General features: G+C 49.5%; 48 protein-coding genes and 1 pseudogene (1 of these 49 running past the window's edge). 36 read left to right on the top strand and 13 right to left on the bottom strand.

The window, feature by feature from the left end:
* The 6 genes from KAJ71_RS21000 to gsiD form a co-directional block, all read left to right on the top strand.
* Positions 1-27: the final stretch of a DUF924 family protein gene (locus KAJ71_RS21000; RefSeq protein WP_248947469.1), read on the top strand. It extends 510 nt beyond the left edge of the window; 27 of the gene's 537 nt are visible here — the last part of the coding sequence; the start codon falls outside the window, past its left edge; the stop codon is at positions 25-27.
* Between the two features lie 340 nt (positions 28-367).
* Positions 368-1327: an isoaspartyl peptidase/L-asparaginase family protein gene (locus KAJ71_RS20995; RefSeq protein WP_248947468.1), complete on the top strand. Its 960-nt coding sequence runs from the start codon at positions 368-370 to the stop codon at positions 1325-1327.
* 19 nt (positions 1328-1346) lie between these two features.
* Positions 1347-3224, top strand: a complete 1878-nt coding sequence (locus KAJ71_RS20990; protein ID WP_248947467.1) for a dipeptide ABC transporter ATP-binding protein — start codon at positions 1347-1349, stop codon at positions 3222-3224.
* A 25-nt stretch (positions 3225-3249) separates the two neighbouring features.
* Positions 3250-4785: a glutathione ABC transporter substrate-binding protein GsiB gene (gene gsiB / locus KAJ71_RS20985; RefSeq protein WP_248947466.1), complete on the top strand. Its 1536-nt coding sequence runs from the start codon at positions 3250-3252 to the stop codon at positions 4783-4785.
* Positions 4786-4844: 59 nt separating this feature from the next.
* Positions 4845-5765: a glutathione ABC transporter permease GsiC gene (gene gsiC, locus KAJ71_RS20980; RefSeq protein ID WP_248947465.1), complete on the top strand. Its 921-nt coding sequence runs from the start codon at positions 4845-4847 to the stop codon at positions 5763-5765.
* Between the two features lie 12 nt (positions 5766-5777).
* Positions 5778-6683 (top strand): glutathione ABC transporter permease GsiD, encoded by a 906-nt coding sequence (gsiD, locus tag KAJ71_RS20975; RefSeq protein WP_248947479.1) that lies wholly within the window; start codon positions 5778-5780, stop codon positions 6681-6683.
* Between the two features lie 33 nt (positions 6684-6716).
* On the opposite strand, the gene fghA is transcribed toward gsiD, so the two are convergent.
* The 3 genes from fghA to ptrR form a co-directional block, all read right to left on the bottom strand.
* Positions 6717-7559, bottom strand: a complete 843-nt coding sequence (gene fghA / locus KAJ71_RS20970) for an S-formylglutathione hydrolase (RefSeq protein ID WP_248947464.1) — start codon at positions 7557-7559, stop codon at positions 6717-6719.
* Positions 7560-7574: 15 nt separating this feature from the next.
* A complete protein-coding gene (locus KAJ71_RS20965) occupies positions 7575-8699 on the bottom strand; it encodes an S-(hydroxymethyl)glutathione dehydrogenase/class III alcohol dehydrogenase (protein WP_248947478.1) in 1125 nt (374 codons plus the stop codon).
* Positions 8700-8811: 112 nt separating this feature from the next.
* Complete coding sequence (gene ptrR, locus KAJ71_RS20960) at positions 8812-9714, bottom strand: putrescine utilization regulator PtrR (RefSeq protein ID WP_248947463.1); 903 nt, start codon at positions 9712-9714, stop codon at positions 8812-8814.
* A 105-nt stretch (positions 9715-9819) separates the two neighbouring features.
* Here ptrR and KAJ71_RS20955 point away from each other — a divergent pair, with 105 nt between their 5' ends.
* From KAJ71_RS20955 to mglC, 7 genes are all read left to right on the top strand, one after another.
* Positions 9820-10977 carry a YbfB/YjiJ family MFS transporter gene (locus KAJ71_RS20955; RefSeq protein ID WP_248947462.1) on the top strand — a complete coding sequence of 386 codons (1158 nt, stop codon included), beginning with the start codon at positions 9820-9822 and terminating at the stop codon, positions 10975-10977.
* A gap of 290 nt (positions 10978-11267) precedes the next feature.
* Complete coding sequence (folE, locus tag KAJ71_RS20950) at positions 11268-11933, top strand: GTP cyclohydrolase I FolE (protein WP_021180574.1); 666 nt, start codon at positions 11268-11270, stop codon at positions 11931-11933.
* Positions 11934-11967: 34 nt separating this feature from the next.
* On the top strand, positions 11968-13149 hold the full coding sequence (yeiB, locus tag KAJ71_RS20945; protein ID WP_248947461.1) for a DUF418 domain-containing protein YeiB: 1182 nt from the start codon (positions 11968-11970) through the stop codon (positions 13147-13149).
* 129 nt (positions 13150-13278) lie between these two features.
* A complete protein-coding gene (gene galS, locus KAJ71_RS20940) occupies positions 13279-14316 on the top strand; it encodes an HTH-type transcriptional regulator GalS (RefSeq protein WP_248947460.1) in 1038 nt (345 codons plus the stop codon).
* A 257-nt stretch (positions 14317-14573) separates the two neighbouring features.
* Positions 14574-15566 (top strand): galactose/glucose ABC transporter substrate-binding protein MglB, encoded by a 993-nt coding sequence (gene mglB, locus KAJ71_RS20935; protein WP_248947459.1) that lies wholly within the window; start codon positions 14574-14576, stop codon positions 15564-15566.
* A gap of 127 nt (positions 15567-15693) precedes the next feature.
* Complete coding sequence (gene mglA / locus KAJ71_RS20930; protein WP_248947458.1) at positions 15694-17202, top strand: galactose/methyl galactoside ABC transporter ATP-binding protein MglA; 1509 nt, start codon at positions 15694-15696, stop codon at positions 17200-17202.
* 11 nt (positions 17203-17213) lie between these two features.
* The gene (mglC, locus tag KAJ71_RS20925) at positions 17214-18224 is read left to right on the top strand and encodes a galactose/methyl galactoside ABC transporter permease MglC (RefSeq protein ID WP_248947457.1); all 1011 of its coding nucleotides are present in this window, start codon (positions 17214-17216) and stop codon (positions 18222-18224) included.
* 144 nt (positions 18225-18368) lie between these two features.
* Here the strand turns inward: mglC and sanA are convergent, their stop codons facing one another.
* The 8 genes from sanA to metG form a co-directional block, all read right to left on the bottom strand.
* Positions 18369-19121, bottom strand: a complete 753-nt coding sequence (gene sanA / locus KAJ71_RS20920) for an outer membrane permeability protein SanA (protein ID WP_074028798.1) — start codon at positions 19119-19121, stop codon at positions 18369-18371.
* 165 nt (positions 19122-19286) lie between these two features.
* Positions 19287-20984: an NAD-dependent malic enzyme gene (locus KAJ71_RS20915; protein ID WP_248947456.1), complete on the bottom strand. Its 1698-nt coding sequence runs from the start codon at positions 20982-20984 to the stop codon at positions 19287-19289.
* 156 nt (positions 20985-21140) lie between these two features.
* A complete protein-coding gene (gene cdd / locus KAJ71_RS20910) occupies positions 21141-22025 on the bottom strand; it encodes a cytidine deaminase (RefSeq protein ID WP_248947455.1) in 885 nt (294 codons plus the stop codon).
* 137 nt (positions 22026-22162) lie between these two features.
* The gene (locus KAJ71_RS20905; protein ID WP_248947454.1) at positions 22163-22858 is read right to left on the bottom strand and encodes a CidB/LrgB family autolysis modulator; all 696 of its coding nucleotides are present in this window, start codon (positions 22856-22858) and stop codon (positions 22163-22165) included.
* Positions 22855-23262 carry a CidA/LrgA family protein gene (locus tag KAJ71_RS20900; protein WP_248947453.1) on the bottom strand — a complete coding sequence of 136 codons (408 nt, stop codon included), beginning with the start codon at positions 23260-23262 and terminating at the stop codon, positions 22855-22857. Before KAJ71_RS20900 ends, KAJ71_RS20905 begins: the two co-directional genes overlap by 4 nt.
* A 143-nt stretch (positions 23263-23405) precedes the next feature.
* A complete protein-coding gene (locus tag KAJ71_RS20895) occupies positions 23406-24629 on the bottom strand; it encodes an MFS transporter (protein ID WP_248947452.1) in 1224 nt (407 codons plus the stop codon).
* 134 nt (positions 24630-24763) lie between these two features.
* Entirely contained in the window at positions 24764-25837 is a 1074-nt protein-coding gene (locus KAJ71_RS20890) for a sugar ABC transporter substrate-binding protein (RefSeq protein ID WP_248947451.1), read from the bottom strand.
* Between the two features lie 314 nt (positions 25838-26151).
* On the bottom strand, positions 26152-28182 hold the full coding sequence (metG, locus tag KAJ71_RS20885) for a methionine--tRNA ligase (RefSeq protein WP_248947450.1): 2031 nt from the start codon (positions 28180-28182) through the stop codon (positions 26152-26154).
* A 159-nt stretch (positions 28183-28341) separates the two neighbouring features.
* On the opposite strand from metG, the gene apbC reads away from it, so the two are divergent.
* A complete protein-coding gene (apbC, locus tag KAJ71_RS20880; protein ID WP_248947449.1) occupies positions 28342-29454 on the top strand; it encodes an iron-sulfur cluster carrier protein ApbC in 1113 nt (370 codons plus the stop codon).
* Between the two features lie 190 nt (positions 29455-29644).
* Here apbC and KAJ71_RS20875 read toward each other — a convergent pair whose 3' ends face one another.
* Complete coding sequence (locus KAJ71_RS20875; RefSeq protein ID WP_248947448.1) at positions 29645-30286, bottom strand: phosphatase PAP2 family protein; 642 nt, start codon at positions 30284-30286, stop codon at positions 29645-29647.
* Positions 30287-30529: 243 nt separating this feature from the next.
* Between KAJ71_RS20875 and udk the strand changes: the two genes are divergently transcribed.
* The 4 genes from udk (at position 30530) to dcuC (ending at position 35638) form a co-directional block, all read left to right on the top strand.
* Entirely contained in the window at positions 30530-31171 is a 642-nt protein-coding gene (udk, locus tag KAJ71_RS20870; protein WP_248947447.1) for a uridine kinase, read from the top strand.
* A 126-nt stretch (positions 31172-31297) separates the two neighbouring features.
* The gene (dcd, locus tag KAJ71_RS20865) at positions 31298-31879 is read left to right on the top strand and encodes a dCTP deaminase (protein WP_024484888.1); all 582 of its coding nucleotides are present in this window, start codon (positions 31298-31300) and stop codon (positions 31877-31879) included.
* Positions 31880-31913: 34 nt separating this feature from the next.
* Entirely contained in the window at positions 31914-33755 is a 1842-nt protein-coding gene (asmA, locus tag KAJ71_RS20860; protein WP_248947446.1) for an outer membrane assembly protein AsmA, read from the top strand.
* A gap of 524 nt (positions 33756-34279) precedes the next feature.
* Positions 34280-35638, top strand: coding sequence for an anaerobic C4-dicarboxylate transporter DcuC (dcuC, locus tag KAJ71_RS20855; protein ID WP_248947445.1), 1359 nt, complete (start codon positions 34280-34282; stop codon positions 35636-35638).
* Positions 35639-35724: 86 nt separating this feature from the next.
* Here dcuC and KAJ71_RS20850 read toward each other — a convergent pair whose 3' ends face one another.
* Positions 35725-37311 carry a TerC family protein gene (locus tag KAJ71_RS20850; RefSeq protein WP_248947444.1) on the bottom strand — a complete coding sequence of 529 codons (1587 nt, stop codon included), beginning with the start codon at positions 37309-37311 and terminating at the stop codon, positions 35725-35727.
* Between the two features lie 666 nt (positions 37312-37977).
* Here KAJ71_RS20850 and galU point away from each other — a divergent pair.
* The 18 genes and pseudogenes from galU to KAJ71_RS20760 form a co-directional block, all read left to right on the top strand.
* A complete protein-coding gene (gene galU / locus KAJ71_RS20845; protein WP_248947443.1) occupies positions 37978-38877 on the top strand; it encodes a UTP--glucose-1-phosphate uridylyltransferase GalU in 900 nt (299 codons plus the stop codon).
* A 45-nt stretch (positions 38878-38922) separates the two neighbouring features.
* Complete coding sequence (locus KAJ71_RS20840; protein ID WP_248947442.1) at positions 38923-39819, top strand: sugar phosphate nucleotidyltransferase; 897 nt, start codon at positions 38923-38925, stop codon at positions 39817-39819.
* 303 nt (positions 39820-40122) lie between these two features.
* Complete coding sequence (locus KAJ71_RS20835; protein WP_248947441.1) at positions 40123-41259, top strand: polysaccharide export protein; 1137 nt, start codon at positions 40123-40125, stop codon at positions 41257-41259.
* Between the two features lie 30 nt (positions 41260-41289).
* Positions 41290-41724, top strand: coding sequence for an arsenate reductase/protein-tyrosine-phosphatase family protein (locus KAJ71_RS20830; protein WP_248947440.1), 435 nt, complete (start codon positions 41290-41292; stop codon positions 41722-41724).
* A 16-nt stretch (positions 41725-41740) separates the two neighbouring features.
* Positions 41741-43915 carry a tyrosine-protein kinase Wzc gene (wzc, locus tag KAJ71_RS20825; protein ID WP_248947439.1) on the top strand — a complete coding sequence of 725 codons (2175 nt, stop codon included), beginning with the start codon at positions 41741-41743 and terminating at the stop codon, positions 43913-43915.
* Between the two features lie 142 nt (positions 43916-44057).
* Complete coding sequence (locus tag KAJ71_RS20820; RefSeq protein WP_248947438.1) at positions 44058-45011, top strand: glycosyltransferase family 2 protein; 954 nt, start codon at positions 44058-44060, stop codon at positions 45009-45011.
* Positions 45012-45080: 69 nt separating this feature from the next.
* On the top strand, positions 45081-45983 hold the full coding sequence (locus tag KAJ71_RS20815) for a glycosyltransferase family 2 protein (RefSeq protein WP_248947437.1): 903 nt from the start codon (positions 45081-45083) through the stop codon (positions 45981-45983).
* Between the two features lie 61 nt (positions 45984-46044).
* Positions 46045-47451 carry an undecaprenyl-phosphate glucose phosphotransferase gene (wcaJ, locus tag KAJ71_RS20810; RefSeq protein WP_375540747.1) on the top strand — a complete coding sequence of 469 codons (1407 nt, stop codon included), beginning with the start codon at positions 46045-46047 and terminating at the stop codon, positions 47449-47451.
* Between the two features lie 21 nt (positions 47452-47472).
* Complete coding sequence (gene rffG, locus KAJ71_RS20805; protein ID WP_248947477.1) at positions 47473-48540, top strand: dTDP-glucose 4,6-dehydratase; 1068 nt, start codon at positions 47473-47475, stop codon at positions 48538-48540.
* Positions 48541-48559: 19 nt separating this feature from the next.
* The gene (rfbA, locus tag KAJ71_RS20800; protein WP_248947435.1) at positions 48560-49429 is read left to right on the top strand and encodes a glucose-1-phosphate thymidylyltransferase RfbA; all 870 of its coding nucleotides are present in this window, start codon (positions 48560-48562) and stop codon (positions 49427-49429) included.
* A gap of 1 nt (position 49430) precedes the next feature.
* Positions 49431-49967 carry a dTDP-4-dehydrorhamnose 3,5-epimerase gene (gene rfbC, locus KAJ71_RS20795; RefSeq protein ID WP_248947434.1) on the top strand — a complete coding sequence of 179 codons (537 nt, stop codon included), beginning with the start codon at positions 49431-49433 and terminating at the stop codon, positions 49965-49967.
* Positions 49964-50818 (top strand): dTDP-4-dehydrorhamnose reductase, encoded by an 855-nt coding sequence (gene rfbD, locus KAJ71_RS20790; protein WP_248947433.1) that lies wholly within the window; start codon positions 49964-49966, stop codon positions 50816-50818. Before rfbC ends, rfbD begins: the two co-directional genes overlap by 4 nt.
* Positions 50819-51021: 203 nt before the next feature.
* Positions 51022-52362, top strand: a complete 1341-nt coding sequence (locus KAJ71_RS20785) for a flippase (RefSeq protein ID WP_248947432.1) — start codon at positions 51022-51024, stop codon at positions 52360-52362.
* Complete coding sequence (locus KAJ71_RS20780; RefSeq protein WP_248947431.1) at positions 52359-53429, top strand: nitroreductase family protein; 1071 nt, start codon at positions 52359-52361, stop codon at positions 53427-53429. Before KAJ71_RS20785 ends, KAJ71_RS20780 begins: the two co-directional genes overlap by 4 nt.
* Before the next feature lie 44 nt (positions 53430-53473).
* Entirely contained in the window at positions 53474-54619 is a 1146-nt protein-coding gene (locus KAJ71_RS20775; RefSeq protein WP_248947430.1) for a polysaccharide pyruvyl transferase family protein, read from the top strand.
* A gap of 121 nt (positions 54620-54740) precedes the next feature.
* Positions 54741-55607 carry a glycosyltransferase gene (locus KAJ71_RS20770; RefSeq protein ID WP_248947429.1) on the top strand — a complete coding sequence of 289 codons (867 nt, stop codon included), beginning with the start codon at positions 54741-54743 and terminating at the stop codon, positions 55605-55607.
* On the top strand, positions 55608-56579 hold the full coding sequence (locus KAJ71_RS20765) for a glycosyltransferase family 2 protein (RefSeq protein ID WP_248947428.1): 972 nt from the start codon (positions 55608-55610) through the stop codon (positions 56577-56579).
* An 843-nt stretch (positions 56580-57422) separates the two neighbouring features.
* Positions 57423-57671 (top strand): annotated as a pseudogene (locus KAJ71_RS20760) (transposase); the annotation flags it as partial.

The following is a 57671-nucleotide window of genomic DNA, read 5'->3' as shown; positions in this document are numbered from 1 at the left end:
CTGCAACAACCGGGTTCGGGTTTCTGAATATTTTTCATGTGCGTGTAAGCGGGGAATCGCGGAGAGGTGCATGGGATAACGCTTATTAAACATCAGCCGAACCGTAGTATTTCCCGCTGCTGACAATATGCCGGTTAAATCTGTCAGCGGTAAATTAAAAGCGGGATAACACCCTGTTTTTATAATGTTTAGTTCTTTCAATGCACAAAAGCGTCTAAGCAGACTAAGCTAAATGCTTGGTGATGAGTTTGTGCTTTACATCGATTGCCGGGCTAAATATAGTCGAAAAACACTAAATAATAATTCTCTCTCCATTTTCATGCGGTACCTGCTTGAATTGCCGCGGATAGACACAGGTGTCAGGTCAATGAGCAAACCAGTGATTGCCATTCATGGTGGCGCGGGCGCAATTACCCGTGCGGCATTGAGTGCAGAGAAGGAACAAGATTATATCCAGGCGCTTTCCAACATTGTGGCTGCCGGGCAGGCTATTTTAACCGCAGGCGGCAGCGCACTGGACGCGGTAACGGAGGCAGTCAGGCTGCTGGAAGAGTGCCCGTTGTTCAACGCAGGCAAGGGCGCGGTATTTACCCATCAAGGTACCCATGAGCTGGATGCCTGCGTGATGGATGGCCGTACCTGTGACGCCGGGGCGGTCGCCGGGGTCAGCCGGATACGCAACCCGGTACTGGCCGCGCGTACGGTGCTGGAAAACAGCACTCATGTGCTGTTTGGCGGGGAAGGGGCAGAAAGATTTGCCGCCAATCACGGTCTGGAAATGGTCGAACCCGATTTCTTCTTTACCCAGGAACGGTTTGACCAATTGCACCGTGCTCAGGCGGAGCAGGGCCGTGTATTACTCGATCACGATGGTGCGGCGGCGCTCAGCGGTGACCCACTGGATCCCGATCGCAAATTTGGCACCGTGGGTGCGGTAGCGCTGGATGCCCTGGGTAATCTGGCAGCGGCCACCTCAACCGGTGGCATGACCAATAAGGCGGCAGGGCGCATTGGCGATACGCCGATTATTGGCGCCGGTTGCTATGCCAACAACGCCACGGTGGCAGTCTCCAGCACCGGTACTGGCGAAATCTTTATGCGCACCGTCGCGGCCTACGACGTTTCTGCACTGATTGAATATGCCGGTCTAACCCTGCAACAGGCCTGCGATAAAGTGGTGATGGACAAGCTGTTGGCGCTGGGCGGCAGCGGCGGGCTGATTGCTATCGATCGTTTTGGCAACGTCGCACTACCGTTTAACAGTGAAGGGATGTATCGCGGTTTCGGCTATGTCGGTGATGCCCCTTCTGTGGGTATCTACCGCTGAACGCTTGCCTGGAGGGCGCATGACCGATACTGCTATCCAGCCACAGGCAGAGTGTGGGCTGATTTTACCGCCCGAGCGCGTCCTGGCGGTGAGCGATTTGTGTGTGCAATTTCGCCAAGAAGGTGACGTCGTTGAGGCGGTGCGCCATCTGGACTTCGACATTGACCGTGGCGAAACGCTGGCGATCGTTGGAGAGTCCGGCTCTGGCAAGTCGGTCACTTCACTGGCGTTGATGCGTCTGGTAGAGCAGGGCGGCGGTGAGTTAACCCGCGGCGCGATGCATTTTCGCCGGCGTAATGGCCAGGTGCTCGATCTGGCCAAGGCGAAACAGAGCACCTTGCGAACCTTGCGTGGTGCCGATATGGCGATGATTTTTCAAGAACCGATGACCTCGCTCAACCCGGTGTTTCCGGTGGGGGAGCAGATCGCCGAATCCTTGCGTCTGCATCAGGGGATGGATCACCACAGCGCCAAACGTGAAGCGCTGCGTATGCTCGATCTGGTGCGTATTCCCGAGGCCAAAAACGTCCTTGGCCGCTATCCGCATCAACTGTCTGGTGGGATGCGTCAGCGGGTGATGATCGCTATGGCGCTGTCGTGCAAACCGGCACTGTTGATTGCCGATGAACCCACCACTGCGCTGGACGTCACCATTCAGGCGCAAATCCTGCAACTGATCCGCGTGTTGCAGCAGGAAATGCAAATGGGGGTGATCTTCATTACCCACGATATGGGCGTGGTGGCGGAGATTGCCGATCGGGTACTGGTGATGCATCAAGGCGAGAAGGTGGAACAGGGGGAGGTGCGCCCGTTGTTCGCAGCTCCTCAGCAGCCTTATACTCGGGCTTTGTTGGCCGCCGTACCACAGTTGGGTGCGATGGCAACTCGTGACTTCCCTGCCAAATTTCCGTTGGCTGGTGTCGATGATAACGATCAGCCACAAGACACCATTCCTGCCGGGGCTACGCCGATCTTGCAGGTAGAAAATCTGGTCACGCGCTTCGATCTGCGCAGCGGCATTCTCAACCGCGTCACGCGTCGCGTACATGCGGTGGAAAATATCAGCTTCGATCTCTATCCCGGCGAAACGCTGGGGTTGGTGGGCGAATCCGGCTGTGGCAAATCCACCACCGGCCGTTCACTGTTAAAGCTGGTAGATAGCCAACGCGGCACCATTATCTTCAACGGCCAACAGATCAACCGCTTGAAAGGCTCTGCCCTACAGCATTTGCGCCGTGATATTCAATTTATCTTTCAAGACCCTTACGCTTCCCTGGATCCACGGCTCACCGTTGGTTTCTCCATCATGGAGCCGTTGCTGGTACACAACGTCGCTCGCGGGGCAGAGGCTGAAAAACGGGTGGCCTGGCTATTGGAGCGGGTAGGGCTGAAGCCGGAACATGCGCGGCGTTATCCGCATGAGTTTTCCGGTGGTCAACGCCAGCGTATCTGCATTGCCCGCGCGCTGGCACTCAACCCGAAAGTGGTGATTGCCGATGAGGCGGTCTCCGCGTTGGACGTATCGATTCAGGCGCAAATCGTCAATCTGCTGCTCGATTTACAGCGTGAACTTGGCATCGCGTTTCTGTTTATTTCCCACGATATGGCGGTAGTAGAGAGAGTCTGCCATCGCGTCGCGGTGATGTACCTGGGCCAGATTGTTGAGATTGGCCCACGCCGTGCGGTGTTTGAAAACCCGCAGCACGCCTATACCCGTAAGCTGATGGCTGCCGTGCCGGTGGCCGATCCAACCCATGCGCATAAACACCGGCCATTGCTGGTGGATGAAATACCCAGCCCGATCCGTGGGCTGGATGATGAACCCGTTACCGCACCTTTAGTGCAGGTAGGGCCAGGGCACTTTGTGGCCCGCCACCCTATTGCCGGTGCCTTTTAGCCTTGCCTCAGGAGAGTTAAGCAATATGACTAAGCACACATTCAAGCGTAATGTTTTGGCCGCCGTACTGCTGGCTGCCGCTGCTGGCCCGGCTTGGGCTGCCAAGGATGCGGTGATTGCCGTAGCGTCCAACTTCACCACGCTCGACCCGTACGATGCCAACGACACCTTGTCGCAGGCGGTCGCTAAATCCTTCTATCAGGGGTTGTTTGGCTTTGATAAGGATATGAAGCTGGTGAACGTATTGGCAGACAGTTACGACGTCAGCAAAGACGGCCTGACCTACACCATCAAGCTCCAGTCGGGGGTTAAATTCCACGATGGCAGCGCATTCGATGCCGAAGCGGTCAAGGTTAACCTGGATCGTGCCAGTAACCCGGATAATCGCCTGAAACGCTACAACCTGTTCAAGATGATCGATAAGACCGAGGTGGTCGATCCCACTACGGTCAAGATCGTGCTGAAAGCGCCATTCTCAGCGTTTATCAACAACCTGGCGCACCCGGCGGCGGCGATGATTTCCCCGGCTGCACTCAAGCAGTATGGCAAGGAGATCGGTTTCCATCCGGTGGGAACCGGCCCTTACCAGTTCGAAACCTGGAACCAGACCGACTATGTGAAAGTGAAGAAATTCGACGGCTACTGGAAGGCGGGCTTACCTAAGTTGGACAGCATCACCTGGCGGCCGGTAGTGGATAACAACACCCGTGCGGCGATGCTGCAAACCGGTGAGGCGACTTTTGCTTTCCCAATCCCTTATGAGCAAGCCAAGGTGCTGGAGAAAAACAGCAAGCTGGATCTGGTAGCCGCGCCGTCGATCCTGCAACGCTACATCAGCATGAATGTGACGCAGAAACCGTTCGATAATCCGAAGGTGCGCCAGGCACTGAACTATGCGATCAACAAGGACGCACTGATTAAGGTCGCGTTCTCCGGGTTTGCTGTTCCGGCGGAAGGCCCGCTGCCTCCGGCCATTGATTTTGCTACCCGCTACAACGCGTGGCCATACGATCCGGCCAAGGCGCGTGAGTTACTGAAAGAAGCGGGCTATCCGAACGGGTTTACTACCACGCTGTGGTCTTCCCATAACCACAGCACCGCGCAGAAAGTGTTGCAGTTTGCTCAGCAGCAGCTGGCGCAGGTTGGGGTCAAAGTGACCGTCACCGCGATGGATGCGGGCCAACGTGCGGCGCAGGTAGAGAGCGTAGGCGTGAAGGACACCAGCGTGCGTATGTTCTATACCGGCTGGTCGGCCTCAACCGGGGAGGCCGATTGGGCACTGACGCCGCTGTTCGCCACGCAATCCGCACCGCCTAAGCAGTTCAACACCGCGTTCTACAGCAATCCGCAGGTCGACAAGGATCTGGCTGATGCGCTGGCCACCACCGATCGTGCCCAGAAGCAGGCGCTGTACAAAGATGCACAAGATCGCATCTGGGCCGACGCACCATGGATTTTCCTGGTGACTGAGCGTCTGCTGTCTGCCAACAACAAACAGCTGAGCGGCTTCTACGTGATGCCGGACACCTCGTTTAACTTTGATAATGCGGATCTGAAATAACAGACCGCTTGCCGCCCTTTCCTTGGTCGGGAAGGGCGGCGTGAGGGGATTTATGCGTAATGCTTAATTATTTTCTAAAACGCCTGCTGGGCCTGATCCCGACGCTGCTGATCGTGGCCGTGCTGGTGTTCTTGTTTGTCCATATGCTGCCGGGCGATCCGGCGCGGTTGGCCGCGGGGCCGGAAGCAGATGAAGCCGTCGTCCAATTGGTGCGCCAGGATCTTGGGCTGGACAAGCCGTTGCCACAGCAGTTTGTGCATTTCTTTGTCAATATCTTGCAGGGCGATTTCGGCACGTCGATGGTGTCCAAACGCCCGGTCAGTGAAGAGATCGCCACGCGATTTATGCCGACCTTTTGGCTGACCATCGCCAGCATGGTGTGGGCGGTGATTTTTGGCATGGCGATCGGCGTGATTTCTGCCGTATGGCGCAACCGCTGGCCGGACCGGCTGGGGATGACGCTGGCCGTGTCTGGCATCTCTTTCCCGGCCTTTGCGTTGGGGATGCTGCTGATGCAGGTGTTCTCGGTCAATCTCGGCTGGCTGCCGACGGTGGGTGCGGATACCTGGCAGCATTATATCCTACCCTCAATCACACTTGGTGCAGCGGTAGCGGCGGTGATGGCACGCTTTACCCGCGCCTCGTTCGTTGAGGTGATGCAGGAGGATTACATGCGCACCGCCCGCGCCAAGGGCGTGCCGGAGTTACTGGTGATCGTCAAACACGGGCTACGCAACGCCATGATCCCGGTGATCACCATGATGGGCCTACAGTTCGGCTTTCTGCTCGGTGGCTCGATCGTGGTCGAGAAGGTGTTTAACTGGCCGGGACTGGGGCGCTTGCTGGTGGACTCGGTAGAAATGCGCGATTACCCGGTGATCCAGGCCGAAGTGCTGCTGTTCTCGCTGGAATTTATTCTGATTAATCTGCTGGTGGATATGCTGTATGCGGCCATCAACCCTTCGATTCGTTACCAATAGGCAGGCCGTATGATGAAGTATTGGCGGCGTAATGCCGCGCTCAAGGCAATGCCGGTGATTAACCCCAACGCGGTGCGTACGCCTTGGCATGAGTTCTGGCGGCGTTTTCGTCGCCAGCAGGTCGCGATGGTGGCCGGCGTGTTTGTGTTGCTGCTGGTGGTCGCTGCGCTGCTGGCCCCGCATCTGGTGCCTTATGATGCGGAAAACTTCTTTGATTACGATCGGCTTAATGAAGGACCTTCGCTGGTGCACTGGCTCGGGGTGGATTCACTGGGGCGGGATATTTTTAGCCGTATACTGATGGGGGCGCGGATTTCTTTGGCCGCCGGGGTATTTTCGGTGTTGGTTGGCAGTGTGATCGGTACGGTGCTCGGTTTGCTGGCGGGCTATTACGAAGGTTGGTGGGATCGCATCGTGATGCGCATCAGTGACGTGCTGTTTGCCTTCCCCGGCATCCTGCTGGCGATTGGCGTGGTAGCGATCATGGGCAGCGGCATGGCCAACGTGATTGTCGCCGTGGCTATCTTCAGCATTCCGGCGTTTGCGCGCCTGGTGCGTGGCAACACTTTGGTGCTGAAACATCAGACCTACATTGAATCAGCGCGTAGCATCGGCGCTTCGGACTGGACCATCATCCTGCGGCATATTTTGCCGGGCACAATCTCGTCGATCGTGGTTTATTTCACCATGCGTATCGGGACTTCAATCATTACCGCTGCCAGCCTGTCGTTCTTGGGATTGGGAGCGCAACCGCCGACCCCTGAATGGGGAGCGATGCTTAATGAAGCGCGGGCGGATATGGTGATTGCCCCACATGTGGCGATCTTCCCCAGTCTGGCAATCTTCTTCACCGTGCTGGCGTTTAATCTGTTAGGCGATGGGTTACGTGATGCGTTAGATCCGAAGCTGAAAGGGTAGCCCCTCTCCTCAAAAGGAGAGGGGGCAAATCAATCAGCGGAACAGATGCTCGGCATGAAAACGCAGATGATCGTCGATAAAGGTAGCGATGGTGAAGTAGCTGTGGTCGTAACCCGGCTGAATGCGCAGGGTTAACGGCCAGTCGCGCTGGCGTGCTAACTCCGCCAGCTTGGCCGGTTGCAGCTGATCTGCCAGAAACTGATCCCCATCTCCCTGATCGATCAACATCGGCAGCGGCTCCGCCCCGCTGGCCAGCAAATGACAACTGTCATATTGCAGCCACTGCGTTTCGTCATCCCCCAGATAGGCCGCAAAGGCTTTACGGCCCCAAGGCACCTGGCAAGGGTTGACGATCGGTGCAAAGGCCGACGCCGAACGAAAACGCTGTGGGTTACGCAACGCCATCATTAACGCACCGTGGCCGCCCATCGAATGGCCCGCAATGGATTGCTGATCGCTGACGCTGAAATGCTGCTTAATCAGCGCCGGCAGCTCATCGCTGATGTAGTCATACATGCGAAAGTGTTGATCCCAAGGAGCCTGAGTGGCGTTGAGGTAGAACCCCGCCCCCTGGCCCAGATCGTAACCTTCATCATTCGGCACTTCATCACCGCGCGGGCTGGTATCTGCCATCACCAGCACCAGCCCCAGTTCGGCGGCAACGCGTTGGGCACCGGCCTTCAACGTGAAGTTTTCATCATTGCAGGTCAGCCCGGAGAGCCAGTACAGCACCGACGGCGGGTTATCATCGCGTGGTGGCGGCAGATAGATACTGAACGTCATGTTGCAATTCAGGCTCTGCGCCGCGTGGCGGTAACGTTGTTGCCAACCACCGAACATGCGGTGCTCTTCGAGAAGTTCTAATGACATCGTCATCCTCTGCCTCCTGGCTTATTTATCGAAATGGATCACGGAACGGATTGATTTGCCTTCATGCATCAGATCGAACGCCTCGTTGATCTGTTCTAGCCCCATGGTATGAGTAATAAAGTCGTTCAGCGCAAACTCGCCGTCCAGATAACGCTGCACGATCCCCGGCAGTTGGCTGCGGCCTTTCACGCCACCAAAGGCGGAACCGCGCCAGACGCGGCCGGTCACCAGTTGGAACGGGCGGGTCGCGATTTCTTCGCCAGCACCGGCAACGCCGATAATGACCGACTCACCCCAGCCCTTATGGCAGCACTCCAGCGCTGAACGCATCACGTTGACGTTGCCGATACATTCAAAGGAGAAGTCGACGCCGCCGTCGGTCAGCTCAACGATCACGTCCTGGATGGGTTTATCGTAATCTTTTGGATTGATCAGGTCGGTCGCGCCCAGCTTGCGAGCCAGCTCGAACTTGCTGGTGTTGAGATCGATGCCGATAATGCGGCTGGCACCGGCCATCTGAGCGCCGATAATCGCCGACAACCCGATGCCGCCCAGGCCGAAAATAGCTACGGTATCGCCAGCCTTGACCTTGGCGGTGTTGATCACCGCACCCATGCCGGTGGTGACGCCACAGCCAAGCAGACAAACTTCTTCCAACGGCGCTTCTTTGCTAATTTTTGCCAGTGAGATTTCTGGTACTACGGTGCGTTCAGCAAAAGTAGAGGTGCCCATATAGTGGAAAATCGGCTTGCCGTCTTTAAAGAAGCGGGTGGTGCCGTCTGGCATCAGGCCCTTGCCCTGGGTAGAGCGGATGGCCTGACACAGGTTGGTTTTGCCGGATTTACAGAATTTGCACTCGCCGCATTCTGGGGTGTACAGCGGGATCACGTGGTCGCCGACGGCAACGCTGGTCACGCCTTCGCCGATCGCTTCGACTATGCCGCCGCCTTCGTGGCCCAGGATCGCCGGGAACACGCCTTCCGGATCTTTGCCTGACAGGGTATAGGCATCGGTATGGCAAACGCCGGTGGCGACGATGCGCACCAGCACTTCACCTTTCTGTGGCGGCATCAGATCGACTTCTTCAATCTTCAGCGGCTGGTTCGGTCCCCAAGCCACGGCAGCACGGGTTTTGATAAATTCCATCATGTTCTCCTAATCGTTACTTTTAGGGGGTCGAACATGTTCGACCCGAATTAATTCATTGATATCTGAATGGGCAGCACTTGCGGCTAGACGGGCGCAGCGTGCGGCGCCCCTACTCTGTCAGGAGGATGGACTCGGCATCTACCTCTGAACTTTCAGCCTGTTCTATAATCAGTTGTTTTAACGTGCGGACGTTTGGCCCAAACGCATCACGCCGCCATAACAGCCAGGTAGCCGTTTCGGCAATGTCGGCAGGGAGTGAATGAACTTTGACCCGTTTGTAGCCGGGCAGCAGGTTGAGCACCGAATACGGGATCATCGCCAACCCGGCACCGCTGGCCACGCAGGCCAGCATGGAGTGATAAGACTGGATCTCCATGATAGTACCTGGCAATGAACCGTCACGCTTGAACCAGGACTCCAGGCGCAGGCGATAAGAGCAACTGGCGCGGAAGGCAAACAGGGTTTCCCCTTTGACATCCAAGGCGCTGTGGATAGGCGGATGATCCAGGCAGGTGATCACCACCATGCGTTCGGGGAAAGCGACACAGCCGTTCAGTTCATCATGCTGCAACGGGCCATCGACCAGTGCAGCGGCCAGGGTTCCTGCGCGTACACGCTCAATGATTTCCCCGGAGGTGCCAGTCGCCAGCGAAAGGGAAACCTGCGGGAATCGCTGATGGTAAGCGGCCAGCAAGGTAGGTAGCCGGGTGGCGGCGGTGCTTTCCATCGAGCCAAGCGCAAAGTTACCGGCCGGTTCCCCGGTATGGGTGATGCTCATGGCTTCTTCACTCAGCGCCAGAATGCGGTGGGCGTAGCAGAGAAAATTATGGCCCATCGGCGAGAGGCGCAGGCGCTGCTTTTCACGGATAAACAGATCGGTGCCCAGTTCCTGCTCGAGCTGACGCAGGCGCGTGGTCAAGTTTGACGGCACACGGTGCAATTGCTCGGCGGCACGGGCGACGGAGCCGGTTTCGGCCACGCAACAGAACATGCGCAGTTGGGTGAGATCCATAACTTTCTCTTTTCGTGATGAACTTGATGAGTATTATTCAGTTTTTGTGAGTGTAATACTGCGGCATGCTAGCCGCAACTTTCTTTTAACAGGTTGGATACAGCGATGGCGCTAAAAATAGCCTTGAGTGGTTTTATTGCTTTGATCGTGGCGATGGGGATTGGCCGGTTTGCCTTTACTCCGCAGGTGCCGTTGATGATTGCTGAGCACCAGTTCACCCTGACCGGGGCCGGGCTGGTGGCGGCGTTGAACTACCTGGGCTACCTGTGCGGTGCCTATGATGCGATGCGTGCCAGCCGCCATGTGGAGCGCCGCCTGTGGCTTGGCGTGTGGGGAGCGGTAGCGCTGACGCTGGTCTCTGCCTTGGTGTCGGGGGAGTGGCTGCACGGTGCAGTGCGCTTTGCGATTGGCTGGGCCAGCGGTTGGTCGATGGTGCTGGTGGCGGCCTGGACTAACGAGCGGTTGGCGCATTATGGCCGTCCCGCGTTGAGTGCTGCGGTCTTTGCCGGGCCTGGGGCCGGGATTTTTATCAGCGGCATGCTGGCGGTAGCGATCAACAGTTGGGGCTTGAGCGCTTCGCAGGCCTGGCTGGTGTATGGCGCATTGGCGTTGGTGTTAATTGCCGCGATCAGCATTAATTTGCCAAGGGTAGGGGAACTGCATCGTCCCGATGTGAAGCCTGAGCCGCTGGTGCTCACCCCGGCATTAAAGCGCCTGGTGTGGAGTTATAGCCTCGCGGGTTTTGGCTATATCCTGCCTGCGACCTTTCTGTCACAGATGGCGGCGGCCCGTTTCCCTGACAGCCTGTTTGCCCAGTTTGTCTGGCCGATTTTTGGCGGTGCGGCGGTGTTGGGGATTATCATCGGTATAGCAACCCGCCATCGGCTCACTACCCAGACCCGTTTGGCAATCACTCTGTGGGTACAGGCACTGGGCGTACTTTGTGCCGAAGTGGTGCCGGGCGTTACCGGTCTGGCATTAGGGGCCATGCTAACCGGCGGTGGGTTCCTCAGCGTGGTACAGCTATCTATCCAGCACGGTAGGGAGTTGGCTCCGAATCACGCACGTTATATGGCGGGACTGTTGACCACGGGTTATGCCATAGGCCAGTTGGTTGGCCCGATGCTTTCGGCGGTTTCAACGGCGCTGACGCATCGCTTGGAGCCAGCGTTGTATGTGGCGGTGCTGGGGCTGCTGATCGCCGGTGTGCTGGTGATCAATACCACGGCGCGGGCTACGGCCAGCAAGCCAACGTTATCTTGAGTAAAATACGCACAAAAAATGTGGAATAGCCGGAGCCAGCCTGCTACGGGCTGGATGCGGATTTTTCATACCAGGATGAAACACAATCACTGGATAAACGTCTCACTCTCATCTAGAGTGGGTGAAAATATTGATCGGGTTCACGTTATAAACGGTGAACCTGGCTGCTATATAGCCCATAAATTTCGAGTCGCAGCTTGGAAGAACAGGGTAAATAAGAATGAGAAACCGCCAATCTGCTATTTATCGGCATAGCATGCATTGGGGCTGCCTGCTGGAGACACATCGCCATGACATCGTTAAGTAATGAAGCTGCACTGGTGCACGCGGCGCTTGAAGCGCGCGGCCTGGAAACCCCGTTATGTGGGGAAGTGTTGGATCGCGAGACGCGCAAGCGCCGTATCAAAGAGCACATGACGGAAATCATGCAGCTGTTGAACCTCGATCTGTCCGACGACAGCCTGGCAGAAACGCCACACCGTATTGCGAAAATGTATGTCGATGAGATCTTCTCCGGCCTGGATTACGCCAACTTCCCGAAGATCACCGTCATCGAAAACAAGATGAAAGTGGACGAAATGGTGACGGTGCGTGATATCACCTTGACCAGCACCTGCGAACATCACTTTGTCACCATCGATGGTAAAGCCACCGTGGCGTATATTCCTAAAGACTCGGTGATAGGCCTGTCGAAAATCAACCGCATCGTGCAGTTCTTTGCTCGCCGCCCACAGGTACAGGAGCGGCTGACTCAGCAGATCCTGGTGGCGTTGCAAACGCTGTTAGGCACCAACAACGTGGCGGTATCGATCGATGCGGTGCATTACTGCGTCAAGGCTCGTGGCATTCGTGACGCTACCAGCGCCACTACCACCACATCGCTAGGCGGACTGTTCAAATCCAGCCAGAATACGCGCCAGGAATTCCTGCGTGCGGTGCGTCACCATCACGGTTGATAGCTGCAGGGGGCTTGAACCACTGCGGGACAAAATGAACGCTAATCCAACTACATCGCTACCCCGCATTGCTACGCTGGACTGCGTACGCGGTATCGCCATCCTTGGCATTCTGTTGCTCAATATCAGCGCATTTGGCTTGCCGAAAGCCGCCTACCTTAACCCTGCCTATCTGGGTATGCCCTCCACACGTGATGTCTGGACCTGGGCACTGTTGGATCTGTTCGCTCAGGTCAAGTTCCTGGCCATGTTCGCGCTGCTGTTTGGGGCCGGGCTGCAACTGCTGCTACGGCGGGGCAAAGTCTGGATCCGCGCCCGGTTATCCTGGTTGGTCCTGTTTGGCCTGGGGCACGCCATTTTCTTGTGGGATGGGGATATTCTGCTGGCCTACGGGCTGATCGGCCTGGTGTGCTGGCGCATGATCCGTGACGCACAGAATACCTTCACCCTGTTAAAAACCGGTGCGGTGCTGTATTTGATCGGCGTGGCGGTATTGCTGCTGCTAGGGTTTATCTCTCACGGTGAGCCGGGCAGCTTCTGGCAGCCGAGCGTGGCCGAATTGCAGTATGAGAAGTTCTGGAAGTTGCAAGGCGGGCCAGAAGCCTGGCGCAGCCGCCTGGATCTGCTCTCTTCCAGCCTGATAGCCATAGGTGCGCAGTATGGCTGGCAACTGGCCGGGCTGATGCTGTTTGGTGCAGGCATGATGCGCAGCGGTTGGCTGCGTAACAGTTACTCACCCGCTTATTACCGCCGGCAGGTTGCTTGGTTGATACCGCTTTCATTGCTGATCCAGTTGCCCGGTGTGCTGCTACAGTGGCAGTTGAATTGGGATTATCGCTGGAGCGGTTTTCTGCTGCAGGTGCCGCGTGAGTTGGGTTCGCCGTTGCAGGCTATTGGTTATCTGGCTCTGGTCTACGGTTTTTGGCCAACGCTTTCCCGCCTGCGTATCAGCCACTGGTTAACCCAGGTTGGGCGGATGGCGCTAAGCAATTACCTGCTACAAACCCTGATCTGCACCACGTTGTTCTACCGTTTTGGCCTCTATCAACAGCTCGACCGTTTGCAGCTATTGGCGGTCATTCCCCTGGTGTGGCTGGTTAACCTGCTGTTTTCCACGCTGTGGCTGACCTACTTCGCACAAGGCCCTATGGAATGGCTGTGGCGCAAACTGACTTCCCTTGCAGCGGGGGAAAGTGTACGTCAGCCGACAAAATAAGATCTGGAGCAGGTAGGTTAAAAAATTGTATGTAAACGTTTTCTTTCCTGTGACGGAATTCACGCTGAGGAGGATGACAAACGGGGTAGGATAGCCCCACTGTCAACTCTGTCGACCTCAGGACGTTTCATGAATTCTGTGCATTCAACCACCATTCGCGATGTGGCGAAGCGTGCGGGTGTGTCCGTCGCCACTGTCTCGCGAGTGCTGAACAACAGTGCCCTGACCAGCAAAGAGACCCGCGAACAGGTGCTGAAGGCGGTGGCGGAACTGGGTTATCGGCCAAACGCCAACGCTCAGGCATTGGCTACTCAGAGCAGTGATACGCTTGGCGTGGTGGTGATGGATGTCTCCGACCCGTTCTTCGGCGCGTTAGTGAAAGCGGTAGATACGGTGGCGCAGCAAAACCACAAATACCTGCTGATCGGCAACAGTTACCATCAGGCAGACAAAGAGCGTCATGCGATCGAGGTATTGATCCGTCAACGCTGCAATGCCTTGATTGTTCATGCAAAAGCATTATGCGATGCGGAACTGATCGCCTTCATGGATCAGGTGCCGGGCATGGTATTAATTAACAGAATTGTAACAGGCTATGAGCACCGCTGCGTTGGCCTGAACAACGTGTTTGGCGCAGAAGTTGCCATGCGTTTGTTGCTCTCGCAAGGGCATCAGCGGATCGGTTATCTGGGCTCCGATCACCTCATCGAAGATGGCCCGCTGCGTCAGAAAGGCTATAGCCAGGCGATGGCTGTGGCAGGCTTTTCCCCGCCGGAGAGCTGGCGGGCCTACGGTTCACCGGACCTGCAAGGCGGTGAAGCGGCGATGGTTGAACTACTGGGCCGCAACCTGCATCTGAGCGCCGTGTTTGCCTATAACGACGCCATGGCAGCCGGTGCGATGGCGGTGCTGAAAGAAAACGGTATCACGGTGCCGCAGCACTTCTCGCTGGTGGGGTTTGATGATATCCCCATTGCCCGCTATACCAGCCCCAAGCTGACCACCATCCGTTACCCGATTGTTTCAATGGCCACCCTGGCTACCGAGCTGGCGCTGAAGGGCGCTGCCGGGCAGCTCGAGCCTCAGGCTTCACATCTGTTCATGCCGACGCTGGTGCGTCGCCACTCCGTTGCGCCGTGGCAAAGTGAGGCTTCGGTCACTCTCTGAACATTTATTGGTGTGTAACCGTTTTCAATCTGTGAGAAAATTCACAGATTATTAACATGGTGCCGTCTATGCTCTAGTCGTTTTCCAGCGCAAAGGCTCTTGCCAGCCAAGCTTTTAATCTGGCGCTGACACAGCATCACAGGAATAACAAGCAACACGGATGACAGGAATTCATTTGAAACTGCCAGGCCCAACTGTGTGCATTGTGGCTAAAGGCTTAATACCGAGTACGACCCTCTACAAACCGGAGACAGACAATGAATAAGAAGGTTTTCACCCTGGCCGCGCTGGCCACAAGCATGATGTTTGGCGCTGCTGCGCATGCAGATACCCGTATTGGCGTCACGATTTACAAATATGACGACAACTTTATGTCGGTGGTGCGTAAGGCGATCGAGAAAGATGCCAAGGCTTCTCCGGATGTTACGCTGCTGATGAATGACTCACAGAATGACCAGTCCAAGCAGAATGACCAGATCGACGTACTGATTGCCAAAGGCGTAAAAGCGCTGGCGATCAACCTGGTGGATCCGGCCGCCGCTCCGGTGGTGATTGACAAAGCGCGTGCCAATGATATCCCGGTGGTGTTCTACAACAAAGAACCTTCTCGCAAGGCGTTGGATAGCTACGACAAAGCCTATTACGTCGGTACCGACTCTAAAGAGTCTGGCGTGATCCAGGGTGAACTGATTGCCAAACACTGGAAAGCCAACCCAGCCTGGGATCTGAACAAAGACGGCCAGATCCAATATGTGCTGTTGAAAGGCGAGCCGGGCCACCCGGATGCAGAAGCGCGTACCACCTACGTGATCAAAACGCTGAACGAAAAAGGCGACAAGACTCAGCAACTGCAGATGGACACCGCGATGTGGGATACCGCTCAGGCTAAAGACAAGATGGACGCCTGGCTGTCTGGCCCTAACGCCAACAAAATCGAAGTGGTCATCGCCAACAACGACGCCATGGCCATGGGGGCGGTTGAAGCCCTGAAAGCTCACAACAAGAGCAGCATTCCGGTATTTGGTGTCGATGCCCTGCCAGAAGCACTGGCGTTGGTGAAATCCGGGGCGATGGCCGGTACCGTGCTGAACGATGCCGACAATCAGGCGAAGGCGACCTTCGATCTGGCGAAGAACCTGGCCGCGGGCAAACCTGCCGCTGACGGCACCCAATGGAAGATCGTCGATAAAATCGTGCGTATTCCTTACGTGGGCGTAGATAAAGATAACCTGTCTCAGTTTGTGAAATAAATCGAGATAGATGGAGATGCCCCCACTGTTTTCTCTGTGGGGGAACTTATTAGAAGAACCCGTTAATTCTCCACTGCTGTAAGCCAGCTTGGGAGAGTGCTGGTTCCAGAATTAGCCAGGACTATTTATGGCCGAAAACTCTCGTGAGTGGCTACTGGAAATGACGGATATCAGTAAGTCGTTTCCCGGCGTAAAGGCATTAGACAATGTGAATTTACGCGTACGTCCAAACTCCATTCATGCATTAATGGGGGAGAACGGCGCCGGAAAATCCACCTTATTAAAGTGTCTGTTTGGCATTTATAAAAAAGACTCCGGCAGTATTCTGTTTCAGGGGCAGGAGGTCGATTACAAGAGTTCCAAAGAAGCGCTGGAGCAGGGCGTTTCGATGGTTCATCAAGAACTGAACCTGGTGTTGCAACGTACCGTGATGGACAACATGTGGTTGGGGCGCTACCCCACCAAAGGGCTGTTTGTCGATCAGGACAAGATGTACAAAGATACCAAGGAAATTTTCGACGAACTGGATATCGATATCGATCCCCGCGCCAAAGTTGGCACGCTTTCGGTATCCCAGATGCAGATGATCGAAATTGCCAAGGCATTCTCCTATAACGCCAAAATTGTGATTATGGATGAGCCAACGTCTTCTCTGACCGAGAAGGAGGTTAATCATCTGTTCACCATTATCCGTAAGCTGAAAGAGCGCGGTTGCGGCATCGTGTATATCTCGCACAAAATGGAAGAGATCTTCCAGCTTTGCGATGAGATTACCATTCTGCGCGACGGCCAATGGATTGCCACCCAGCCGCTGGAAGGGCTGGATATGGACAAGATTATCTCGATGATGGTTGGGCGTTCGCTGAGCCAGCGTTTCCCCGATCGTCAGAATACCCCGGGTGAGGTGATTTTAGAGGTGAAAGGCCTGACCTCTTTGCGCCAGCCTTCGATCCGCGATATCTCTTTCGATCTGCATCAGGGGGAGATCCTGGGCATTGCCGGGCTGGTGGGTGCCAAGCGCACCGACATTGTGGAAACCCTGTTTGGCATCCGCGAGAAGGTGGCCGGAACCATCAAGCTGCACGGTAAAAATATCAATAACAACAGTGCTAACGAAGCCATCAACCACGGTTTTGCCCTGGTGACGGAGGAGCGTCGTTCCACCGGTATTTATGCCTATCTGGATATTGGCTTTAACTCGCTGATCTCCAATATCCGTCAATACAAAAACAAAATGGGCCTGCTGGATAACAGCCGGATGAAAAGCGACACCCAATGGGTGATCGATGCCATGCGGGTGAAAACGCCGGGCCACCATACCAATATCGGTTCGCTTTCCGGCGGTAATCAGCAAAAGGTGATCATTGGCCGCTGGCTACTGACACAGCCGGAAATCCTGATGATGGATGAGCCAACGCGGGGTATCGACGTGGGGGCAAAGTTTGAAATTTACCAGTTAATGACCGAGTTGGCGAAGAAGGGCAAGGGGATCATTATAATCTCTTCCGAAATGCCGGAGCTTTTGGGAATTACCGACAGAATATTGGTGATGAGTAATGGTCAGGTTGCGGGCATTGTGAATACCAAACAGACCTCGCAAAATGAAATATTGCGGCTAGCCTCCTTGCATCTTTAAGGATCGTAATTATGAATGCACTGAATAAAAAAACCTTGTTCACCTATTTTAAAGAGGGTGGCATTTATCTGGTCCTGTTGGTGTTACTGGCAATTATTATTATCCAGGACCCGACCTTTTTAAGCCTGATGAACCTGAGCAATATCCTGACCCAATCCTCGGTGCGTATTATCATTGCGCTGGGCGTGGCCGGGCTGATCGTTACGCAGGGGACAGACCTTTCTGCCGGGCGTCAGGTAGGGTTGGCTGCGGTAATTGCCGCGACCCTGCTGCAATCGATGGATAACGTCAACAAAGTGTTCCCGCAGATGGAAACCTGGTCGATCCCGTTGGTGATCTTGCTGGTTTGCGCCGTGGGAGCGGTGATTGGCCTGATCAATGGCTTGATTATCGCCTACCTCAACGTGACGCCGTTTATCACCACGTTGGGCACCATGATCATCGTTTATGGGATTAACTCCCTGTATTACGATTACGTGGGAGCTTCACCGGTTGCCGGCTTCGATCCTAAATTCTCCAGCTTCGCACAGGGGTTCTTGCGATTCGGCGACTTCAAGCTGTCGTACATTACCTTCTATGCGATTATTGCGATTATCTTTGTCTGGGTGTTGTGGAATAAAACCCGCTTCGGCAAAAATATCTTTGCCATCGGTGGTAACCCGGAAGCGGCGAAAGTCTCTGGCGTCAACGTTCCGCTGAACCTGATCATGATCTATGCGCTGTCTGGGGTATTCTATGCCTTTGGCGGTTTACTGGAAGCGGGCCGTATCGGTAGCGCCACCAACAACCTCGGTTTTATGTATGAACTGGATGCTATCGCGGCCTGTGTGGTCGGTGGAGTGTCGTTCGCCGGTGGGGTAGGTACGGTGCTGGGCGTGGTGACCGGGGTGATCATCTTTACCGTCATCAACTACGGCCTGACCTATATCGGCGTGAACCCTTACTGGCAGTATATCATCAAGGGTAGCATTATCATCTTCGCGGTAGCGCTGGACTCCCTGAAGTACGCCAAGAAAAAATAAGTCTGTTTTGTGCTTTACGATAACGGCCAGCATTTGCTGGCCGTTTTGCTTTTGCCATGTAACATGGCAGAGATGTTATTCCAGTTGTCGCTGTTGCCTCTCTCCCTTTGGGAGAGAGGCAATCGCTTAAGCTTGAGGTGAAACTCAGCTCTTCTTCTGCTGCTGGGCCTTAAGCTTTTCTGCCGCCAGCTTGTGCTCCAGCTCTACCAACTGCTCCGGCGACACCGCCGGATAACCCGGTGCATCTTCCGGCACCTTGTGCATTGCAGATATCGGGATTAATGGGCCAAGGAAGCGGGGCTCACGCTTGAGGATATACAGATCGGTCAAGGCACCCAGGCGGGCAAAGATCTCACGCACGCGCACCGTCATCATATTTTTTGGCGAAGGTACCGCATAGCATTGCGCCTGGATGCCCATATGCAGGGCGATAAACAGGGCGCGCTCGCAGTGGAAACGCTGGGTGATGATGATGAAGTCGTTGGTATCGAACACCTTGCGCGTACGGACGATGGAGTCGAGGGTACGGAAACCTGCGTAGTCGAGCACGATATCGCTAGGCGCAACGCCAGCGGCCAGCAGATCGCGGCGCATGGTCATCGGTTCGTTGTAGCTTTGCTGGGCATTATCGCCGCTCAGCAGCAGGTACTTCACCTTGCCGCTGTTATAGGCGTTGATCGCTCCTTGAATACGGTAGCGGTAATATTGGTTAAGCACTCCGGTACGGTAATATTTGGAAGTGCCAAGCACCACCCCCACCTGACGGTGTGGTAGCGTTTGCATTTCTTCGTAAATGTAAGGCGCGGTTTTCCAGCTTATCCAGCGATCGAGCGCGATAGCCGACAGCATCAGCACCGAAATGATGATGAACAGGCTAATTATCAGGCGTTTCCACATGTTGATGCCTTGCGCGAACGAGGGCTAAAGTAAGACTCAAGGCTACTTTACCTGCCCGGCAGACGCAAGCAATGAGCCGTTTACCGCAGCGGTTACGCTGCATTTTTCAGCATATTCTTGTCTAGGCGTGAGAACCGGGCCTGATTAACAGGCCCGGTAAGGAACTTAGAACGACGTGCGTTTATAGATACGGTATTGCGGACGCCAGAAGTTATGCTCAATGGCTTTAGACAACGCCTCTTCCGACGTCACTACTGCCACTCCCTGCAACTGAGCGGCTTTGCCCACTTCCATCGCGATGCATTTGGATACGCCTTGAATATCATCGATATTCGGCAGCAGTGCGCCGTGGCCATCGGTAGCTAGCGGAGAGCAGTCGGCCAGGGCGCGGCTGGCGGCCATCAGCATGGCATCGGTGACCCGTTTTGCCCCAGCAGCCAGTACGCCAAGGCCAATCCCTGGGAAGATATAGGAGTTGTTGCACTGGGCAATTGGGAACAGCTGGTCTTTATAGGTTACCGGTGAGAACGGGCTGCCAGTGGCGACCAGTGCGGCACCGTCGGTCCAGTTGATGATATCTTCTGGCCGGGCTTCCACGCGGGAAGTCGGGTTGGACAGCGGCATTACGATCGGGCGCGGGCAATGCTGGTGCATCTCACGGATCAGTTCTTCGGTAAATAGCCCCGGCTGGCCAGATACGCCGATCAGCACTGTCGGCTTGGCGTTGCGCACGACTTCCAACAGGGAGATCGCATCGCTCTCCACCTGCCATTCTTCCAGACTGGCACTTTTCTGCACCAGTTTGCTCTGGAAATCGAGCAGGTTTGGCAGCTTATCCGTCAGTAGGCCAAAGCGATCAACCATAAAGACGCGGGCGCGGGCCTCCTCTTCACTCAACCCTTCCGATTTCATCTGGGCGATGATCTGCTCGGCAATCCCACAGCCTGCGGAACCGGCACCCAGGAAGGCAACGGTTTGATCGCGCAGTTGGCTACCAGCGGCACGGCTGGCGGCAATCAGGCTGCCCAGCGTCACGGCGGCTGTGCCTTGGATATCGTCGTTAAAGCAGCACAGTTCGTCACGATAGCGATTAAGCAGCGGTGTGGCGTTGTTCTGGGCGAAATCTTCAAACTGCAACAGCACGTTCGGCCAACGGCGTTTCACCGCCTGGATGAATTCTTCCACAAAGGCGTGATATTCATCGCCAGAAATACGCGGATGACGCCACCCCATATAGAGTGGGTCGTTCAGGCGCTGCGGGTTGTTGGTACCGACGTCCAGCACCACCGGCAAGGTATAGGCCGGGCTGATGCCGCCACAGGCGGTGTACAGAGAGAGCTTACCGATTGGAATCCCCATACCCCCGATGCCCTGGTCGCCCAGGCCAAGGATGCGTTCCCCGTCGGTGACGACAATCACCTTAACGTTCTGCTTGGTGGCGTTTTGCAGCATATCGTCGATGCGATCGCGGTTCGGGTAGGAGATAAACAGCCCACGTGCGCGGCGATAGATATCGGAGAAATGCTCACAGGCTTCACCCACGGTTGGCGTATAGATGATGGGCATCATCTCGCTCAGATGTGAATCCAACAGGCGATAGAACAGCGTTTCGTTGGTGTCCTGGATATTACGCAGGTAGATGTGCTTGTCGTTATCGTTCTTGAAATCCTGATACTGACGGTAAGCGCGTTCCACCTGTTCTTCGATGGTTTCTATCGCTTCTGGCAGCAGGCCGTGCAGGTTGAAGTTACTGCGCTCTTCTTCGGAAAAGGCGCTGCCTTTGTTCAGCAACGGGAATTCCAACAGGATGGGGCCAGCGTAGGGGATATAGAGAGGGCGTTTGCTTTCGTATTCCAGTTCCATCAGTTTTACTCTTTGCCTAGGGTAAGCTTTATTACTGCCGATCCTAAGAGATCGGCAAAATATGTACAGCATTTGTTAGTAAATAATGAGGAATTATCGCTTGTTGCTGGTTTTTTAGACGGATTGCGGCGGAGCACAGTGGCCCCGCCTGAGGGATCAGAAGGTGATACGTTTGACGTCTTGGCAGCCCAAGGCCGCCAGGGTGGCGTGGGTGGCATCCCACTGGGTCAGAACTGCGACTTCCGCTTCTGCCAAGACAGCGCGGCGGATTTTCTGGCAATTACCACCGGAGACATTCATCAGGATCAGTGCGGCCTGCAATGGCGGCAGGCTAGGGTTGAACGCGGCGTTTTCTGCATAGCGGCCCGCGTAAACCTTGCCGTCTTCGGCTTCCAGCGCTACGCCGCTATGGGCGGTGCTGTAAGGAGCATGGCTGCGGTTGGCTGCGTCCAGGGCGGCTTTCGCCAACTCATCATCCAGCGTCAGTTGGAATCCGTGATCGACCGGATCCATCAGCAACTCGCTGATTTGCAGATCTTTTGGGCCAAAGGAGTAAGGCAGGTAATCACCCAACGTGGCGGTTGCCCGTGCAGGCAGGTGGATCTCCAGCTCGGTGCCACTGTTAAGCTCATTCATAAACTGGCGGCAGTGACCGCAAGGCGAGTAGTTGACGGTTACTGCGACCAGCTTGGCTTCGCCTCGCAGCCAGGCATGTGTGACTGCGCACTGTTCCGCGTGCACGGTTTGCTGCATGGGGGCACCCAGGAATTCCATATTGCCACCAAAATACCAGTTGCCGCTGACGCCACGCGCCACCGCCCCCACGTGGAAATGCGAAATTGGCGTTAACGAGCAGGCGGCCGCCAATGGCAGCAGAGAAAATGCCAGAGCATCGTCATCCAACCCGCACTGTTGCTTGATCGCCGCGATCTGCTCGGCCTTGAACATGGCTGCGAAATCAGGTGCATCTAGATAAGGCAGCAGGGCGGATTGCAAGGCCGTTGGCAATTCGCCGTAGGCAGTTTGAAAGCGCGAATGCATAAGGAAGTCTCTCTACAAGTTAACGGGTTAACATTCTAGGCAACCGGCCCACAACAAAATGTGATTTATATCTATTTTTTAATGAAACCAGTGCAATGAAAACCATAAATGCGAGACTTGTCGCAAGTTTTTAGCCGTTAACCAAACAGCCGCAATAATATCGGGAACACAAACGGCGCGGTCAGTGAAGTGATAATCCCGCAGATAACCAGAGCCAGCGAACTGAATGCGCCTTGTTGGTAATCCATTTCTACGCAGCGTGCTGTACCCAACGCATGCGAGGCTGTTCCCATCGCCAAACCGCGCGATGAATTGGTGCCGATCCGCAATAGGCCAAGCAGCGAATGGCCGAAAACCGCCCCTAGAATACCGACAAAAATTACGCACACCGCGCTGATGGCTGGGATGCCACCAATCGACTCGGCAACCGCCATGGCTATCGGGGTCGTCACCGATTTTGGCAGGATCGAGGCGGCAATCTCGGGCTTGGCCCCCATTAGCAGGGCAATGGCACCACCGCTGATCATCGCGGTCATGCTGCCAATAAAGCAGACGGTGATGATGGATTTCCAACGCGCGCGGATCTGATGGATCTGCTCGTATAGCGGAAAGGCAAGGGCGACCACCGCCGGTTGCAGCAGATCGTTGAGAATTTTGCTGCCTTGGAAATAGCGCTCATAAGGAATGCCGGTCAGCAACAGCAGCGGGATGATTACTGCCATTGAGACCAATAATGGGTTTAGCAACGGCATATTGAGCTTTTGCGCCAGCTTGCGTGACGCGTAAAACACCACCAGGGTCAGCGGCAAGGACCACCAGATATTTTGCATCATTGCTCATCCCTCGTATCTTTTGCCTTACCGAGGATGATGCGTTCGCGGTGGAAGTAATGTGAAGTATAGCCGACTACCACAAACACCAGCAGCGTACTGATCAGGCAAGACACCACCAATGGAGCCAGATCGTCAACTATCTGGTCGTAATACTTCATGATGCCGACGCCGATAGGCACAAACAGCAGCACCATATAGCGGATAAACAGATGGCAGCCAGGCTTGACCCATTTGGCCGGTAGAATTTGGGAGGAGAGCAGGGCAAACAGGATCAGCATCCCGATAATACTGCCGGGGATGGCGATTGGCAGCAGCGCCGTAATGGCGTTACCGGCGAACAGGCTGAGGTAGATCAGCACAATCGCCCTGACATATTTCCAACACAGGTTAAATAGGTTGCCCATAGTGCATTCTCGTTGATGTTGACGCATTCATCATACAATTAAACCGTGAGCTACGCCACAAAACGCATCATGAATTCTCGCTATGCCCATCATGCCATTTTGGCAAGATTGCGGCCTGCCTTAAGAGTAGCGGGCCAGGCTGGCTATTCCGCGCTGCTTAGGCTGGCAAGTGGCTTTTGCTGTTCCGCCAACCGATGGCCGAGGAAGAAGAACAGCAGGCTGAACAACGCGGCGGCGATTAACACCAGGAACATCACCGGTGGTGGCGCGTAGCTCAGCAGGAAGCCGCACATCACCGGGTTGATGGCTCCCCCCAAATTACTCAGGCTCTGCACGCCGTAATAGCTGCCTTTCAGGTGCGGCGGGGCGATAAAGTCGATAAACATATATTCGACCGGAATGACGATGATTTCCCCCAGGGTGAAAATTGCCATGGCCAGCACCCATAGCCATATCGAAAGACCTGCCAGCATAAAGCCGATCAGCCCCAGGACAAAAAATAGCGTACCCAGCATCAGCCAGCGCAGCATGTTGTCCTGGCGCATACCTCGGCTGATCAGATACTGCAGGGCGATCACGATGCAGGCGTTGACGATCATCACCACGCCAATCACCTTGTAGGCAAATTCGGCATTGCTAACAATGATCAGATACTGCGACAGGTAGCCGGTAAATTGGCCAAACACCACCGCGCCTAACGTGCTGCCGAGGGTGAAATAAATCAGCCGCCGATCGCCGCGCAGTGTATTCACCGTCTGGCGGAAGTTGAGTACCGAAGGTGGGGGATTACCGGTTTCTTCTGCCGGTGGTGAGGGATAGTTGCGCAGGCGGAAGCTCAAGGTTATTACCGTCAGTAACGCCAACCCGCCGGAAAGGTAGAACGGCAGCAATGGGCTGTATCCGGCGACCATCACGCCCAACGATGAACCGACGGCCCAGCCAACGTTGACCAGCGTATAGTTGATCGAGAAGGCCTTGATGCGCTGATTTACCGGCAGCCAGCTGGCAAAACAGGCCTTGATGGCGATGCTGAGCACTGCATAGGCGGTATGTAACATGGCCAGCACCAGGATGACGCCCGTGGGGCGCGAGACCCACGGGATAGCAAAAAAGCTCAGCGAAAATAGTAGGATGGCGAGCAGGATCAGCGGATTTTTATTAAAGCGATCGACCAGATAGCCGCCATAAAAGCTGCTGATGATGCCGATAGTCAGGCTGACGCCCAAGATAATACCCACGCTTTTCGGTAGCAGGTGGAAGTGCTCGGTCAGGTAAATGGTGATAAAGGGCAGCGTGACGCCACGGCCTATGGTCAGCACCAGCGAGCTTGCCAGCAATATCTTAATCAGTGGGGGGAATCCCTTCATAACCAAACCTGTTGATGCATACAGTTATTACGCCAATGCAACTACAGTAGCTTATTTTGTGGTGCAGAGAAGGGGGGGACGGAAAAATTGTTTAAAAAAAGAGGCTACGTCTGCAGCCCCTCGGTAAAACAGCATTATTTACCGGATTTAGCCTGCAGGGTGGCAAACCAGGGCTGGATGAAGTCTTCGCTATTGCCCCAGCCCGGAATAATCTTGCCCAGTGAGGCCACGTTTATCGGGCCAGTCTGGCTGACCAGCAAGGCCTGCGGGATGGCGGCGGCTTTAAACTGATAGGAGGCAGGGGTTGGTTCGCCAGCCAGCTTGTTGGCGATCAGGCGTAGGTTGACGGCCCCGATCAGCTTGGTATCCACCGCGACGCTGACCTTCCACGGGCTACCGGCTTCGCGCATCAGTTGCAGATCCTGATTGGAGATATCGATGCTGTAGAGCTTGATCTCGGTGCGGCCATTTTCTTGCAGCGCCTTATAGGCTCCCTGGCTGAAGGCATCCCAGGTGCCCCAGATGGCATCGATTTTACCTTTCGGGTATTTGGCCAGCACCGCGCCCACTTTATTGGCGGTATCACCCTGGACATCGGAGGACACTGCCCCGATCGACTCCAACTCATGAATACCCGGATTTTGTTTGAGCAATTGCTGGTAAGCGGCCTGTCGGCGCTCCATCGGCGGGAAGCCCGCGACCCACAGCTTGATAATGTTGGCCTGGCCGTCGAAGTCTTTGATCAGTTGGCCGAAGGACTCATTGGCCAGCGAGGCATCATCCTGTTGGGAAACGGTGACGCCGGGGATCTCGCCGCTAACGTCGGTATCAAAGGCCGACACCGCAATGCCTGCCGCTGCGATGCGTTTGACCAGATCGGTAGAGTAGGGCGCACGCCCTTGAGAAAGAATGATGCCGTCATACTTCTGGCTGATGGCCTGGTTGACGAAGTCCTGAAAACGCGCGTCATCGCCGTTGCTCAGGAAGGTATCGACCTTGAAACCGAGCTTGCGCCCCTCCTGGATTGCTCCGGCCAAAAACTGGGTGGTGTTGTCATCGGAACCCAGGTTACGGATCACCGCGACGCGGATCTGCCCTTGATGTTGGGCAATAGCGTCAGGAACGGGGGCAAGCGTGGCCTCAGCGGCCAGCAGGGGCAGGCTGGTCAGCAGGCAGAGGGCGAGCAGTGAGGTCTTTATCGTTTTCATTATTGGCTCCGAAGCAGGTGAAGAGTTTCTGGTAAAATTGGATGTGTGGATATCTTTCCGTCTAGACGTCCATATTATGCGATGCAGCATCATAACCAGATGCCTGGCAATTGGGAATCCACCGGCTTATGAATTTTTCTCAGGTGTTATAACGATTGGTTTGGATGGGGCGCGCAGTTTTGGCAGGAACTACTGGCTGTAAACCAGAGGGTGAAGGAGTTGATACGGAGTTGGTCAGGCACAGAAGAGCTATAGGTGGTAAGTACAGTCCCCCGCCCCCTTGAGTGAGGGGGACTGTACGATATTACAAAAGCTTACTTAACCTGCATGCCAGGCTGTGCGCCGCTGTCCGGGCTGAGCAGGAAGATCTCTTTGCCGCCAGGGCCAGCCGCCATCACCATCCCTTCGGAAACGCCAAAGCGCATTTTACGCGGCGCCAGGTTGGCCACCATAATCGTCAAACGCCCTTCCAGCAGTGAAGGATCAGGGTAGGCCGAACGGATACCGGAGAAGATCTGGCGCGATTCGCCACCCAGATCCAACTGCAGCTTCAGCAGCTTGTCGGAACCTTCAACAAACTCAGCGCTCTTGATCAGCGCAATGCGCATATCGACCTTGGCGAAATCGTCAAAGCTGATGGTGTCCTGGATCGGATCGTCCGCCAGCGGGCCGCTGACAACCTTCTGGCTGGCGACCAGATCCTCTTTTGATGCATTAACCATTTCATTCACTTTGTCGAGATCGATACGGTTGAACAACGCCTTGAAGGTGCTTACCTGATGGCCCAGCAGCGGTTGCTCAATGCCATCCCAGCTCAGTTCGCAGTTGAGGAACGCTTCTGCACGTTCGGTCAGCGCAGGCAACACTGGCTTCAGGTAGGTCATCAGCACGCGGAACAGATTGATACCCATCGAACAGATAGCTTGCAGATCGGCGTCGCGGCCTTCTTCTTTCGCTACGACCCAAGGAGCCTGCTCATCGACATAGCGGTTGGCCAGATCGGCCAGCGCCATGATTTCGCGGATCGCCCGGCTGGTTTCACGGCTGGCATAGGCCTGAGCAATGCTGGTAGCAGCATCAACAAAGGTCTGATATAGCGCAGGGTCGGCCAGGTGATCGGCTAACTGCCCGGCAAAACGCTTGTTGATAAAGCCAGCGTTACGGGAAGCCAGATTGACCACTTTGTTCACGATATCCGCATTCACGCGCTGCACGAAGTCTTCCAGATTCAGGTCGATATCGTCGATGCGTGAAGAGAGCTTGGCGGCGTAGTAATAACGCAGACAATCGGCATCCAGGTGCTTGAGGTAGGTGCCCGCTTTAATGAAGGTGCCGCGAGATTTGGACATCTTGGCGCCGTTCACCGTCACATAGCCGTGCACAAACAGGTTGGTTGGCTTGCGGAAATCGCTGCCTTCCAACATCGCCGGCCAGAACAGGCTGTGGAAGTAGACGATATCCTTACCGATAAAGTGATACAGCTCGGTAGTGGAATCTTTGCGCCAGAACTCGTCGAAATCCAGATCGCCGCGTTTGTCGCACAGGTTCTTGAACGAGCCCATGTAACCGATTGGCGCATCCAGCCAGACGTAGAAATATTTGCCTGGGGCATCAGGAATTTCGAAGCCGAAATACGGCGCATCGCGGGAGATATCCCACTGTTGCAGGCCTGACTCGAACCATTCCTGCATCTTGTTTGCCACCTGCTCTTGCAGTGCGCCGGAGCGCGTCCAGGCTTGCAGCATGTCGCTGAAAGCGGGCAGGTCGAAGAAATAGTGCTCAGAATCACGCATTTCCGGGGTAGCGCCAGAAACCACGGATTTAGGATCGATCAGCTCGGTTGGGCTGTAGGTTGCGCCACACACTTCGCAGTTATCGCCATATTGGTCCGGAGCTTTACATTTCGGGCAGGTGCCCTTCACAAAACGATCCGGCAGGAACATGCCTTTCTCGGGATCGTAAAGCTGAGAAATGGTGCGTCGCTTGATATGACCGTTCTCTTTCAAGCGGCCATAGATCACACCTGACAGTTCACGGTTTTCTTCGCTATGGGTCGAATGATAATTCTCATAGCTGATGCCAAAACCGGCGAAATCCTGTTGGTGCTCGCGGCTCATTTCCGCGATCATCTCTTCTGGCGGGATACCCATCTGCTGTGCTTTGAGCATGATTGGCGTGCCGTGCGCGTCATCCGCACAGATGAAATGAACTTCGTTGCCGCGCATTCGTTGGTAACGAACCCAGATATCTGCCTGGATGTGCTCGAGCATGTGGCCGAGATGGATGGAACCATTTGCGTACGGTAGCGCGCACGTCACCAATAATTTTTTCGCGACTTGAGCCATAATAAAAAGTTGCTTTCTTTAATGAGTGAAAAGGGTCTTTGATGTTACCCGATCGCGCTCTCTGCTGCTAGGGCGGTTTCTTGCAGGTTTACGAGCGAGTTGCCCTGCAGTTCTGATATGCTTATCAGGTTGCTACCCATTCAAAATCAAGGAGCCGGGATGAACGCCCAATCCCCTGAGCAGACCAACCCTGAAGTTCTGCGCGCCCTGGTGACCGGAGTATTGGCCGCCTTCGAACACCCGACGTTAAAAAACAACCTGACCGCACTGAAAGCCATTCACCACTGCACGCTGCTGGACAACGTCCTGCATATCGAATTGGTCATGCCGTTTGCCTGGCAAAGCGGGTTTGAAGCGCTGAAAGAGACGGTAAGCGCCGAGCTGCTACGCGTGACCGGCGTTCAGGCTATCGACTGGAAGCTGAAACACGATATTACCACGTTGAAACGCGCCAACGACCAAGCCGGTGTGAAAGGCGTGCGTAACATTATTGCCGTCAGCTCAGGCAAAGGCGGGGTGGGGAAATCCAGCACTGCGGTCAATCTGGCGCTGGCGTTGATCGCCGAAGGTGCCAAGGTGGGTATCCTGGATGCGGACATTTATGGCCCGTCGATCCCCAACATGCTGGGGACTGAGCATGAACGCCCAACCTCGCCGGACGGCCAGCATATGGCTCCGATCATGGCGCACGGTTTAGCGACCAACTCTATCGGCTACCTTGTCACCGACGATAACGCCATGGTGTGGCGCGGGCCGATGGCCAGCAAGGCGCTGCTGCAACTGCTGCAGGATACGCTGTGGCCGGATCTGGATTATCTGGTGCTGGATATGCCACCGGGGACTGGAGATATCCAACTGACCTTGTCGCAGAATATCCCGGTGACGGGTGCGCTGGTGGTGACGACGCCACAGGATATTGCCTTGCTTGATGCCGCCAAAGGCATTGTGATGTTCGAAAAGGTGCATGTGCCGGTATTGGGCATCGTTGAGAACATGAGCATGCATGTTTGCAGCAACTGTGGTCATCACGAGCCTATTTTCGGCACCGGTGGGGCAGAGAAGCTGGTGCAGAAATACCATAGCCGTCTGTTGGGGCAAATGCCGTTGCATATCTCACTGCGTGAAGATCTGGATCGCGGGCAACCAACGGTGGTCAGCCGCCCGGACAGCGAGTTTGCCGAGATGTACCGCCAACTGGCGGGGCGCGTAGCGGCTCAGATGTACTGGCAGGGGGAAGCTATCCCTACCGAGATTTCCTTCCGCGCACTGTGATTGCCCTGCATTAAATTGTTAGTTTAGTCTTCTCGGCGCCCCCTCTCCGTAAAAAGGAGAGGGGGCAGTATGGGGCTGCGTTGAGGTACAGGAGTCAATCTGTGGCAAACGTATTCGACGGATGTTGAGGTTAGATGTAGGCGTTAATCTGTGGCACGTTCTGTCCCCTATCCCTGTGGGAGAGGGGCCATTAACGACTCTGAGGTGCTGAAACCTGTGGTTTTTTGTGCAAATCAGCCCGGACAAAAGGTTTTTCTACCGGCGCAATGGTCACTGCAATCCTTTCCAGTAACCCCTGGGTCGGTGCCGCAGTGCCGGAATTGATCAGGACAATGGGTAGCGCCAGCGTAACGGCGATTTTGCGGTAGGACAGCCGCGGTGGCTGTGTGCCACGTTGCAGCATTAAGAAGGTGCTGCTGACGATAAAGCCGAGCGCCAGACCGGTGATCACCTCAGAAGTAGAATGGGCGTGGATCACCAAACGTGAATCACCGACTACGGCGGCCAACAGATAGCCGACGATCACCGCAGTACGCCTGACTGGTGACGAGAAACGCCCACAGAGCAACCACAGCAAAACCGGCCAGATACTGGCAGACAGGGCCGAGTGGCCGCTGAACCCGGTAAAATCCCAGTGGCGGCTGCCGATGCCCCAGCCCATAAACGCCAGCTTCGATACGCAAACTACGGCTCCAACGCCACCAAATAGCAGTATCCATTGCCAGGTCGGTTTTCTGCTGGTAGGGGACAGGAGTAAAATAATAAAGACGATGGCTGCGCAGGGCAGCAGCAGCATGCTGTCACCAAAAAAAGTCAGAAAATGCCAGTTCATGTGCGGTTGTACTCTAAGAAATAGGATCGAGGGCGGCCTTGATGATGGTGTGAATTGTACCCTGAGTCGCCGATTTGCAGTAGCGTAAAAAATCTTAAATCCCCCAGCCAAAGAAAATCGGAGCGTTAATCTGGGGATTATCTCCCGTCCTACCGTCTAAACGCTGGCGCCTGAGGCGCTAACTCCCTATAATTAGCGTGTTTTACACCCCTTTCCCCACATTGAACTCAGGTCTTTAATTTTATGACTGACAAGTCGCATCAGTGCGTCATTATTGGTATAGCTGGCGCATCAGCCTCCGGAAAAAGCCTTATTGCCAGTACGTTATACCGCGAACTCCGCGATCAGGTTGGCGATCAACATATCGGTGTGATCCCGGAAGACAGTTACTACAAAGACCAGACGCATCTGACCATGGAAGAGCGGGTCAAAACCAACTATGACCACCCCAGCGCCATGGATCACAATCTGCTGTTCCAGCATCTGCAAATGTTGAAATCCGGCAAGGCGATTGAGTTGCCGCTGTATAGCTACACCGAACATACGCGTAAGAAAGAGACGATCCATCTCGAACCCAAGAAGGTCATCATCCTGGAAGGGATCCTGTTATTGACGGATATCCGCCTGCGCCAGGAAATGAACTTCTCGATCTTCGTCGATACCCCGCTGGATATTTGCCTGATGCGTCGTATGAAGCGCGACGTGAATGAGCGTGGCCGCTCCATGGATTCCGTGATGGCTCAGTATCAGAAAACCGTTCGCCCAATGTTCCTGCAGTTTATTGAGCCTTCAAAGCAATACGCCGATATTATCGTACCGCGCGGGGGTAAAAACCGTATCGCGATAGATATCCTGAAGGCAAAAATCAGCCAATTCTTTGAATAACTCATTAACAGGTCTGCATGTTTTTGCTGGCCTTTAGCGAACTATTTGAGCCCTGACATAGACCTTTAGCCCGTTGTGTGGCAATTTTCGTGTAAGTTTATGCGCCTTGATGGAATGGAGAAAATAATGAGACTGTGCGACCGCGATATCGAAGCCTGGCTGGATAACGGAAAACTGGTGATTTCACCGCGTCCTCCCATTGAGCGTATTAACGGGGCCACAGTGGATGTCCGTCTGGGCAATCAGTTCCGCGTGTTCCGTGGCCATACCGCTGCCTTTATCGATCTCAGTGGCCCAAAGGATGAAGTGAGTGCTGCCCTCGACCGCGTAATGAGCGACGAAATCGTGCTGCCGGAAGGCGAAGCCTTCTTCCTCCATCCAGGAGAATTGGCGCTGGCGGTGACGCTGGAGTCGGTCACCATCCCTAACGATCTGGTCGGTTGGCTTGATGGCCGCTCTTCGTTAGCCCGCCTGGGACTGATGGTGCACGTTACCGCACACCGTATCGATCCAGGCTGGCAAGGCTGCATTGTGCTGGAGTTCTATAATTCAGGTAAGCTGCCGTTGGCATTACGCCCTGGCATGTTGATCGGTGCGCTGAGTTTTGAACCGCTTTCCGGGCCTGCGGCACGGCCATACAACAGCCGCCAGGACGCGAAATACAGGGATCAGCAAGGGGCCGTGGCCAGTCGTATTGACAAGGATTAACAGCGAACCGGTATTACGCTGACACGAGGATGGCATGAGAAGACTACTGACGACTTTGGTGATTTTGCTGGTGGTGTTGGTGACAGGGATGTCTGCCTTGGTACTGTTGGTTAATCCGAATGATTTCCGCGGCTATATGATCAAGAAGGTTGAGCAGAGCAGCGGCTATCATTTGACGCTGGAAGGCGACCTTCGTTGGCATGTCTGGCCACAGTTGAGCATTCTTGCCGGGCGAATGACGCTGACGGCACCAGGGGCAGCGGCTCCGGCGGTCAGCGCAGATAATATGCGTTTGGATGTCAAACTGCTGCCGCTCCTTTCCCACCAGCTTTACGTTAAGCAGGTGATGCTGAAAAATGCCGTTATCCGCCTGACCCCCGACAGCGCAGAGCGAAACCAGCCTGATGCCCCTATCGCCCCCGGTGGTAACCAGGCGGATGATAGCTCGGGATCCCTGTGGAAATTTGATATCGACAACCTGCGGGTGGTGGACAGCCTGCTGATCTGGCAACGAGCCAACAACGAGCAGATTAACGTTCGCGATATCAATCTGACCCTGCAGCAGAATGACAAGCATCAGGCGCAGATAGAGCTTTCCAGCCGGGTGAATCGCGACCAACGCGATCTGAGTTTCAACCTGGCGGCCAATCTCGATCTGCAACAGTTTCCCCGCCAGATAGGCGCGCAGGTCACGCAGTTTAGCTATCAGCTTGAGGGCGCAGATATTCTTGCCGGTGCCATCAAGGGGGAAGGGAGCGTACAGGCGGTTTATCAGCAATCTTCGCAGCAGATTGTCTTGAACCAACTGATGCTCAGTGCCAATGATAGCCAGTTGACTGGGAGTGCTAGCGCGCAGCTCGGGCCAGTGCCTGCTTACACCTTGGATCTCAGCGCCACACAACTCAATCTGGATGCGCTCTCGGGCTGGCAGACAAAAACCCCTGATGAGGAGAAGCTGCCGCCGCCGGTGACCGCATCCCCGGTGATCGCCAACCAGGCGGACGATCAGCAACAGAATTTACAGGTGTTACGTGACTTCAACGCGCAGCTCAAGCTGAAGGCGGATCAGGTCACTTATCGTGGGATGTCGGTTAATCAACTGGCGGTGCAGGCAAGCAACCAACAGGGTTTAATGACGGTGGCTACGCTGTCTGGCAAGTTGGCCGGCGGTGATTTCTCCCTACCAGGCTCGATGGATGCGCGGGCTGATAAACCGCTGATTAAACTGCAGCCGCAGTTACGGCACATTGAGCTGGGTGAGGTACTCAAGGCCTTCGACATGCCATTGGCGCTGACCGGCACGTTTAACATGCAGGGCGATTTGAGCGGTGATCGCCTCAACGCCACGGCGTTCGAGCACCGCTGGCAAGGGACGGCGGAACTGTCCATGCAGAATGCGCAGCTTCATGGTTTGAATATTCAACAGCTTATCCAGCAAGCTGTGGTACGTAATGACAGTAGCGTACGTGGTGAGGATAACTACCAGCGCTACACCGCAGTGCAACAAATGAGCGCCAAGGCCAGCTTAAGCAAGGGGCAGATCACGCTCAGCGAGCTACAGGCAGAGTCACCGGTGATGAGCCTGACTGGCAACGGTACGCTGGATATGCCTCGAAAACAGTGCGATTTAACTATGAACGTACTGGTAACAGGAGGTTGGCAGGGCAACAATACGCTGATCGCACAACTGCGTGAAACGCCGATCCCACTGCGCGTCTACGGCCCGTGGGATCAGCTCAATTATCAGTTGCAGGTCGATCAACTCCTGCGTAAAAAGTTGCAGGATCGTGCCAAAGACGCCTTGAACAAGTGGGCAGACAAGAATAAAGGCTCCCAGGATGGCCAGGATCTGAAAAAGCTGCTCAATAAGCTGTAAACCTTATCAAACGCTGCCCGCGCTCTCTTTAGGTTGGATGAGCGCGGGTTTGCCCCCCGAGCCAACGTGACCAATATCACTAGCTTTAAATTAAATAATCAAAATGACAACGTGAACATTTTTAGTCATATCTCCAAACTGGAGAAAACATTTATTTGATCAAAATCACACACCATTAACAATTGATTTAAAAACATACAAATTCAAATCATGATCACAATGTTGTGCAGGCAGTATATAAGACAGGGGGAGGGAATTTAATTTGTTGAATTAAATCAATTGGTTTCCTGCTTGACGGCCAGTTTGTTTGCTCTGCGCGGTCTGGTTACCGCCTCCGGCATCTACCGACCAGGTGGAAGGCTTTCGCCGAAGCGACCTGGCTTGGAAATTCACTATTTGTTGATAGTTTCCCCCTGCAACCTTGATGAATGTCATAATATCCTGTCCTGATTTTCGGCAGAGTGTGGCGTTATTCGGCTGCTATCGGGCGATGAGCTGAAATAAAATAATTAAATCGAGGAATAATGATGGAACTTCTGATTGGAGCCTTGGTGGCGGTGTTCGTTGGCCGCTATATCATCAAAGGCTATTCAGCCACTGGGGTGTTAATGGTTGGCGGCCTGGTACTGCTGGCGGTGAGTGCATTTATGGGCAAAAATCTGCTGCCCGCCAGTGCGACTTCAACCGGCTGGCGCGCCACCGATATTTTCGAATATGTCAAAATCCTGCTGATGAGCCGCGGTGGTGATCTCGGCATGATGATCATGATGCTGTGTGGCTTCGCCGCTTATATGACGCACATTGGCGCCAATGACGTGGTGGTAAAGCTGGCATCCCGCCCGTTGCAGATGATCAACTCCCCGTATTTGCTGATGATTGCGGCCTATTTTGTAGCCTGCCTGATGTCACTGGCCGTCTCTTCGGCGACAGGGCTGGGGGTGCTACTGATGGCAACGCTGTTCCCGCTGATGGTTAATGTGGGGATCAGCCGTGGTGCGGCGGCGGCTATCTGTGCTTCTCCTGCAGCCATTATTCTTTCGCCTACTTCAGGTGATGTGGTGCTGGCAGCCAAGGCGGCCGAAATGCCGCTGGTGGATTTCGCCTTTAAAACCACGCTACCAATCTCCATCGCCGCCATTATCTGTATGGCGATTGCCCACTTCTTCTGGCAGCGCTATCTCGACCGCAAGGCCAACGAACAGCACCATATTATGGACGTGAGTGAAATCACCACCAATGCGCCCGGTTTTTACGCCATCTTGCCTTTTACCCCGATCCTGGGGGTGCTGGTCTTTGATGGCAAATGGGGGCCGGAGCTGCACATCATTACCGTATTGGTGATTTGTATGTTCATAGCTGCGGTGATTGAGTTTCTCCGTAGCTTCAACGCCAAAGCGGTGTTTACCGGTTTGGAAGTGGCATACCGCGGCATGGCTGATGCATTCGCCAGCGTGGTGATGTTGTTGGTGGCGGCAGGGGTATTCGCCCAAGGCTTGAGCACCGTTGGTTTTATCAGCGGCTTGATCAGCCTGGCACAGTCGTTTGGCACCGGTGGTATCATCATGATGTTGGTGCTGGTGGTGATCACTATGCTGGCGGCGATGACGACTGGTTCTGGTAATGCGCCATTCTATGCGTTTGTCGAGCTGATCCCGAAACTGGCAGCACAAATGGGGGTTAACCCGGCTTACCTGGTGATCCCGATGCTGCAAGCCTCTAACCTGGGCCGTACGCTCTCGCCGGTTTCTGGCGTGGTGGTGGCGGTTTCCGGTATGGCAAAAATCTCACCGTTCGAAGTGGTGAAACGCACCTCGGTACCGGTAATGGTTGGGCTGGTGGTGGTGATTGTTGCTACGGAGTTGCTGGTGCCAGTGCACCTCTAAGCAATGCTGGTAGGGGCGCTGTATGTGTTGTGCCCGTTTTGAGATCAATCTGAACTGGGCACCTCAAGCGGGTGCCCAGCAACGTTTTACTCCTCGTCCTCTTCGTTAGGTGTCACTAACGGCGTTATCTTCACCTTCACGATGCGGTGACTACTGATTTCCAACGGTTCAAACAGATAGTCGCCGATCTTTAGTTGCTCACTTTCACGTGGAATGCGCTGGCAATGCTCCATCAGCAAACCAGCCAAGGTATGGTATTCCCGCTTTTCCTCTATCGGCAGTGGTACATACAGCACCAGATCTTCCAGCGGCATATGGCCATTGGCAATCCAGTAGCCTTCCGTGGTTTGCTGGATATCATGACGCGCATCAACTTCTTCATCGGCCTCTGGCAGATTACCGGCGATGGTTTCCATCACGTCGGTTAAGGTCACCACCCCTTCGACCGAACCAAACTCATCCACCACAAATGCAAAGTGGGTTTTAGCCTGGCGGAACTGCTCCAACGCAGACAGCAACGTTAACTGCTCCGGGAAGATCAGTGGCTGGCGCACCAAGGTGCGCAGATCCAGCGGTGATTGCTGCAACTGCTGCTTCAGCACATCAATGGTGTGGATCACCCCTAATGGTTCATCGCTGGCACTATTTTCGGTTACCACGATGCGCGTATGCTGGTTTTTCTCCAATAGCTGCGTCAATTTATCCAGCGGGCCGTTAAGCCCCAGGTATTCCACATCGTGGCGCGAAGTCATGATACTGCTGACGGTGCGCTGCGCCATGCCCAGCACCCGCTCGATCATATGGCGTTCCTGCTGGTTGAAGATTTCGCCATTCTCGTTATAGCTGTCTGCCAGCAGATGCGCTGAATGGCTGTCTATCTCGGCCTCTTCATGCTTGCCGCTTAACATGCGCAATACGGCCTCTGCGGTACGCTCACGCAAAGGCCGTACCTTGGAAAGGAAACGGCGGCGGTTAAACTGGGCAAACTGGTTCAAGGCTTCGATCATCACTGAGAAACCGATAGCCGCGTAGAGATAGCCTTTCGGAATGGCATAGCCAAAGCCTTCGGCCACCAGGCTGAAACCAATCATCAGCAAGAAGCTGAGGCACAGAATAACAATGGTTGGGTGAGCATTCACAAAGCGCGTAAGAGGTTTGCTGGCCAGCAACATCAAACCAATGGCGATACACACCGCGATCATCATCACGGCCAGATGATCGACCATCCCGACTGCGGTGATCACCGAATCCAGCGAGAAGACGGCATCCAGCACCACAATCTGCGCGACCACCGGCCAGAAACGCGCTCCTTTGCGTGCCCCATGATGTTCCTCGTCTTTACCCTCCAGCCGCTCGTTCAGCTCCATAGTGGCTTTGAACAGCAGGAAGACACCACCGACCAACATTATCAGGTCGCGGCCACTGAAAGCGTGCCCCATGGCCACAAATAGCGGCTTGGTCAGGGTGGCTAGCCAGGAGATCGAGGCAAGTAGCAGCAGGCGCATCACCAGCGCCAGTAAAAGACCGGCAATACGGGCTTTATCACGTTGTTTTTTAGGTAATTTCTCCGCCAAAATGGCGATAAATATCAGGTTGTCAATACCCAGTACGATTTCCAGTACAACCAGGGTGGCCAAGCCGGCCCAAATTGTTGGATCTGCGATCCATTCCATACGCCTAATTTCACCTTTTAGTTCGACGGCTTATACCGCATTGAGAATGATGGACGCTGAGGAAGGGGATTTCAACTCAAAATCTGCACTGGGTGTAGGTAATTTATGTTAGTAAAATAACTAAACAGTGTTGGGAACTTGTCATTAGAGGCGAACACCAGAAAACGTAGAACAAATAGCTGCTTATAAATCCTGCACTTAGATAATCTTTATAATAATCAATTTGTTATAAAGTGGTTAAACGAGTAAAATCTTAAAAATCGAGTGTCATCAGTAGTCTTATTCTGAAAAGGTCTTATTGAAGCCACTAAGACTTGTTTCACTGGGTCAATAGTATAAGAATCTTGGCATCCTATAAATGATAGCAAGACTGACCACTTGGGCCAGGAAGGCACCGCCTTTTCCCTACTCAGCGACTTGCCGCTCATTAAATTCTGAACAGAACCTCGGGTTCATCTACAAGCGCGAAGTCGAATGCGCGCTTGTCAGTTCAAATATTGTCTACAGTGCATTGGTAGCTGCAAGCCAAGGGCGGTAGCGTGCCTAAAATGGTATTTTAATAATGTAATTAATTGATTTTTAAATTAAAAATTCATTGATGCGTTAGGCTAACCCCTTTTCCTGGCTCTGTTACACTTACTTGTTATTTGTCGGTGGAAAAAATTTATGCAAAAAAGATTGAAGGCCGTTATCCCAGTAGCAGGTTTGGGCACTCGTATGCTGCCCGCCACCAAGGCAATCCCTAAAGAAATGCTGCCCGTGGTCGATAAGCCATTGATTCAGTACATCGTGAGCGAGTGTGTAGCGGCCGGCATCAAGGATATCGTACTGGTTACGCACTCATCGAAGAACGCGATTGAAAACCACTTTGATACCTCCTTTGAACTGGAAGCGATGTTGGAAGCTCGGGTAAAACGCCAGCTGCTTGCCGAAGTGCAGAGTATCTGCCCACCAGACGTAACGGTGATGCAGGTGCGCCAGGGGCAAGCCAAAGGGCTGGGCCATGCAGTGTTATGTGCTCAACCGATGATAGGGGATAACCCATTTGTAGTGCTGCTGCCAGACGTGTTATTGGATGACTCAACCGCCGATCTGCAGAAAGAAAACCTGGCCAAAATGATCCAGCGCTTCGAGCAAACTGGCTTTAGCCAAATTATGGTTGAACCCGTGCCGGAAGAAGATGTTTCCAAATACGGTGTGGTCGATTGCGGTGGTGTGGCGTTAGCCGCAGGTGCAAGTACGCCAATGACTGCGGTGGTCGAGAAACCTGCGCGGGAAGATGCGCCATCTAACTTGGCCGTGGTCGGGCGCTATGTCCTCTCTGCCGATATCTGGCCGTTGTTAGAGAAAACGCCTCCGGGCGCAGGTGATGAAATCCAACTGACCGATGCCATTGCCATGCTGATGGAGCAGGAAACGGTGGAAGCCTTCCATATGAGCGGCAAATCTCATGACTGCGGTGATAAACTGGGCTATATGAAGGCGTTTGTACAGTATGCCCTGCGCCACCCATCCGAGGGCGAAAACTTCACCCAGTGGGTGAAGCAGACCCTGAACAGCAAGTAATGCCTGAGCCGGTTAGCACGACCACAAGATTTTAAGAGGAACACCATGTCGAAGAAGTTGAAAGCCGTCATTCCTGTTGCTGGTCTGGGTATGCGCATGTTGCCTGCGACCAAGGCGATCCCGAAAGAGATGTTGCCGATTGTCGATAAGCCGTTGATCCAATACATCGTCAACGAATGCGTGGCTGCCGGGATCAAGGAAATCATTCTGGTTACCCACTCCTCCAAGAACGCGATCGAAAACCATTTCGACACGTCTTATGAACTTGAGGCGATGCTTGAAGCGCGTGTGAAGCGTCAGCTGCTGGATGAAGTTAAATCCATCACGCCGAAAGGCGTAACCCTGATGCACATCCGCCAAGGGCAGCCGAAAGGGTTGGGGCATGCGGTACTGTGTGCCAAACCATTGGTAGGTGATTCACCTTTTGTGGTAGTGCTGCCAGACGTATTGCTGGATGACGCCAAGGCTGACATGCGCAAAGACAACCTGGCGCATATGGTTGCCCGCTTCGAAGATACCGGGCTGAGCCAGGTATTGGTGCAGGCTGCGGATGAAAATGTGCTGTATGACTACTCTGTGGCGGAATGTGAGACCACGACCCTAAAACCAGGGGAAAGCTCACGCATGACTTCGATCATTGAGAAGCCAAGCCGTGAAGTGAAACTGAAATCCAATTATTCTGCTGTTGGCCGTTATGTGTTCTCTGCCGACATCTGGCCGTTTTTGGAAAAAACTCAACCAGGCGCCTGGGGCCGTATTCAACTGACTGATGCGATTGGCGAACTACTGAAACAACAGACGGTAGAAGCGATGGAGCTGGTAGGGGAATCGTTCAACTGCGGTGAAAAACTAGGCTATCTCCGGGCCTTTGTGACCTATGGTCTACGCCACCCAACGCAGGGCAAAGCCTTCCGTGAATGGGCCGAGAAGCTAAAATTGTAGTAATTTGTACTGAAAAATAGCAGAAAAATCTTTATAGTTATAGGCCTGCGGAAATCTCGGCGGGCCTTTTGACTTATCCGAGACCGCTCGCACATGAAAACACTCCTGGTGCATGCGCTTGATAACAGCATCTTAGTAAATCCAGGCTCAACGTTTGCTCAACGAGTGCTTTCATGCATGAATCGCTGGATATCTATACATAGCGCAAACAAAAAAATTTTGCTAAGCACCGTCCCAGGCGGCCATGGTTGGCCAGGGGCTTAGCGTTGCAAGTTTACTTACTTTGAAAGTGATGAAAATTCGATGGCAAAGAAACAATGGAAGCTGATACCGCTACTGGTATCGATCAGTGTGATCAGCGGTTGTACCGTAGTACCTGGCTCACACCTCTCTACCGGCGGGAAAAACGTTGTTAAGCAGGAAGATAGCAATTTTGACTTGGACAAGTTGGTGAATATTTACCCAATGACACCGAGTTTGGTTGACAAAATGCGTCCAAAACCCGTTGTCGCGCAGAACAACCCAGCCTTGGAACGTGACCTGCAAAGTTATGAATACCGCATTGGTGTGGGTGATGTACTGATGGTGACCGTTTGGGATCATCCTGAATTGACAACCCCGGCTGGTCAATACCGTAGTGCCAGTGATACCGGTAACTGGGTTAACTCTGATGGCACAATTTTCTATCCGTATATAGGTAAGGTGAAGGTTGCGGGGAAAACCGCTAGCCAGGTACGTAATGATATTGCCGGTCGTTTGGCACAATATATCGAAAGCCCACAGGTTGATGTGAGTATTGCTGCCTTCCGTTCGCAGAAAGCTTATGTGACGGGCGAGGTAGCAAAATCAGGCCAACAACCGATTACCAACGTGCCTTTAACCGTTATGGATGCAATCAACGCAGCAGGTGGCCTTGCAGAGAATGCAGATTGGCGCAACGTAGTGTTAACCCAGAACGGTAAAGAGCAGCGTATTTCCCTGCAAGCATTGATGCAAAAGGGCGACCTGATGCAGAACCATCTGCTTTATCCTGGTGATATTCTTTATGTTCCGCGTAATGACGATCTGAAAGTCTTCGTTATGGGTGAAGTCAAACAGCAAACTACGCTGAAGATGGATCGCAGCGGCATGACGTTAACTGAAGCGCTGGGTAATGCTCAGGGTGTGGACCAGACGGTATCGGATGCAACTGGGATTTTTGTTATTCGCCCACTACGTGGTACTGAAGGAAGTAAGCTTGCCAGTATTTATCAGTTAAATGCGTCTGACGCGACAGCGTTGGTAATGGGTACAGAATTCCAGTTACAGCCGTATGATATCGTTTATGTTACTACAGCGCCTGTTGCGCGTTGGAACCGTTTGATCATGCAGTTAGTGCCGACAATTACAGGATTTAATAACCTGAGCGAAGGTGCATTGCGTGTTCGTAATTGGCCATAGTCGTCATTATAGCTAGACTGAGTAACAATTATGTTTAATTCAATTTTGGTTGTATGTGTTGGTAACATCTGCCGTTCTCCTACGGGGGAACGGCTGCTGAAAAAAGCGTTGCCTAATAAAAAGGTTGGTTCTGCTGGGGTTGGTGCATTGGTAGACAAACCTGCAGATGCAATGGCGATAGAGGTGGCGGCTCAGCATGGGGTATCCCTTGAGGGTCATAATGCGTGCCAATTAACAAGTTCCATATGCCGTGAATATGATTTGATCCTTGTAATGGAAAAAAAACATATTGATGCAGTTTGCCGCTTTGCGCCTGAAGTCAGAGGGAAAACTATGTTATTTGGCCATTGGTTGGAGCAATGTGAAATTGCAGATCCTTACCGTCAGAGCCGCGAAGCGTTTGAATATGTGTACCGCCTTCTTGATGAATCAGCCCAAAAGTGGGCTAAAGCCTTAAGCCGATAGCCAGTCAGGATTTCCAATGTCAGAAAAAAATAGAGTAAATAATTCGGGAAGCGAAAAGTCAGACGAAATAGATTTGGGGCGTCTCTTAGGCGAGTTGATTGATAGTCGATGGCTGATTATTGGCGTTACTGCGACATTCTTGACCTTGGGTATTTTCTATTGCCTATTTGCTACACCTGTGTACCGTACTGATGCGATGGTTCAAGTCGAACAAAATGTTGGTAATTCGCTGCTTAATAATATCAATCAGATCTTACCAAATGGACAGCCTGCATCTGCGCCAGAAATTGAATTACTAAAGTCTAGAATGATTCTCAGTAAAACCATTGATGACTTGAATTTACGTATTGTTGTCCAACAAAAATATTTTCCAATTTTTGGAAAGGGTTTAGCACGGTTAACAGAGCAAAAGTCAGGACGCCTAATTGTATCAAAGTTATCGATGCCAGATGATTGGAAGCAAGATCCAACGATAATTGTTACTATTGAAGATGCGGAAAACTATACTGTCAGTCGGGACGGGGATGTTGTAGCTGAGGGGAAAATTGGTGTCTTAATAGAGAATAAAGGTTTTACGATCCTTGTAAGCGAAACTGATGCCGAAATAGGAACTCAGTTTACTGTAACACTAAATACAGAGTTAAGCTCAATTAATCAATTGCTTGACCAATTTGATGTGGCTGATAAGGGTAAAGATACTGGAGTACTTGGTTTAACTTTAACTGGCACTGACCCTGACAATATCAAGAATGTACTCAATAGTATCATTCAGAACTATTTAGAGCAGAACGTTGAAAGAAAATCAGAAGAAGATGCCAAGAGTCTTGAGTTTTTAAAAGTACAGTTGCCAAAAATTCGTACTGCATTAGATACGTCTGAAGAGAAGCTAAATCAATATCGACAGAAAAAAGACTCTGTTGATTTGTCGCTTGAAGCAAAATCCGTATTAGACTCAATAGTCTCTATTGATAGCCAATTAAATGAATTAACATTTAAAGAGTCAGATATATCTAAGTTGTATACTAAAGAACACCCTTCGTATCGTGCATTGCTGGAAAAGCGCAAAACGTTAGAGTCACAACGAGATAAACTGAACAAACGCGTAAATTCTATGCCCGAGACACAACAGGAGATTTTACGCCTTAGTCGTGATGTAGAGTCTGGCCAAGTAGTATATATGCAGTTGCTGAATAAAGAGCAGGAACTGAATATTGCTAAGGCGAGCACGGTAGGAAATGTTCGCATTATTGACCATGCGGTCACTCAGGCTAGTCCTGTGCAACCGCGGAAGATGATTATCTTGGTGCTAAGTATTATTCTCGGTGGTATGCTTTCTATTGGCTATATATTATTACGTTCGTTTTTACATAGGGGCATTGAGAGCCCTGCACAGTTAGAAGAGCTAGGCATAAATGTGTATGCAAGCGTGCCTCTTTCTGAATGGCAACGTAAAAAAGATTTGGATCTTTTTAACAAATCAAAAGGAAGAAAAACTAATACTGATGCCAATACATTATTAGCATTTGGCAACCCCGCAGATTTAGCGATAGAAGCTATTCGTAGTTTGCGCACAAGTTTACATTTCGCGATGATGGAAGCCAAAAATAATATTTTGATGATCTCAGGTGCGAGCCCTGGTATTGGTAAAACATTCATTAGCGCAAACTTGGCAGCGGTTGTATCACAAGCGGGACAAAGGGTCTTATTCATCGATAGTGATATGCGCAAAGGCTATGCACATGATTTGATTGGTGCCAGAGGGAAGAATGGGCTTTCAGATATATTGGCTGGCAATATATCTATCACCGAATCTATCCAGACAACAAAAAGTTCCAGTTTTGATTTTATCTCCAGAGGACAGGTACCGCCAAATCCATCAGAGCTGTTGATGCATAAACGTTTTAGCGAATTATTGGCATGGGCTAGTGATAATTATGATTTAGTACTTATTGATACTCCACCAATATTAGCGGTTACCGACGCGGCAATAATCGGCAAACACGCAGGTACGGCATTAATGGTCGCTAGATTTGAACTCAACAGTCCAAAAGAGGTTGATGTCAGCATTAGACGGTTTGCTCAAAACGGTATCGAAATCAAGGGCGTAATACTTAACGCAGTTGTTAGGAAAGCATCAAATTATTATAACTATGGTTATGATTATTATGATTATAGTTATAAATCAAAGTAGTATTTGAGTTAAACAGCAAAGCCTCCAGTTAATTTAAGGAGGCTTTGAATTTTTTAACAAATACATCTAATAATTATCAATCTTAGTTGTGGAGTGTTGATTCTTAGATGGGTTAAGAGTTAATGTTCAAATGAACCCTGCGATGGTAGATAAAAAAGTAAGTATTGTTATTGCTACATATAATGGTGGAAAATATGTTGCTGAACAAATGGAGAGTATATTAAGTAGCGAAAGATTCCTATCAACTATCAAGGAAATTATCGTTACTGATGATGGTTCAACAGATGAGACGCTTGATATAGTAAGTGAATACGTAAACAACTACGATTTTATCAGCTTATATAAAACCAGTAAGAACATCGGTGTTGTCAATAATTTTATGCATGGATTATCATATGCTACCGGTGATTATATTATGTTTTGCGATCAAGATGATTTTTGGTTGCCACATAAAATAAAAGTAATGCATAAAAAAATCCTTGATATGGAAGCCGAACATGGAGGTGGCACTCCTTTGCTGGCATTTTCAGATTTAAAGATAGTGGATGAAAAATTAAATGAAACACATCCATCATTTATAGCTTTTAATAAGATTACCTTACCTAAGGCCTGTGAACTAGGGCATTTATTCCTCAATAATATTGCGCCAGGATGTGTTTGTATTTTTAACAAAGCATTAGTTGAAAATATTGATATTAAAAGCACCAAAGGTTGGCTGATGCACGATTGGTGGTTCTTATTAACTGCTGCATCATTGGGACGAATAGGTGTTGTTGACGAGGCTCTTATGCTGTATCGACAGCATGGTAATAATGTAGTTGGTGCCAGCAGAGTAAGCACGATTAAAAAATTATTTATGCTAAAAGACACTATTAGCAACTATAGAGATTCGTTTACAGAAAGATTAGAACAAAAAGATCACTTTCTAAAATATTTATGTAAGAAAGATGACAAGTATCATTATGCTAATGTATATGCAAAAGGCAATGGTCTCACAAATATACTCCGCTGGGGGGTGGCATGTGAGTCAACAGGTAAAAGGAAAATTCTTTTTTTACTTTATGCTACTATATTTTTCTTTAAAGGAAAAATATAGGCTCATTCATCCTTAGGTTAGCTATTTTATAATATCTTTTGTCTTGCTTACGCAATTAGGAATTTGTTAATGAAAATAACGATTGTGGTCCCAACATATAATGGTGGAAATATATGGAGGCTGGTTGCGAAAAAAATCTCAGAAAATGTATCTCCAACTACAAAAGTTATCGTAATTGATTCTCAGAGTAAAGATCAAAGTGTCTTGATAGCAGAGGATGCAGGCTTTTCCATTATAGGCATTCACTCGTCAGAATTTAATCATGGCGGAACACGAAACTTAGCTGTTGAACATGCCGATGGTGACATCGTCATATTTTTAACACAAGATGCCATTCCTTGTGAGGGCTTCATAGAACATATTATTGAAACTTTTAGCGATGAAAGTGTTGCTGTCAGCTTTGGTCGACAATTGCCTCATGTTGATGCTAACCCATTGGCTATACATGCTAGGATTTTTAACTACAAAGAGATCGGTTATACCACCTCATTAGAAGATACCGAAAGATTGGGTATAAAATCTGTATTTACATCAAATTCCTTTGCAGCCTACCGGAAGTCAATTTTTGAGAGGTTGGGAGGATTTCCATCTAATACTATTCTATCAGAGGATATGTATTTTGCCGCCAAAGCGGTAAAGGCAGGCTATAAGGTTTGCTATTGTGCTGCGGCCCAAGTTCATCATTCACATAATTATACACCAATGGAAGAGTTTAAACGTTATTTTGATATTGGTGTATTCCATTATGATGAGTCTTGGATCAGGAAATCGTTTGGAAATGCAGGTGGTGAAGGGCGCAAATTTATCATGTCAGAAATCAATTATCTTCTGAAAAACCACCCTTTATGGATCCCAAGAGCATTTTTGCACAATTTTCTAAAAATAACAGCATATAAGTTAGGCTTAAATTATAGACGTATTCCACGAAGTTGGGTGCCTCATTTAAGTATGCATAGACGATTCTGGCAGTAAGAGTGTTGAATTGAAACAGGGAGTGCCGTATAGGTATTGTTGAATAATAGGAAAGTAATAAATAATGAACAAAATGAAACGGAGCATTATACATACAAATGCTTCAATTATCTCAATGCTCCAGCGATTCTCCGATATATTTGGTATGTTATTAGGTATGTTATTTGTTGGTTATATAACACAGCAAAATATCGATATTACCCACTGGTTTGTTGCGCTTATATGTCTGGTTGTATTTCAAATGATCGGAGGCATGACAGATTTCTATCGTTCCTGGCGTGGAATGAGTTTTAGATTAGAAATTCAATTTCTGTTAAGAAACTGGTTTTTGAGCATATGTTTCACGGCTGGAATAATATCGATAATTCATAATATAGACATAAGCGCAAAATTTTACTTTATTTGGGTTTTTTCTAGTTTGTTTTTCTTTGCAATATCACGTTCATTCATTAGAATGAGCATTGGATATTTACGCAAGGCTGGGTACAATAATAGAAAAGTTGTAATGCTTGGTAATCTTCCCGCAGGTATCAATCTTGCTGAAAGTTTTAAAAATGCTCCATGGTTAGGTTTAAGTATCTTAGGGTATTTTTCATCAAATGGTGAGATAAAAGACTATGCGAAAATTAGGGTCAAGTTATTAGGTGATGTTGAAGACTTAATCCGAATGGCAAAAAATAATGAAATAGATCATGTCTATATAGCTTTACCAATGCAGGAAGCGACGACTATTAATCACATTATTTCTGTTTTAGCCGACAGCACATGCACTGTGATGCTCGTACCGGATGTGTTTACATTTAATGTTATTCACTCGCGAAGTGAGACAATATATGGCGTGCCTGTCATTTCGGTTTATGATACCCCGATGAGTGGCGTAAACATGGTACTAAAACGTGTGGAGGATGTATTAATTTCCATCTGCATTTTATTGTTTATTTCTCCAGTATTGATGCTCATCGCTGCCGTGATTAAAATTACCTCACCAGGGCCGATAATATTCAAACAATCACGCTATGGTATGGATGGACGTGAGATAAAAGTATGGAAGTTCCGTAGCATGAGCGTTATGGAAAATGGGGATAAAGTGATTCAAGCTAGAAAGGGTGATAAACGGATCACACCTTTTGGTGGTTTTTTACGACGAACTTCATTAGATGAGTTACCCCAGTTTATTAATGTTATCAAAGGTGATATGTCGATAGTTGGCCCGCGGCCTCATGCAATAGCACATAATGAAGAGTACCGTAAATTAATTAAGGGTTATATGTTGAGACATAAAATGAAACCTGGGATAACTGGATGGGCGCAGATCAATGGATGGCGTGGTGAGACAGATGTGCTTGAAAAAATGGAAAAACGGGTTGAGTTTGATCTCTACTACATCCAAAATTGGAGTTTGTGGATGGACTTGAAAATTATCTTCCTGACTGTCATTAAAGGTTTTATCAATAAGGCAGCTTATTAAGAGCTGATTTAATTTGAGGCAATTATGAATATTTTACTTACTGGGGGAGCCGGGTTTATTGGCTCAGCAGTTGCGCGCCATATCATTAACGATACAAAAGATGATATTCTTGTGGTGGATAGCTTGACTTATGCAGGCAATCTCGAGTCTTTGAAAACGATTGCAAATAGTACGCGCTTTAAATTTGAACGCGTCGATATTTGTAATCGTCAAGAGCTAGAAAGAATATTCAAAGATTTTAAACCTGATGCAGTGATGCATCTGGCTGCTGAAAGCCATGTAGATCGTTCTATCGATGGGCCTGCTGCATTTATTGAAACTAATATCGTCGGTACTTATACGTTGTTGGAAGCGACACGACAATATTGGAACTCACTAGAACCAATCGCGAAAGAGGCATTTCGCTTCCATCACATCTCGACCGACGAAGTTTATGGCGACCTGCACGGCACGGCTGACTTGTTTACTGAGACGACACCTTATGCGCCTAGCAGTCCCTACTCGGCATCGAAGGCATCAAGCGATCATCTGGTGCGGGCTTGGTTGCGTACCTACGGTCTACCGACAATTGTCACCAACTGCTCAAACAATTATGGGCCATACCATTTCCCTGAAAAGCTAATCCCACTGGTTATTTTGAACGCTTTGGATGGCAAACCGCTACCGGTATACGGTAATGGGGCTCAGGTACGAGATTGGTTGTATGTAGAAGACCATGCTCGTGCGCTTTATACCGTAGTAACTAAAGGTGTTATCGGTGAAACTTATAACATCGGTGGGCACAACGAGCGTAAGAATATTGAAGTAGTGCAAACCATCTGCCGACTGCTGGATGAACTAGTGCCAGCGAAACCAGCAGGTATCAATGTGTATGAAGATTTGATTACCTATGTTACAGATCGCCCAGGTCATGATATGCGCTATGCAATTGATGCAGCCAAAATTGACGAGGAGCTGGGTTGGAAGCCGCAAGAGACTTTCGAGAGTGGTATCCGGAAAACTGTAGAGTGGTATCTTGCAAATGAAGAGTGGTGGAGCCGTGTTAAAGATGGCTCTTATGCTGGCGAGCGCTTGGGATTAACCCGTTAATTTTATTGAGGAATAACTAATGAAAGGGATTGTACTTGCGGGTGGTTCTGGTACGCGTCTGTATCCTATTACACGTGGTGTATCTAAGCAGTTGTTACCCATTTATGATAAACCGATGGTTTATTATCCGATCTCTGTGCTGATGTTGGCAGGGATCCGAGATATCCTAATCATCTCTACCCCAGATGATATGCCTTCCTTCAAACGTTTACTTGGGGATGGCAGCCGTTTCGGTATTAATCTAAGCTACGAAATTCAACCAAGCCCAGATGGTCTGGCACAAGCTTTCCTGATCGGTGAAGAGTTCATCAACGGGGATCGCTGTGCATTGGTGTTGGGCGATAACATTTATTTTGGCCAGAGCTTCGGTAAAAAATTAGAGAACGTTGTTGCACAGGGTACAGGAGCAACGGTGTTTGGTTATCAGGTAATGGATCCAGAGCGATTTGGTGTTGTCGAATTTGATGAAAATTTCCGTGCACTCTCATTAGAAGAAAAACCTGCACAGCCTAAATCAAATTGGGCGGTAACCGGTCTTTATTTCTATGATAACAACGTGGTAGAGATGGCTAAGCAAGTGAAGCCGTCTCACCGTGGGGAATTGGAGATCACCACCCTCAACCAGATGTATCTTGATGCAGGCAAATTGAATGTCGAACTACTTGGCCGTGGTTTTGCATGGTTAGACACCGGGACCCACGATAGTTTGGTAGAGGCATCACAATTTATACATACCATTGAGAAACGCCAAGGGTTCAAAGTGGCATGCTTGGAGGAAATTGCTTTCCGTAAAGGCTGGCTTTCTCGTGAGCAAGTGGCAGAAGAGGCCAAATTGCTAGGTAAAACACTTTATGGTCAGTATCTATCGCATTTGATTGGGGAAAAGTAGCATGCAAGTTAAAAATACTAGAATAGACGGTGTCAAGATTATCCAGCCGAAAGTATTTGGTGATGCGCGTGGCTTCTTCCTCGAGACATTTGAGAAAAAGCGTTACCAAGAGATGTTGGACATCGAGCTTGATTTTGTACAGGATAACCATTCGCGCTCAGCAAAAGGTGTGCTGCGTGGTTTGCATTTCCAGAAAGTAAACCCGCAAGGTAAGTTGGTTCGGGTTGTTCGTGGTGAAGTATTCGATGTTGCCGTGGATATCCGCCCTGATTCGCCGACCTATGGAGAGTGGGAAGGGTTGATCCTTTCAGAGGAAAACAAAGCTCAGTTCTGGGTTCCACCTGGTTTAGCTCACGGTTTTGTTGTGCTCTCTGATGTTGCCGATTTTGAATACAAATGCACCGATTATTACAACCCGGTTCATGAGGGCTGTTTGTTGTGGAATGACCCTGAAGTTGGTATTGAATGGCCTGTAGAGAATCCATTGCTTTCAGATAAAGATAAAATTGGTAAACTCTTTAAGGAATTAACAAAATGAAAGTTTTGCTAACAGGTTCTAAAGGGCAATTGGGTAGCTGCTTCCAGGATCGCTTGCCAGCAGGCTGGAAAATATGGGCAACTGATTCTGACGTTCTGGATATTACTGATTTAAGTGCAGTAAGAGCAGCTGTAGCAAATTTTCAACCAAATATTATAGTTAACGCTGCGGCATATACTGCAGTTGATAAAGCAGAAACTGAGCATGAACTTGCAGCACTAATTAACAAAGTTGGTCCAGAAAACCTGGCTGTTGCGGCAAAAGAGGTTGGAGCTCGTTTGGTGCATGTTTCTACCGATTATGTATTTGATGGCACAGCATCAACACCTTATATTGAAACTGATGTAACCAACCCACTTGGTGTGTATGGTTTAACAAAGTTAGATGGTGAGACTGCTGTCGCCGCAGTACAGCCTGAAGCAATCATTATTCGTACCGCATGGGTTTTCAGCGAATATGGCAATAACTTCGTGAAGACAATGCTGCGTTTGGCTAAAGAACGCGATACTTTAAGTATCGTCGCGGACCAGCGAGGTTGCCCAACTTATGCTGGAGATATTGCACAAGCCATTATCGATTTATTACAAAAAAATGTTTCAGGCGGTGTTTATCACTTTTGTGGTGACAAAGAAGTAACTTGGAATGAATTTGCACAATCAATTTTCAGTATTGCGGTCTGTAAAGGAAGGCTATCTAGTTCTCCTGAGGTGAAGGGCATATCTACGGATGAATATCCTACACCAGCAAAAAGGCCAGCATATTCAGTCTTAAATTGTGATAAAATCAATGCTGTCAATATAGATAGATCACATTGGGTTAATGCACTTGATGTTATAATCTGCAAAATATAATCTGACCATTTTAAGCTACTAAGAATAACTATTGCTAATTTTGGCCATTTCTATATCAAGTTATGGCCATAAATTCGCGCGTGTAACTCTCAACAAAGAAGTTGGTCCGGATATAGCATGTCTATAAAATAGACTCATCACTAATAATGTTTACATTTTTATCTTTTAGATGCTTTAAATATATTGTTTAGGGAAAAATAGTGATGAAAACAATTATTCAAAAAGTAATGAAATTCAATAAAAAAGGAGATGCGTCTAGCAAAGCTGTCTCGAACACCTTATGGTTACTAGGCGAGAGAGTTGGAACTATTGTGTTAGGCATGCTTTTGAGCGTAGTAATGGCTAGAGGCTTAGGCACAGAGGAGTTTGGCATTTATAATTTTATAATGTCCATTGTTGTAATTCTGACTCCTTTAACTTCCCTTGGTTTAAATGCCATAGCTGTAAAAGATTTTGTGGAGAACAAAAGCAGGGAACTTACCACTTTAGGTACAACTTGTGTATTAAGATTTTTTGGTGCTCTAGCTGGTGCAGCAATATTAATTTTAATTGACTATATTTTTAACGTAAGTGGTTCAAATTTATTCTGGATCACGCTACTGTCATTAGCTAATACATTCACTTGTTTTCAAGTACTAGACTTTTGGTTTCAATCTCAACTAAATTCTAAAATGGCCGTGTTAGGCCGATTTAGTGTTTTATTAATTAGTTCTACTACGAAATTTATAGCTTTAATTTACTTTGATGCAAGTTTATCAACTATATTAATAATTCAGACTTGTGAGTTGGCCTTGTCTGGATTTGCCTTTTTATTGATATACAGTCTCACCGGTGGAAGAATATCAAAATGGAATGCTGATTATTCAGTCGCCAAATCTTTATTGAGCCGTTCATGGTGGCTAATTCTTTCAGGTGTGGCTGAAATAATTTATTTGAAAATTGATCAAATAATGCTCGGTAAAATGGTAGGCTATGATGAGGTAGCAATATATGCAGTTGCTGCTAAATTGTCAGAAACCTGGTATTTTCTACCAACTATCATAATGGCTTCATTTTTTCCTTTGCTAATAAAGGCTAGAGCCGAGTCTAGTCAAGCATATAAACAATCTCTGCAATTATTAACAACTCGATTATTCCTTTTGGCTGCTGTTATAGCCATACTTGTGACTTTTTTATCGAAGCCTGTGATCTATCTTTTATATGGTGCACAATATGCGGAAAGTGCAATTGTGCTATCCATCCATATATGGGCAGGGGTTTTTGTTTTTATGCGTGCGGTACTAAGCAAATGGTTAGTGATTGAAAATCTTCTCCGATTTTCATTACTTACACATTTATGTGGTGCAGTATTAAATATTGTTTTGAACCTGTTTTTAATTCCTCCATATGGAGCTATTGGTGCCTCCGTCGCAACGATAATATCCTATTCTGTATCTTCATATTTTTCTCTTTTTATATTTAGTCGCACAAGAGGTATGGGGATTGTCATGACAAAATCATTATTAAGTCCAGTATTATTTTTCATAAGGTTAGTTTCAAGATGAAAGTTCTTTTAAAAAAAATAATCCCCAACAGTATAAAGAAAAAAATTCCAGAATTTAAGCAACGAATTGATAGTAAGTTATGTATCAAGTCTTCTAAATCTAGATTTCTTAGTTCACTTTATTATTTTTTATTTAGTGATAAATTTGGCCGAGAACACCAGGCAGTTCTTACCGGAAGAGTAAAGTATAACAATTCTCTTACTGTTCCCGATATAAGCTCTGCTTTATTGCGCAGAAATACTCATCGACTCGAAAAAGGCATAATCATGCAACCGAGAAGGGACGTTTTTGCTGAAGGATATATTTCTGAAACGGTAGATCATTACCTGGTCTGCTTGGAAGCAAATACAACCGATGAATGTGAGATGGCGTGGGCTAAAGATGTATTAACTGAATATTTTACAATTGTTGATATTGAAAAATCTGAAGTGATAGCGCAAAGCTATAGCAAATTTAATAACATAGTCAACACGGTACCTAGTGTGTCATCTTTGAGCATCCCATATCGTAGAAGTGAAATTTGCTTAAGCGGTATTAGATATGAAGAATTTAAAGACCTCTGCATACAGCGTAGGTCTGTCAGGTGGTTCAAGGAGCAGTCGGTCGAAAAAGAAAAAATTGAAGCTGCCATAGAAATAGCATCACTAGCACCTTCAGCATGCAATAGACAACCCTTTGACTTCTTCGTTACGACGAATCAAGATGTGGCCCGTGAAGTCGGATCTATTCCTATGGGGACGGTCGGTTTTTCAGGTAACTTACAGGCTTTGATAGTTGTAGTAGGTAACTTGTCGGCGTATCCATTTGAACAGGATCGTCATGTTATCTATATCGATGCATCATTAGCCAGCATGCAGCTAATGCTGGCGTTAGAGACTATGGGCTTAAGTTCGTGTCCTATAAACTGGCCTGATATTGAGTTATTCGAACGTAAGATGGCAAGTAGAATAGGGCTGTCTATTGATCAACGTCCTGTGCTACTTATCGCCGTTGGTTATGCTAGCGACGAAGGATTGATTCCGTACTCACAGAAAAAATCATCTTCGGTGCTAATGAAAGAGTTTTAGTATTTTGCTTTGGTTATTAAGTCTATTTACATTTTGGAGTTAGAATGATTATTGAAATAAGAATGGCTGGGTTCATAAACAAGGGTGCCGAGTTGATGCTCTATGCAGCATTAACAAAAATGAAAGAAAAATATCCGGATGCTACTTATGTCATGCAACCAACAGATAAAGATGGTCCACAGCCTTTCCATAAACTAACTTCAGCTGGTTTCTATCCAAAAGCTGCATTTAAAAAATTTCGTATTCAATGGGGCGATACGCTGCGAGTTATCCCTAAGAAACTTAGAGACAGATATGGAATTGTATTAGACCGTGAGGTTGATATAGTTATCGATGCAGCTGGATTTGCATACAGCGATCAATGGGGACATTATGCGAGTGCAGATCTTGCTGAATCTGTTCTGAGATGGAAAAAAAATGGTACAAAAGTAGTTATGCTACCTCAGGCACTAGGTCCATTTACGTCACCTGAAATTATCTCCTCAATAAAAACGATAGCTGAAAACGTAGGGCTCGTTTTCCCCCGAGAGAAAATTTCATATAGATATCTTGTAGATATTGCTGGCCAACGTCAAAATATTATTAAACGACCTGATTTTACTAACCTTTTAGCAGGTGTGATTCCCGATGATTTTGATGCTATAAACAATAAATTCTGTATTGTTCCGAACTACAGAATGGTTGATATGACAAATGAAAAAGACAGCGTTGCATATTTACCATTCCTTATCAAATGTGCTAAACGTCTTCTTGAAAAAGATGCAAAACCTTTTATTCTAGTCCATGAAGGAAACAAGGATTTAGAGTTAGCCAAGCAACTTTCAACTGCTGTTGGAAATATCCCAATTGTTTGTGAAAATGACGCATTGAAGATAAAAGGGATTTTAGGTTGTTGTACAGGGACAATTGGTAGCCGTTTCCATGGTTTGGTAAGTGCACTATCACAAGGTGTTCCTTCATTGGCTACTGGTTGGAGTCATAAATACCAAATGCTTTTCGATGATTATGGTTTCCCTGAAGGCTTGGTTGATGTGAAAATTAGTGATGCTGAAATAATTAAAAGAATAGATTTAATATTAGATAGTGAATCGAGAAACCAAATTGTTGAAACTATAACTGAAAATAGCCGTTTATTGAAAGATGAATCCAGGTTAATGTGGGATGCTGTTTTTAAATATCTTGATAAATAACATTACATAATACGACAACCTATAGTTGAGAAGGGATTATTCCCTTCTTTTTATCATTCTCCCCATTTTGAGTTAATGAATTGTTTAGTCTTGTAATGTATATCCCAAGGTCGATACTATAATGAATAACGAAGTAACAGATAAGGTTAGCATATACCTGTCCACATGTAATCGTGTCGATAGGCTAAAACGTGCTTTAACATCGGTTTTAAATCAAGACTATTCTAATATAGAAATATTAGTCTGTGATGATGCTTCTTCTGATGGTACTCAGGAGTATATGGAGGGGGTGATCTCTACAGATTCGCGTATTAAATACTTGCGAAATGAAAGTAATAAGGGCGCTTGTTTTACCCGTAATCAAGGAATATTTTCGGCCACTGGGAAATATATTACAGGCATTGATGACGACGACGAGTTCACATCTAATAGGATATCTTTATTTGTAAATAACTGGGATGAAAAATATTCTTTTTTATGTTGTGATTTTAGGAATAGATACATTGGCGGAGAGGAGAATATTCATTATAACTTCAATTCTAAGCTTGTTTATAATTTTACGGATTTACTTTTCGACAATCCAGCATCAAATCAAATTTTCACCCTAACCAGTAGAATGCTTGAAATAGGCGGTTTCGATGATAGAGCGAAAAGATTACAAGATTGGGATACTTGGTTAAGGCTTTCTTATAACTATGGGGATTTCATTCGCTTATCTGATACAACATATATAATGCATCATGATCATAGTTTAAATGAAACACGGGTATCAAAAAGTTGCTCATTTTTAAATGCTTTAAACGATCTCGTTGACAGAAATAAAGAGATTTACGGCGATAAGAATTACCGCATTGTAAAATACTCAATCTTGTATCAAAGGAAAGAACTATCAATCATCGATGGCCTTAAGTGGGCTATTTTAGAAAAGAATGCAAAACATTTTATTAAATTTTTTGTTCAGTTTGTTAATGAAAAAAGAACCGATTAAATGGCTATGACAATGATAAAGACTAAAACAATTCAAGTATTACTTGCTGCATATAATGGTGCGGAGTTTTTAAACGAGCAAATCAATTCCGTATTGTTAAATTTTGATAAGTTATCGGGCTTTGATTGCCAGCTATTGATATCAGATGATAAATCTAGTGATGATACAAGTTCGATCTTATCTGATTACAGTGAAAAAGATTCGAGAGTGAGGTTTTTGGACGGAAATAGAAAGGGTGGAGTAAAAGATAACTTCAACTTTTTGATAATGGCCGCAACTGCAGATTATATTTTTTTTTGTGATCAGGATGATTTATGGTTGCCTAATAAAATATCAATTTTTATCTCTAAATTTAACGAAGTTGAGACCTCAGATTTACCGATATTGTTACATTCTGATTTATGTGTTAGCGACAAGAATCTGTCACCAATTAATGTTTCAATGTTTGCATATCAGAAAATAAATAAAGATCCGACATTTTCAGATTTAATTGTTAGTAATTCCGTTACAGGGTGTGTGATGGCAATAAATAAATCTTTATTAACAATCGTACAAGGTTGCAATGTTTCAAAGTCAATAATGCATGATTGGTATATCGCTTTGATAGCTTCAGCATTTGGTAAGATTCACTTTATCCCAAGCGCATTGATTCTGTATAGACAACATGGCAACAATCAGGTAGGAGCTAAATCTTTCAGTATAAAAGATGGGTTAAATAAAAATATTTTTGAGAAATCATTAAAGTCATTGACTTCTACAAAAAAACAAGCTGAAATTTTTTTAGCTGACTTTGATATTGATATTTCCGATTCGCATCGATGTGCACTTGAGTCGTACATTGGCTCTTTTAATAAATCATTCTTTAACAGGTTACATTTATTTATTACTGGTAGGGTGCGAAAATATGGTTATACTAGGAATATCATGTTCTTATTAATGTATGTTTTTTTTTGTGGAAAAAAAATCAGATAACCCATTGCTTATAAAATTAATGTTACCATTTTTAAACTGGAGAATATCTTCTACATACTTAATTTTGATCTAAGTAATATTGTTAAGTTGACAATGAAGATATGTCGTCACAATTACCTCAAACTCTCTGTATTAAAACTATACTGGCGTGCGTAATTTTATCAAGATAGAGGTGTTACTAATTCGTGTTGATTGAAATCTACTGTTTGCTGACCGTGAGTTCTTTTTTCACATCATCGATGGTGTCGGAGTCAATCAAGAATTAAAATTGGATGTATATTTATAGTTGCATCTAGATCATCGTTTTAGATGCGAGGTAATGTGAACATAACTATGGGTAGCCAAGTTAATTAACTGAGATTTTACACGTTAATTATTGTTTGGATATTATTTGGCAATCACATAGTGGGGCTATTATTTAGATATTCTTTGTATGAAAATACTTTAAATCCATGTAAGATAGACACATCACTATTTTTTAACTTAACATTATAAAAATATAAATACTTTATATCTAAACCCATTTTATCTTTTCGGATTCGCATTCCTATCTGTTATTGGTCTATATTTTTAGGGCTTTCTGATCTATATACTAATGGCGACCACATAGTTCATGTCGTTTTCGTTATTATGTGTATGACTTCTCTTGTAATAGGTTTTGTCTTCAAGGTTAAGTTTAATAAATATTTCAAACGCGAGCTTACTGTTGAAGTAACTAATATTATTAATTGGCCATCTGCGCTTTTTGTTGTTTTAGGATTTTTACGGCTTTGTTGAATAAATCGAACTTCTGACTGCAATCAGGATCAGATCACCACATTCCTGCCCCTCTGGAGGTATCCCGTGGCAAAGCAACAGTTCAAGATCACTAACTGGGCGGCCTACAACAAGGCTCTCGTCAATCGAGGTTCGCTGACATTCTGGCTATCCAGGCCTGGTATGACGAGCCAAAAACCGCTTCACGAGGGCGTCCACAGCGTTATTCTACGTTAGCTATTTCCACCGTACTGATGCTCAAACGCGTCTTTCGCCTCACGCTACGTGCCGCTCAGGGATTCATTGATTCCATTTTTACGTTAATGAAGCTCCCGC

It is taken from the genome of Serratia silvae, from assembly GCF_023282985.1.
GTDB classification, from domain to species: Bacteria; Pseudomonadota; Gammaproteobacteria; order Enterobacterales; family Enterobacteriaceae; genus Chania; species Chania silvae.
This window is presented reverse-complemented; position numbering and strand designations above follow the sequence as displayed.

Coding starts and splice junctions, on each gene's coding strand:
- KAJ71_RS20995 (WP_248947468.1), top strand. CDS start 368: ATGAGCAAACCAGTGATTGCCATTCATGGTGGCGCGGGCGCAATTACC.
- KAJ71_RS20990 (WP_248947467.1), top strand. CDS start 1,347: ATGACCGATACTGCTATCCAGCCACAGGCAGAGTGTGGGCTGATTTTA.
- gsiB (WP_248947466.1), top strand. CDS start 3,250: ATGACTAAGCACACATTCAAGCGTAATGTTTTGGCCGCCGTACTGCTG.
- gsiC (WP_248947465.1), top strand. CDS start 4,845: ATGCTTAATTATTTTCTAAAACGCCTGCTGGGCCTGATCCCGACGCTG.
- gsiD (WP_248947479.1), top strand. CDS start 5,778: ATGAAGTATTGGCGGCGTAATGCCGCGCTCAAGGCAATGCCGGTGATT.
- fghA (WP_248947464.1), bottom strand. CDS start 7,559: ATGACGATGTCATTAGAACTTCTCGAAGAGCACCGCATGTTCGGTGGT.
- KAJ71_RS20965 (WP_248947478.1), bottom strand. CDS start 8,699: ATGGAATTTATCAAAACCCGTGCTGCCGTGGCTTGGGGACCGAACCAG.
- ptrR (WP_248947463.1), bottom strand. CDS start 9,714: ATGGATCTCACCCAACTGCGCATGTTCTGTTGCGTGGCCGAAACCGGC.
- KAJ71_RS20955 (WP_248947462.1), top strand. CDS start 9,820: ATGGCGCTAAAAATAGCCTTGAGTGGTTTTATTGCTTTGATCGTGGCG.
- folE (WP_021180574.1), top strand. CDS start 11,268: ATGACATCGTTAAGTAATGAAGCTGCACTGGTGCACGCGGCGCTTGAA.
- yeiB (WP_248947461.1), top strand. CDS start 11,968: ATGAACGCTAATCCAACTACATCGCTACCCCGCATTGCTACGCTGGAC.
- galS (WP_248947460.1), top strand. CDS start 13,279: ATGAATTCTGTGCATTCAACCACCATTCGCGATGTGGCGAAGCGTGCG.
- mglB (WP_248947459.1), top strand. CDS start 14,574: ATGAATAAGAAGGTTTTCACCCTGGCCGCGCTGGCCACAAGCATGATG.
- mglA (WP_248947458.1), top strand. CDS start 15,694: ATGGCCGAAAACTCTCGTGAGTGGCTACTGGAAATGACGGATATCAGT.
- mglC (WP_248947457.1), top strand. CDS start 17,214: ATGAATGCACTGAATAAAAAAACCTTGTTCACCTATTTTAAAGAGGGT.
- sanA (WP_074028798.1), bottom strand. CDS start 19,121: ATGTGGAAACGCCTGATAATTAGCCTGTTCATCATCATTTCGGTGCTG.
- KAJ71_RS20915 (WP_248947456.1), bottom strand. CDS start 20,984: ATGGAACTGGAATACGAAAGCAAACGCCCTCTCTATATCCCCTACGCT.
- cdd (WP_248947455.1), bottom strand. CDS start 22,025: ATGCATTCGCGCTTTCAAACTGCCTACGGCGAATTGCCAACGGCCTTG.
- KAJ71_RS20905 (WP_248947454.1), bottom strand. CDS start 22,858: ATGATGCAAAATATCTGGTGGTCCTTGCCGCTGACCCTGGTGGTGTTT.
- KAJ71_RS20900 (WP_248947453.1), bottom strand. CDS start 23,262: ATGGGCAACCTATTTAACCTGTGTTGGAAATATGTCAGGGCGATTGTG.
- KAJ71_RS20895 (WP_248947452.1), bottom strand. CDS start 24,629: ATGAAGGGATTCCCCCCACTGATTAAGATATTGCTGGCAAGCTCGCTG.
- KAJ71_RS20890 (WP_248947451.1), bottom strand. CDS start 25,837: ATGAAAACGATAAAGACCTCACTGCTCGCCCTCTGCCTGCTGACCAGC.
- metG (WP_248947450.1), bottom strand. CDS start 28,182: ATGGCTCAAGTCGCGAAAAAATTATTGGTGACGTGCGCGCTACCGTAC.
- apbC (WP_248947449.1), top strand. CDS start 28,342: ATGAACGCCCAATCCCCTGAGCAGACCAACCCTGAAGTTCTGCGCGCC.
- KAJ71_RS20875 (WP_248947448.1), bottom strand. CDS start 30,286: ATGAACTGGCATTTTCTGACTTTTTTTGGTGACAGCATGCTGCTGCTG.
- udk (WP_248947447.1), top strand. CDS start 30,530: ATGACTGACAAGTCGCATCAGTGCGTCATTATTGGTATAGCTGGCGCA.
- dcd (WP_024484888.1), top strand. CDS start 31,298: ATGAGACTGTGCGACCGCGATATCGAAGCCTGGCTGGATAACGGAAAA.
- asmA (WP_248947446.1), top strand. CDS start 31,914: ATGAGAAGACTACTGACGACTTTGGTGATTTTGCTGGTGGTGTTGGTG.
- dcuC (WP_248947445.1), top strand. CDS start 34,280: ATGATGGAACTTCTGATTGGAGCCTTGGTGGCGGTGTTCGTTGGCCGC.
- KAJ71_RS20850 (WP_248947444.1), bottom strand. CDS start 37,311: ATGGAATGGATCGCAGATCCAACAATTTGGGCCGGCTTGGCCACCCTG.
- galU (WP_248947443.1), top strand. CDS start 37,978: ATGCAAAAAAGATTGAAGGCCGTTATCCCAGTAGCAGGTTTGGGCACT.
- KAJ71_RS20840 (WP_248947442.1), top strand. CDS start 38,923: ATGTCGAAGAAGTTGAAAGCCGTCATTCCTGTTGCTGGTCTGGGTATG.
- KAJ71_RS20835 (WP_248947441.1), top strand. CDS start 40,123: ATGGCAAAGAAACAATGGAAGCTGATACCGCTACTGGTATCGATCAGT.
- KAJ71_RS20830 (WP_248947440.1), top strand. CDS start 41,290: ATGTTTAATTCAATTTTGGTTGTATGTGTTGGTAACATCTGCCGTTCT.
- wzc (WP_248947439.1), top strand. CDS start 41,741: ATGTCAGAAAAAAATAGAGTAAATAATTCGGGAAGCGAAAAGTCAGAC.
- KAJ71_RS20820 (WP_248947438.1), top strand. CDS start 44,058: ATGGTAGATAAAAAAGTAAGTATTGTTATTGCTACATATAATGGTGGA.
- KAJ71_RS20815 (WP_248947437.1), top strand. CDS start 45,081: ATGAAAATAACGATTGTGGTCCCAACATATAATGGTGGAAATATATGG.
- rfbA (WP_248947435.1), top strand. CDS start 48,560: ATGAAAGGGATTGTACTTGCGGGTGGTTCTGGTACGCGTCTGTATCCT.
- rfbC (WP_248947434.1), top strand. CDS start 49,431: ATGCAAGTTAAAAATACTAGAATAGACGGTGTCAAGATTATCCAGCCG.
- rfbD (WP_248947433.1), top strand. CDS start 49,964: ATGAAAGTTTTGCTAACAGGTTCTAAAGGGCAATTGGGTAGCTGCTTC.
- KAJ71_RS20785 (WP_248947432.1), top strand. CDS start 51,022: ATGAAAACAATTATTCAAAAAGTAATGAAATTCAATAAAAAAGGAGAT.
- KAJ71_RS20780 (WP_248947431.1), top strand. CDS start 52,359: ATGAAAGTTCTTTTAAAAAAAATAATCCCCAACAGTATAAAGAAAAAA.
- KAJ71_RS20775 (WP_248947430.1), top strand. CDS start 53,474: ATGATTATTGAAATAAGAATGGCTGGGTTCATAAACAAGGGTGCCGAG.
- KAJ71_RS20770 (WP_248947429.1), top strand. CDS start 54,741: ATGAATAACGAAGTAACAGATAAGGTTAGCATATACCTGTCCACATGT.
- KAJ71_RS20765 (WP_248947428.1), top strand. CDS start 55,608: ATGGCTATGACAATGATAAAGACTAAAACAATTCAAGTATTACTTGCT.